The sequence below is a fragment of the Streptomyces sp. NBC_01717 genome (assembly GCF_036248255.1).
Lineage (GTDB): Bacteria > Actinomycetota > Actinomycetes > Streptomycetales > Streptomycetaceae > Streptomyces.
The window spans coordinates 5,097,722-5,153,290 of record NZ_CP109178.1; the positions used below are offsets into that span (position 1 = coordinate 5,097,722).

53 protein-coding genes and 1 tRNA gene (1 of these 54 running past the window's edge) are annotated in these 55,569 nt (G+C 69.4%); 30 read left to right on the forward strand and 24 right to left on the reverse strand.

The features are described 5' to 3' along the window. Window positions 1-315 precede the first annotated feature (315 nt). The 3 genes from OHB49_RS23085 to OHB49_RS23095 all read left to right on the forward strand — a co-directional run bounded on the left by OHB49_RS23085 (window position 316) and on the right by OHB49_RS23095 (window position 1,960). Complete coding sequence (locus OHB49_RS23085; protein WP_329162645.1) at window positions 316-1,161, forward strand: sulfurtransferase; 846 nt, start codon at window positions 316-318, stop codon at window positions 1,159-1,161. 50 nt (window positions 1,162-1,211) lie between these two features. Continuing rightward, window positions 1,212-1,499 carry a DUF1416 domain-containing protein gene (locus OHB49_RS23090; RefSeq protein ID WP_030925040.1) on the forward strand — a complete coding sequence of 96 codons (288 nt, stop codon included), beginning with the start codon at window positions 1,212-1,214 and terminating at the stop codon, window positions 1,497-1,499. A 203-nt stretch (window positions 1,500-1,702) separates the two neighbouring features. Next, a complete protein-coding gene (locus OHB49_RS23095; protein WP_329162647.1) occupies window positions 1,703-1,960 on the forward strand; it encodes a DUF3099 domain-containing protein in 258 nt (85 codons plus the stop codon). A 9-nt stretch (window positions 1,961-1,969) separates the two neighbouring features. On the opposite strand, the gene OHB49_RS23100 is transcribed toward OHB49_RS23095, so the two are convergent. After that, window positions 1,970-2,332 (reverse strand): DsrE family protein, encoded by a 363-nt coding sequence (locus OHB49_RS23100; protein ID WP_030972145.1) that lies wholly within the window; start codon window positions 2,330-2,332, stop codon window positions 1,970-1,972. A gap of 105 nt (window positions 2,333-2,437) precedes the next feature. Between OHB49_RS23100 and OHB49_RS23105 the strand changes: the two genes are divergently transcribed. The 6 genes from OHB49_RS23105 (at window position 2,438) to ygfZ (ending at window position 7,586) form a co-directional block, all read left to right on the forward strand. Then, on the forward strand, window positions 2,438-3,340 hold the full coding sequence (locus tag OHB49_RS23105; protein ID WP_329162649.1) for a hypothetical protein: 903 nt from the start codon (window positions 2,438-2,440) through the stop codon (window positions 3,338-3,340). After that, on the forward strand, window positions 3,337-4,155 hold the full coding sequence (locus OHB49_RS23110) for a hypothetical protein (protein WP_329162651.1): 819 nt from the start codon (window positions 3,337-3,339) through the stop codon (window positions 4,153-4,155). Before OHB49_RS23105 ends, OHB49_RS23110 begins: the two co-directional genes overlap by 4 nt. Next, complete coding sequence (locus OHB49_RS23115) at window positions 4,152-5,204, forward strand: hypothetical protein (RefSeq protein WP_329162653.1); 1,053 nt, start codon at window positions 4,152-4,154, stop codon at window positions 5,202-5,204. Before OHB49_RS23110 ends, OHB49_RS23115 begins: the two co-directional genes overlap by 4 nt. A gap of 279 nt (window positions 5,205-5,483) precedes the next feature. Beyond that, window positions 5,484-6,056: an FABP family protein gene (locus tag OHB49_RS23120; RefSeq protein WP_030972152.1), complete on the forward strand. Its 573-nt coding sequence runs from the start codon at window positions 5,484-5,486 to the stop codon at window positions 6,054-6,056. Between the two features lie 81 nt (window positions 6,057-6,137). Further along, on the forward strand, window positions 6,138-6,599 hold the full coding sequence (locus tag OHB49_RS23125; protein ID WP_030925060.1) for a Fur family transcriptional regulator: 462 nt from the start codon (window positions 6,138-6,140) through the stop codon (window positions 6,597-6,599). 21 nt (window positions 6,600-6,620) lie between these two features. After that, window positions 6,621-7,586, forward strand: a complete 966-nt coding sequence (gene ygfZ, locus OHB49_RS23130) for a CAF17-like 4Fe-4S cluster assembly/insertion protein YgfZ (RefSeq protein WP_030972154.1) — start codon at window positions 6,621-6,623, stop codon at window positions 7,584-7,586. Window positions 7,587-7,635: 49 nt separating this feature from the next. On the opposite strand, the gene dtd is transcribed toward ygfZ, so the two are convergent. Then, entirely contained in the window at window positions 7,636-8,085 is a 450-nt protein-coding gene (gene dtd, locus OHB49_RS23135; RefSeq protein ID WP_030972156.1) for a D-aminoacyl-tRNA deacylase, read from the reverse strand. A 116-nt stretch (window positions 8,086-8,201) separates the two neighbouring features. On the opposite strand from dtd, the gene OHB49_RS23140 reads away from it, so the two are divergent. The 3 genes from OHB49_RS23140 (at window position 8,202) to OHB49_RS23150 (ending at window position 11,177) form a co-directional block, all read left to right on the forward strand. Next, window positions 8,202-8,822 carry an RsiG family protein gene (locus tag OHB49_RS23140; protein WP_329162659.1) on the forward strand — a complete coding sequence of 207 codons (621 nt, stop codon included), beginning with the start codon at window positions 8,202-8,204 and terminating at the stop codon, window positions 8,820-8,822. Between the two features lie 54 nt (window positions 8,823-8,876). Further along, window positions 8,877-9,860 (forward strand): asparaginase, encoded by a 984-nt coding sequence (locus OHB49_RS23145; RefSeq protein WP_329162660.1) that lies wholly within the window; start codon window positions 8,877-8,879, stop codon window positions 9,858-9,860. 63 nt (window positions 9,861-9,923) lie between these two features. Beyond that, window positions 9,924-11,177, forward strand: a complete 1,254-nt coding sequence (locus OHB49_RS23150; protein WP_329162661.1) for a GNAT family N-acetyltransferase — start codon at window positions 9,924-9,926, stop codon at window positions 11,175-11,177. Here the strand turns inward: OHB49_RS23150 and OHB49_RS23155 are convergent, their stop codons facing one another. Next, window positions 11,178-11,345: a hypothetical protein gene (locus tag OHB49_RS23155; RefSeq protein WP_176902350.1), complete on the reverse strand. Its 168-nt coding sequence runs from the start codon at window positions 11,343-11,345 to the stop codon at window positions 11,178-11,180. A 257-nt stretch (window positions 11,346-11,602) separates the two neighbouring features. On the opposite strand from OHB49_RS23155, the gene OHB49_RS23160 reads away from it, so the two are divergent. From OHB49_RS23160 to OHB49_RS23170, 3 genes are all read left to right on the forward strand, one after another. Next, window positions 11,603-12,568 carry a GntR family transcriptional regulator gene (locus OHB49_RS23160; RefSeq protein WP_313938025.1) on the forward strand — a complete coding sequence of 322 codons (966 nt, stop codon included), beginning with the start codon at window positions 11,603-11,605 and terminating at the stop codon, window positions 12,566-12,568. Window positions 12,569-12,627: 59 nt separating this feature from the next. Then, window positions 12,628-13,377 (forward strand): HAD family hydrolase, encoded by a 750-nt coding sequence (locus OHB49_RS23165; RefSeq protein ID WP_329162662.1) that lies wholly within the window; start codon window positions 12,628-12,630, stop codon window positions 13,375-13,377. A gap of 107 nt (window positions 13,378-13,484) precedes the next feature. After that, window positions 13,485-14,636 (forward strand): phosphotransferase, encoded by a 1,152-nt coding sequence (locus OHB49_RS23170; RefSeq protein ID WP_329162663.1) that lies wholly within the window; start codon window positions 13,485-13,487, stop codon window positions 14,634-14,636. A gap of 108 nt (window positions 14,637-14,744) precedes the next feature. On the opposite strand, the gene OHB49_RS23175 is transcribed toward OHB49_RS23170, so the two are convergent. Continuing rightward, the gene (locus OHB49_RS23175; protein WP_329162665.1) at window positions 14,745-15,731 is read right to left on the reverse strand and encodes a zinc-binding dehydrogenase; all 987 of its coding nucleotides are present in this window, start codon (window positions 15,729-15,731) and stop codon (window positions 14,745-14,747) included. Between the two features lie 99 nt (window positions 15,732-15,830). Here OHB49_RS23175 and OHB49_RS23180 point away from each other — a divergent pair, with 99 nt between their 5' ends. Next, window positions 15,831-16,487: a TetR family transcriptional regulator gene (locus tag OHB49_RS23180; protein WP_329162667.1), complete on the forward strand. Its 657-nt coding sequence runs from the start codon at window positions 15,831-15,833 to the stop codon at window positions 16,485-16,487. Between the two features lie 598 nt (window positions 16,488-17,085). On the opposite strand, the gene OHB49_RS23185 is transcribed toward OHB49_RS23180, so the two are convergent. The 6 genes from OHB49_RS23185 to OHB49_RS23210 all read right to left on the reverse strand — a co-directional run bounded on the left by OHB49_RS23185 (window position 17,086) and on the right by OHB49_RS23210 (window position 24,863). Then, window positions 17,086-17,349, reverse strand: coding sequence for a DUF6233 domain-containing protein (locus OHB49_RS23185; protein WP_078852728.1), 264 nt, complete (start codon window positions 17,347-17,349; stop codon window positions 17,086-17,088). Next, window positions 17,346-18,722, reverse strand: coding sequence for a phosphomannomutase/phosphoglucomutase (locus OHB49_RS23190; RefSeq protein WP_329162669.1), 1,377 nt, complete (start codon window positions 18,720-18,722; stop codon window positions 17,346-17,348). The genes OHB49_RS23185 and OHB49_RS23190 overlap by 4 nt, the downstream gene beginning before the upstream one ends. A 250-nt stretch (window positions 18,723-18,972) precedes the next feature. Beyond that, complete coding sequence (locus tag OHB49_RS23195; protein WP_329162671.1) at window positions 18,973-20,994, reverse strand: acyltransferase family protein; 2,022 nt, start codon at window positions 20,992-20,994, stop codon at window positions 18,973-18,975. Between the two features lie 51 nt (window positions 20,995-21,045). Continuing rightward, complete coding sequence (locus OHB49_RS23200) at window positions 21,046-22,143, reverse strand: nucleotidyltransferase family protein (RefSeq protein WP_329162673.1); 1,098 nt, start codon at window positions 22,141-22,143, stop codon at window positions 21,046-21,048. Window positions 22,144-22,158: 15 nt separating this feature from the next. Further along, the gene (locus OHB49_RS23205; protein WP_329162675.1) at window positions 22,159-23,391 is read right to left on the reverse strand and encodes a glycoside hydrolase family 113; all 1,233 of its coding nucleotides are present in this window, start codon (window positions 23,389-23,391) and stop codon (window positions 22,159-22,161) included. Window positions 23,392-23,411: 20 nt separating this feature from the next. Next, a complete protein-coding gene (locus OHB49_RS23210; RefSeq protein WP_234432852.1) occupies window positions 23,412-24,863 on the reverse strand; it encodes a glycosyltransferase family 2 protein in 1,452 nt (483 codons plus the stop codon). 253 nt (window positions 24,864-25,116) lie between these two features. Between OHB49_RS23210 and OHB49_RS23215 the strand changes: the two genes are divergently transcribed. Further along, complete coding sequence (locus OHB49_RS23215) at window positions 25,117-25,740, forward strand: tyrosine-type recombinase/integrase (RefSeq protein WP_329162677.1); 624 nt, start codon at window positions 25,117-25,119, stop codon at window positions 25,738-25,740. 16 nt (window positions 25,741-25,756) lie between these two features. Here OHB49_RS23215 and OHB49_RS23220 read toward each other — a convergent pair. Beyond that, window positions 25,757-25,830 (reverse strand) — tRNA-Pro (locus OHB49_RS23220). A gap of 110 nt (window positions 25,831-25,940) precedes the next feature. Continuing rightward, the gene (locus OHB49_RS23225) at window positions 25,941-26,879 is read right to left on the reverse strand and encodes a metallophosphoesterase (RefSeq protein ID WP_030972184.1); all 939 of its coding nucleotides are present in this window, start codon (window positions 26,877-26,879) and stop codon (window positions 25,941-25,943) included. 79 nt (window positions 26,880-26,958) lie between these two features. On the opposite strand from OHB49_RS23225, the gene OHB49_RS23230 reads away from it, so the two are divergent. Next, the gene (locus tag OHB49_RS23230; protein WP_030972185.1) at window positions 26,959-27,423 is read left to right on the forward strand and encodes a GatB/YqeY domain-containing protein; all 465 of its coding nucleotides are present in this window, start codon (window positions 26,959-26,961) and stop codon (window positions 27,421-27,423) included. A gap of 86 nt (window positions 27,424-27,509) precedes the next feature. On the opposite strand, the gene OHB49_RS23235 is transcribed toward OHB49_RS23230, so the two are convergent. Next, complete coding sequence (locus tag OHB49_RS23235) at window positions 27,510-29,771, reverse strand: transglycosylase domain-containing protein (RefSeq protein WP_030972186.1); 2,262 nt, start codon at window positions 29,769-29,771, stop codon at window positions 27,510-27,512. 397 nt (window positions 29,772-30,168) lie between these two features. Between OHB49_RS23235 and OHB49_RS23240 the strand changes: the two genes are divergently transcribed. After that, window positions 30,169-30,519, forward strand: a complete 351-nt coding sequence (locus tag OHB49_RS23240) for a WhiB family transcriptional regulator (RefSeq protein ID WP_030925100.1) — start codon at window positions 30,169-30,171, stop codon at window positions 30,517-30,519. Window positions 30,520-30,549: 30 nt separating this feature from the next. On the opposite strand, the gene OHB49_RS23245 is transcribed toward OHB49_RS23240, so the two are convergent. Continuing rightward, window positions 30,550-31,935, reverse strand: coding sequence for an ArsA family ATPase (locus OHB49_RS23245; protein WP_329162680.1), 1,386 nt, complete (start codon window positions 31,933-31,935; stop codon window positions 30,550-30,552). After that, window positions 31,932-32,918, reverse strand: a complete 987-nt coding sequence (locus tag OHB49_RS23250; RefSeq protein WP_329162682.1) for an ArsA family ATPase — start codon at window positions 32,916-32,918, stop codon at window positions 31,932-31,934. The genes OHB49_RS23245 and OHB49_RS23250 overlap by 4 nt, the downstream gene beginning before the upstream one ends. 71 nt (window positions 32,919-32,989) lie before the next feature. On the opposite strand from OHB49_RS23250, the gene OHB49_RS23255 reads away from it, so the two are divergent. From OHB49_RS23255 to OHB49_RS23270, 4 genes are all read left to right on the forward strand, one after another. Continuing rightward, window positions 32,990-33,148, forward strand: coding sequence for a DUF4177 domain-containing protein (locus tag OHB49_RS23255; protein WP_003967454.1), 159 nt, complete (start codon window positions 32,990-32,992; stop codon window positions 33,146-33,148). After that, window positions 33,148-33,618 (forward strand): RidA family protein, encoded by a 471-nt coding sequence (locus OHB49_RS23260; protein WP_030972189.1) that lies wholly within the window; start codon window positions 33,148-33,150, stop codon window positions 33,616-33,618. Before OHB49_RS23255 ends, OHB49_RS23260 begins: the two co-directional genes overlap by 1 nt. 220 nt (window positions 33,619-33,838) lie before the next feature. Then, window positions 33,839-34,729, forward strand: a complete 891-nt coding sequence (locus OHB49_RS23265) for an NUDIX hydrolase (protein ID WP_329162684.1) — start codon at window positions 33,839-33,841, stop codon at window positions 34,727-34,729. Further along, on the forward strand, window positions 34,726-35,556 hold the full coding sequence (locus OHB49_RS23270; protein WP_030972191.1) for an MBL fold metallo-hydrolase: 831 nt from the start codon (window positions 34,726-34,728) through the stop codon (window positions 35,554-35,556). Before OHB49_RS23265 ends, OHB49_RS23270 begins: the two co-directional genes overlap by 4 nt. Before the next feature lie 109 nt (window positions 35,557-35,665). On the opposite strand, the gene OHB49_RS23275 is transcribed toward OHB49_RS23270, so the two are convergent. Beyond that, entirely contained in the window at window positions 35,666-36,340 is a 675-nt protein-coding gene (locus tag OHB49_RS23275; protein ID WP_030972192.1) for a Crp/Fnr family transcriptional regulator, read from the reverse strand. A 331-nt stretch (window positions 36,341-36,671) separates the two neighbouring features. Between OHB49_RS23275 and nth the strand changes: the two genes are divergently transcribed. The 3 genes from nth to OHB49_RS23290 all read left to right on the forward strand — a co-directional run bounded on the left by nth (window position 36,672) and on the right by OHB49_RS23290 (window position 39,695). After that, complete coding sequence (nth, locus tag OHB49_RS23280; protein WP_443079668.1) at window positions 36,672-37,541, forward strand: endonuclease III; 870 nt, start codon at window positions 36,672-36,674, stop codon at window positions 37,539-37,541. A gap of 84 nt (window positions 37,542-37,625) precedes the next feature. Beyond that, window positions 37,626-38,399, forward strand: coding sequence for an NUDIX hydrolase (locus OHB49_RS23285; RefSeq protein WP_234432853.1), 774 nt, complete (start codon window positions 37,626-37,628; stop codon window positions 38,397-38,399). A gap of 90 nt (window positions 38,400-38,489) precedes the next feature. Further along, window positions 38,490-39,695, forward strand: a complete 1,206-nt coding sequence (locus OHB49_RS23290) for a MarP family serine protease (protein WP_030972196.1) — start codon at window positions 38,490-38,492, stop codon at window positions 39,693-39,695. Window positions 39,696-39,784: 89 nt separating this feature from the next. Here OHB49_RS23290 and OHB49_RS23295 read toward each other — a convergent pair whose 3' ends face one another. The 7 genes from OHB49_RS23295 to OHB49_RS23325 form a co-directional block, all read right to left on the reverse strand. Next, complete coding sequence (locus tag OHB49_RS23295) at window positions 39,785-39,988, reverse strand: hypothetical protein (RefSeq protein WP_326629245.1); 204 nt, start codon at window positions 39,986-39,988, stop codon at window positions 39,785-39,787. A gap of 164 nt (window positions 39,989-40,152) precedes the next feature. Next, window positions 40,153-41,115 (reverse strand): alpha/beta fold hydrolase, encoded by a 963-nt coding sequence (locus OHB49_RS23300; RefSeq protein ID WP_329162691.1) that lies wholly within the window; start codon window positions 41,113-41,115, stop codon window positions 40,153-40,155. Continuing rightward, window positions 41,112-41,651 (reverse strand): phage holin family protein, encoded by a 540-nt coding sequence (locus OHB49_RS23305; protein ID WP_329162693.1) that lies wholly within the window; start codon window positions 41,649-41,651, stop codon window positions 41,112-41,114. The genes OHB49_RS23300 and OHB49_RS23305 overlap by 4 nt, the downstream gene beginning before the upstream one ends. Window positions 41,652-41,696: 45 nt before the next feature. Next, on the reverse strand, window positions 41,697-43,106 hold the full coding sequence (nhaA, locus tag OHB49_RS23310; RefSeq protein ID WP_030972202.1) for a Na+/H+ antiporter NhaA: 1,410 nt from the start codon (window positions 43,104-43,106) through the stop codon (window positions 41,697-41,699). A 234-nt stretch (window positions 43,107-43,340) separates the two neighbouring features. Further along, a complete protein-coding gene (acs, locus tag OHB49_RS23315) occupies window positions 43,341-45,338 on the reverse strand; it encodes an acetate--CoA ligase (protein ID WP_329162696.1) in 1,998 nt (665 codons plus the stop codon). 128 nt (window positions 45,339-45,466) lie between these two features. Further along, the gene (locus OHB49_RS23320) at window positions 45,467-48,190 is read right to left on the reverse strand and encodes a bifunctional SulP family inorganic anion transporter/carbonic anhydrase (RefSeq protein WP_329162697.1); all 2,724 of its coding nucleotides are present in this window, start codon (window positions 48,188-48,190) and stop codon (window positions 45,467-45,469) included. Window positions 48,191-48,892: 702 nt separating this feature from the next. Continuing rightward, a complete protein-coding gene (locus OHB49_RS23325; protein ID WP_030972209.1) occupies window positions 48,893-49,888 on the reverse strand; it encodes an ATP-binding protein in 996 nt (331 codons plus the stop codon). 102 nt (window positions 49,889-49,990) lie between these two features. Between OHB49_RS23325 and OHB49_RS23330 the strand changes: the two genes are divergently transcribed. Then, a complete protein-coding gene (locus tag OHB49_RS23330) occupies window positions 49,991-50,815 on the forward strand; it encodes an oxidoreductase (protein WP_329162698.1) in 825 nt (274 codons plus the stop codon). A gap of 555 nt (window positions 50,816-51,370) precedes the next feature. On the opposite strand, the gene OHB49_RS23335 is transcribed toward OHB49_RS23330, so the two are convergent. Then, the gene (locus tag OHB49_RS23335) at window positions 51,371-52,210 is read right to left on the reverse strand and encodes an HAD family hydrolase (protein ID WP_030972213.1); all 840 of its coding nucleotides are present in this window, start codon (window positions 52,208-52,210) and stop codon (window positions 51,371-51,373) included. Window positions 52,211-52,777: 567 nt separating this feature from the next. Here OHB49_RS23335 and ssd point away from each other — a divergent pair. The 3 genes in view from ssd to OHB49_RS23350 are tightly spaced (each overlapping or abutting the next) and all read left to right on the forward strand, a layout consistent with a single transcriptional unit that may run on beyond the window. After that, the gene (ssd, locus tag OHB49_RS23340) at window positions 52,778-53,827 is read left to right on the forward strand and encodes a septum site-determining protein Ssd (RefSeq protein ID WP_329166591.1); all 1,050 of its coding nucleotides are present in this window, start codon (window positions 52,778-52,780) and stop codon (window positions 53,825-53,827) included. Then, on the forward strand, window positions 53,824-54,972 hold the full coding sequence (locus OHB49_RS23345; RefSeq protein ID WP_329162699.1) for a TadA family conjugal transfer-associated ATPase: 1,149 nt from the start codon (window positions 53,824-53,826) through the stop codon (window positions 54,970-54,972). The genes ssd and OHB49_RS23345 overlap by 4 nt, the downstream gene beginning before the upstream one ends. Next, window positions 54,969-55,569, forward strand: partial view of a type II secretion system F family protein gene (locus tag OHB49_RS23350; RefSeq protein ID WP_392752982.1) — the 5' portion only. It continues 281 nt past the right edge of the window; 601 of the gene's 882 nt are visible here — the first part of the coding sequence; the start codon lies at window positions 54,969-54,971; its stop codon lies off the right edge, out of view. The genes OHB49_RS23345 and OHB49_RS23350 overlap by 4 nt, the downstream gene beginning before the upstream one ends.

Consider the following 55,569-nt stretch of genomic DNA (forward strand, 5'->3'; position numbering starts at 1 on the left):
GCTTGCTCTCGTCCCGTATTGTGGACGATCGTGTCTCAATATACGACACAACGGTGACATGCCCGCCCGTACGTCCCTACGATCGGACCCATGAAGCGACAGGCGGATCTCACGAAGCGGCGGGCAGTAGACCTGTGCCGCATCGCCGCCATGCTCTGTCGCACCGTCTGAGCTGGATCGTCGCATCCCGCGTTCCCGGCCCTTCGACCACTGTCAGGGCCCACCCCCGTGCATGTGTGTACGCGCAAATACCGCGCCCCCGTACATCTCGCATCACGCACCATCTCGCCGCAGACTGCCCCGGAGGAGAACAGAATGAGCCGCAGTGACGTCCTGGTAGACGCCGACTGGGTCGAGGCCCACATCGACGACCCGAAGGTCGCCCTCGTCGAGGTCGACGAGGACACCTCGGCATACGAGAAGAACCACATCAAGAACGCCATCCGGATCGACTGGACCAAGGACCTCCAGGACCCGGTCCGCCGTGACTTCATCGACCAGGCCGGCTTCGAGAAGCTGCTGTCCGAGAAGGGCATCGGGAACGACACCACGGTCGTCCTCTACGGCGGCAACAACAACTGGTTCGCGTCCTACGCGTTCTGGTACTTCAAGCTCTACGGTCACCAGGACGTCCGCCTGCTCGACGGCGGCCGCAAGAAGTGGGAGCTGGACTCCCGCGACCTGGTCGACGGCGACGAGATCCCGTCCCGCCCGGCCACCGAGTACAAGGCCCAGGCCCAGGACGAGTCGATCCGCGCCTACCGCGACGACGTCGTGGCCGCGATCGGCAACCAGAACCTGGTCGACGTGCGTTCGCCCGACGAGTTCAGCGGCAAGCTGCTCGCCCCGGCGCACCTCCCGCAGGAGCAGTCGCAGCGTCCCGGCCACGTGCCGAGCGCCCGCAACATCCCGTGGTCGAAGAACGCCAACGACGACGGCACGTTCAAGTCGGACGTAGAGCTCAAGGCGCTCTACGAGGCCGAGCAGGTCGACCTGGCGAAGGACACCATCGCTTACTGCCGCATCGGTGAGCGTTCCGCGCTCACGTGGTTCGTGCTGCACCAGCTGCTCGGAGTCGAGAACGTCAAGAACTACGACGGCTCGTGGACCGAGTACGGCTCCCTCGTGGGTGTGCCGATCGAGCTCGGCGCCAACAAGTAACTCCGGACGACCTGGACCAGCACGACCCCCGACCAGAAGGACAGAACGCCATGTGTGGAGCAAAGGCCGGCGGCCCCGACGCTTCGACCATCAAGCCCGGTGAGACCACCATCCAGGGCAGCGTGACCCGCGACGGCGAGCCCGTCACCGGCTACGTCCGCCTCCTGGACTCGACCGGCGAGTTCACCGCGGAGGTCCCGACGTCGGCGACCGGACAGTTCCGCTTCTACGCGGCCGAGGGCACCTGGACGGTACGCGCCCTCGTCCCGGGCGGCAGCGCCGACCGCACAGTCGTCGCACAGACCGGTGGCCTCTCCGAGGTGGCCATCGCCGTCTGATCCGCGGCACACAGATCGGCCGGAGGGCCGTACCCCAGGGGGTTGGACGCCTTCTGAACCGGGGTACGGCCCTTCGCGCCGTTCACGGTGGTGTCGACGGTGGCAGCCAGTGCGCGGTGGCGCTCGCAGGGGGTGTGCGCAGTGCGGTCCGCGGGGCCGTCCACGCCGTTCGCGTGCGCCCGGATCGGGCCTACGCTTGAGGCATGTACGCCCGGCGCCGTCGCGGCTATTTCCTGATGATGGGCGGATGCATCGTCCTGTTCGTGTCCGCCTGGGCCGTCGTACGGCTCTGGTCGATGCCCGTCGCCATAGGGATGTGCGTCGTCGCCATGGTCATCCCGCCGATCGCGGCGATGGTCGCCAACCGGCGGGGGCCGGAGGACCGCTGGTGGGACGACCCCTCCGGCGACCCGAAGTCGGACGAATGGTGGGACGAGCTCGACGGCAAGAAGCGCCGGTAGGAAGCTGCTTCAGTAGACGAGGGCCTGGACGCCGTCGGCCATGATCTCGCTGACGAAGACCTGGGCACCGGCGATCCGCACGCCTTCGAGGACGTCGCGCTCGGTGATGTCGCGGCGCGCGGCGCACTGCGTGCAGAGGGTGATCAGGCCGGCCGCCTGAATCGACTCGATCAGATCCGGCAGGGGTGCGGCGTGCGGCAGTTCGAACTCGGCGGCGCGGCCCGGCAGCGAGAACCACGAGGATTCGCCGGTCAGCCAGAGCGAGACCTCCACACCGCTGGCGACGGCGACCGCCGCCACCGTGAACGCCTGTGAGCAGCGCTCGGGGGAGTCGGCACCTGCGGTCACCTTGATCACGAGCTTCTTCTGCATATGCCGAACTGTAATCGTCGCCGGTACAACCCCACCCCCTTGCGAGGGGTCAGTTGTGTGCGCAGGTAATGGAATCTGCGCCTCAGGTCTCGTGGGGGGACCCTCTTGGAACCGAAAGACACCATTCCTGACGGGCCGGCCGAGCCGACCGTGCAGGTCGAGGCGCAGGTTCAGGCCGCGGAGCCGCCCGCGCCGATGGTCGCGCCCGTGACCGAGCCGGTCGCCGGGCCCGCGGCCGCTCCGGAGGCCGAGCCCGATGCGCCGGCGACGCCGGTCAAGCCGCGGCCGCGTGGCCGTACCGCACTGCTGATCGCCGCCGCCGCGGTGCTCGGGATCGCGGGTGGCACCGCCGTCGGTTACGGCGTGCAGGCCGACCGCGCCCCGACCCCGCTGCCCGCCCTGTCGCAGCCGAACCTCGCCTACCCGGCGAAGGCGCTGCCCGCGGACAAGGTTCCGGACCCGCTGCCCGTGCCGCAGGACCGGCAGCGGAAGACGGAGGGCGATCTGCGCGAGCTGCTCGTCAGCAAGCCCTCAGGGGCGCGCCGCCCTGTCTTCCCGCTGCAGGAGAACGGGTGGAGGTCTCTTGACGAGTACGCGACGGAGTTCAAGAGCGAGGACTACATGTTCGAAACGCTCGCGGAGGCCGACGTCCGCCGGATCGCGGCCGTCAACTGGTCGCAGGGGCAGTACCGCGATGTGAGCATCCGCCTCGTGCAGTTCCGCTCCGGCGCAGAGCTCGGGGCGTCCGACCATGCGAACGGCCAGCTGGGTTACATGCCCTACGCCAAGGACGGCGCAGGCAACGAGGGCGATCCGATCAAGGGCAGCGGCAACGGCCGCTACTTCCTGTACAAGGCCGTGAACAAGCCGGGCTACCTGCCTGTCCACCAGGCGCGGGCTATCGCCCAGCGCGGCGACGTCATGCTCGACATCCACATCTTCGACACCGTGCCGATCAGCAAGAAGGACATCCGGACCCTGGCCGAGCGACAGCTGGAGCGGCTGTGAACGACGACATGACACCCGACACCGCCCCGCCCGCCGAGCCGGCCCTGCCGGCCGAGTCGACCCCGCGCGCCCCGAAGGGCCGAGCCCGGCGCGTGGTGCTCGCCGTGCTCCCCGCCGTCCTGGTCCTCGGCGCCGTCGGCGGTGCGGCCGCCTACACCAAGGTGACCGTGGACAGCGCCGACCGCACCGTCACCACCAAGGTCTGGGGCGAGGGTGCGCACAAGCCCGCCAAGGACCCCGCCGGGGACGTGGGCCGGGGCAGGGCCGATACCGAGCTCAGCAAGCTGCTGCTGCCGGTCCCGGAGAACTACCGGCTCGGCCCGGACATGGGTGAGTACGGAAACGACGACGAGATCAGTGGCAAGAAGGCCACGGCCCAGATGAAGGAGAGCGGCCGGGGGATCGCGGGCAGGCAGCGCCGCGAACGGGACCAGCGCATCGACCGGCTCCATCTTCAGGGCATCGCGCAGCGCTCGTACACCTCGGACGACAACGATCTGACGGTCGAGATCCAGATTGTGAAGATGAAGGACAAGAGGGCCGTTTATGACCTGTACGGCTTCCAGACGGGCCTGATGGACACCTACGTCGGCCTCCGCAAGGGGCCGAAGATCGACGGCCACAAGAAGGCCAGGTGCGTCCGGGATCCCGAGCGGACCAAGGTGAAGCTCGACGGCCTGTCCTGCGTCGCGTACGACGGGGAGCTGTTCGTCACCGTCGAGGCGTACGGCACCAAGCCGTTCAGCGCGTCCGCTGTCGCCGATCTCGTGAAGGACCAGCTCGACCACATCGAGTCCCCGGGGGAGTACGTATGACCGAGCAGACGGCGGCCCCGATCGCCGCGACCGAGGAGCCCACCGCTCCGGAGCAGGAGCTGCCGCCGACGGGAGCGGAGCCCGCAGCGGCTGCCGAACCCGTCCCGGCCACGGAGCCTGTAACGGCCACGGAGCCCATAGCGGCCACGGAGCCCGCCCCGGCCACGGTTGTCCCGGCCACGGAGCCCGCCCCGGCCACGGTTGTCCCGGCCACGGAGCCCGCAGCGGTCACCGAGCCCCTGGTTGCCCCCGATCAGGCACCCGCGGTGGCGGAGCCCGTCCCGGCTTCGAAGTCGTCCCGCCGCGTCCTGCGGGCCGTCGCCCGCTGGACCGCCGCCGTGCTGGTGCTCGGCGGTCTCGGCACCGGTACGGCCCTCGGCATCACCTCGATGGAGCGCACCGACGTACCGGGCCTGGCCACCGAGGGCGACGGGCGCTGGGACTACCCGGAGCTCAGCCTGCCCGCGCTGCCGGCCGGTTCGCCGCGCCCGTTCAACGAGGCCAATGTCGCCGAGATCCACCACGCCGACCTGCGGAAGCTGCTGATCCCCGCCCCGGCCGGAGCAACCGCGGACAAGAAGCTGACGGGCGACTGGGTGAGCACCGCGCAGTTCGTCGGCGAGTTCCGCAAGGACAAGCGCGGCGAGCTCACGCAGCTGCTCGACGACTCGGCCCTGCGCCACATCGCGGCGCGCGGCTGGACCATGCCGGACGGCACGAGGTCCAGGGTCTATCTGCTGCAGTTCAACTCGACGGCGTACGCCCAAGGGCTCCGGGACGACACCTATGTGAGCAGCACCCCGGGCATACCGCTCGACTGGCCGACGGATCTGCAGTTGGACGAGAGCTGGAACGCCGGCGGCAAGGTGCCGGAGACCGTGGTCTACGCGTTCGGCGAGACGAAGACCGGGAAGGGGCGGATCCACGAGGCCTACATCCAGGCCGGTGACACGCTCGCCCTGGTCATCCACTCGCAGCAGGGCAAGAAGATCGCCGAGCAGATCCCGTTCCGCCAGACGCTGATCCTGCAGAACCAGCTGCTGGGCTGATCCGCACGCCGGGGAGCCCGCTTCCTCGGCAAGCCCCGAACCATCGCGCCGGGCCCCTACCCATTAGGCTGGGGCCCGGCCCTGTACTGCCGCCATACCGCTCGTTATCGCTCGTCCGAGGAGCTCCCGTGCTTGAGGCATTCTTCTCCACCCTGCTGGTCCTGGTCTGCGTCGGTGTTCTCGCCTTCGCCGGCCTGACCGTGAAGAAGCTGTACCAGGGCCAGCGCTGACCCGCGTCCGCACCGCTCACCACCCCCTCACAGATCGTCTGAGCCGCTCATGATCGAGATCCCGTCCGACCTCCACCCGGACCTCGTCCCGCTTGCCTTCCTGCTCGGCAACTGGACGGGCGCGGGCGTGTCCGACTTCCCCGGCGCCGAGAAGTGCAACTTCGGCCAGGAAGTCTCCTTCAGCCACGACGGCCGGGACTTCCTGGAATACGTCTCGCACTCCTGGGTGCTCGACGCCGAGGGCAACAAGGTCAAGCCGCTGGAGACCGAGTCCGGCTACTGGCGCATCGACAAGGACCGCAAGGTCGAGGTCGTCATGGTCCGCGACCAGGGCGTCATCGAGATCTGGTACGGCGAGCTCGCCCACCAGAAGCCGCAGATCGACCTGGTCACCGACGCGGTGGCCCGGACCGCGGCCTCCGGCCCGTACAACGGCGGCAAGCGCCTCTACGGCTATGTGAACAGCGACCTGATGTGGGTCGGCGAGAAGGCCACCCCCGAGGTGGAGCTGCGCCCGTACATGTCGGCACACCTGAAGAAGGTCGTCACCCCCGAAGAGGTCGAGGAGATGGCCAAGGGGCTCGGCGACCTGCCGGACGACGGCATCGCGTTCTTCAAGTAGGCCCACCACCCGCACGCAGCCGGACGGCCGAGTGGTCGTGCGGCCTGCGGGCGGGCGCTCGTCCGGTCCTACACTGGGCCTGTGGTGAGCACCGACTGGAAGAGCGACCTTCGGCAGCGCGGCTACCGGCTGACGCCGCAGCGGCAGCTTGTCCTCGAAGCGGTCGACAGACTGGAACACGCGACGCCGGACGACATCCTCTGCGAGGTGCGCAGGACGGCGTCCGGCGTGAACATCTCCACGGTCTACCGGACTCTGGAGCTCCTGGAGGAGCTGGGGCTGGTCAGCCACGCCCACCTGGGGCACGGGGCACCGACGTACCACCTGGCCGACCGCCATCACCACATCCATCTGGTCTGCCGGGACTGCACGAACGTCATCGAGGCCGATGTCGACGTCGTCGCCGAGTTCACCACGAAGCTGCGGGACACGTTCGGGTTCGAGACCGATATGAAGCACTTCGCGATCTTCGGCCGCTGTGCCGACTGCACGACGAAGGCGGCGGCGGCCGGACCGGCCCCCGCTCCTGGTTCCGAGCAGTAAATCGAGTCGTACGCTGGTCGCATGAAGAGCCCTCTGCTGTCCCTGCCCGGCGCCGTTCCCGCCGAAGGCCGCGACGAAGGTGTCGCCGCGCACTACGGCGACCTGTTCCGCGAGCAGCGCGCCCTCGCCGACGGCACCGGCCTCGTCGACCTCTCGCACCGCGGCGTCGTCACCGTCACCGGAAGCGACCGGCTGGCCTGGCTGCACCTGCTGCTCACCCAGCACGTCAGCGAACTCGCCCCCGGCCAGGCCACCGAGGCGCTGATTCTCACCGCGAACGGGCACATCGAGCACGCCCTCTACCTCGTCGACGACGGCGAGACGGTGTGGGCGCACGTCGAACCGGACACCCAGGGTGAACTGGTCGCCTATCTGGAGTCGATGAAGTTCTTCTACCAGGTCGAAGTCGCCGACCGTACCGAGGACTTCGCCGTCGTGCACCTGCCGGCCGGCTCCATCGAAGAGGTGCCGGAAGGTGTCGTCGTGCGGGAGGCGCCGCACGGCCGCGATCTGTTCCTGCCCCGCGCCGACCTGGAGCAGTACGCCGCCGAGCACGGCCCGGTGGCCGGCATCCTGGCGTACGAGGCGCTGCGCGTCGAGGCGCACCGCCCCCGGCTCGGCTTCGAGACCGACCACCGCACCATCCCGCACGAGCTGGGCTGGATCGGCACCGCCGTCCACCTCCAGAAGGGCTGCTACCGCGGTCAGGAGACCGTGGCCCGGGTGCAGAACCTGGGGAAGCCGCCGCGTCGGCTGGTCTTCCTGCACCTGGACGGCAGCGATGTGCTGCTGCCCGGGCACGGGACGCCGGTACGGCTCGCCGCGGACGGCGCGGACGGCCGCCAGCTCGGCTTCATCACCACGTCCGCCCGCCACCACGAGCTGGGCCCGATCGCACTGGCGTTGGTCAAGCGGAACGTGGCGGTGGACGCGGAACTGCTCGCCGGGGACACGGCTGCGGCCCAGGAGACGGTCGTCGAGCCGTAGATCCTCCGCGGTCCTCGGAGCGCGCGTCCGGCTCCCCGCCGGACTCCGCTCAGACCTCGACGAGGACGGTGAACGGGCCATGGTTCGTGAGCGAGACCCGCATGTCCGCTCCGAACCGGCCCGTCTCCACATGCGCCCCCAGCGCCCGCAGCTGCGCCACCACCTCGTCGACCAGCGGTTCGGCGATCTCGCCGGGTGCCGCGGCGTTCCAGGTGGGCCTGCGGCCCTTCCGGGCGTCCCCGTAGAGAGTGAACTGCGAAATCACCAGAAGCGGTGCATTCACGTCGGAGCAGGACTTCTCGCCCTCCAGAATGCGGACCGACCAGAGCTTGCGGGCGAGCTGCGCCGCCTTCTCCACGGTGTCCCCATGGGTGACTCCGACCAGCACACACAGTCCCTCGCCGACGATTTCGCCCACCACCGCGGGCCCGCTTCCGTCGCCCGCGCCGTCGGCCACCGTGACGCTCGCGCCGTACACCCTCTGTATCACTGCACGCATACAGACCAACCTATCTTGGGCTGAACGGGTACAGAGCACCTGCGTAGTCACCGTACGGAATGGCACGATGCACGGAGGCGGTGTGCCGACGCACCGGTCGAGGGGATGGACAAAGCATGAGTACATATGGAGCCGGGCACCCAGCCGGTGCCGTACCGGTCACGCGTGCCACAACCAGTACCGATACCACCGCCGGCGCCATGCGGCCACCCGTGCAGCGGACCGGTCCAGGCATCGGCGAGCGACTGCCGGGGCAGTCGCCGCCCGAGCTGGGCGCCCTGCGGCTGCCGGAGCTGCGCAACCTGCGCCGTGACTCGCAGCGCGACGAGGCCGACCTCAGTTACGTGCGCCGCCTGGTCCAGGGCCGCATCGACATCCTTCGGGCCGAGCTGGCCCGCCGTCGGGATCCCGAGACGCCGGTCGTGGACCGGCTCTCCGAGATCCTCGCCGACACCCCGTCCCGGCACCGTTCCTCCGCCCGGCACGTCACGCTCACCACGCCGCGCAGCGACGAGTTCCGCCGGCTGGCGGCCGAAACGCTCGCCGAGGTCGAACTCTCCGACCTCGACGCCCGCACCGACGAAGAGCTGTACACCGCGATGGGGCGGCTCGTCCGCTACGAGCAGCAGGTCTCCCGCCGCCGTCACCAGCTGCAACGTACCGCTGACGATTGCAGCGCCGAGATCGCCCGCAGGTACCGTGATGGGGAAGCACAAGTAGACGACCTGCTCGCCTGAAGCGATCCTTCCGGGCGGGGCGGGTCACTCGCCCCGCCCGGAAGGCCGCCCCCCATGACCTCCACACCTCACATATCCCCGGCGTCCCCCGCCGGCCCTGCCCTTCCCGTTCTGGCCGAGGTCGTACGGTCCGGCTTCGTGGAGGGCCACCACCGGGGCTCCCTGGTCATGCTGGCAGCGGACGGCAGTGTGGAGCGGACCCTCGGAGACCCGGACGCGCCGGTCTTCCCCCGCTCCTCCAACAAGCCGATGCAGGCCGCCGCCGTGCTGCGGGCCGGCCTCGACCTCTCCGGGGAACGGCTGGCGCTGGCCGCCGCGAGCCACTCGGGCGAGGTGTTCCACCTCGACCTCGTACGCAAGATGCTCGCCGACCACGGACTGACGCCGGAGGATCTGCAGACCCCGCCCGATCTGCCGCTGGACCCGACCGAGGCGGAGACGTATCTCGCCGCAGGCCAGGTCCGTGAGCGGATCACCATGAACTGCTCCGGCAAGCACGCCGCCATGCTCGCGGTGTGCGCCCTCAACGGCTGGGACCGGGCGACCTATCTGGACCCGGCGCACCCGCTCCAGCAGCTGGTCCACCAGGTGGTCGAGGAGGCGGCGGGCGAACGTGTCGCGGCGGTCGGTACGGACGGCTGCGGGGCGCCGCTGATGGCGATCAGCCTGGTGGGTCTGGCGCGGGCGTTCCGCTCGTTCGTGCGGGCGGAGGAGGGCACCGCCGAGCGCCGGGTGGCGGACGCGATGCGTGCCCACCCCGAGTACGTCGCGGGCACCCGGCGCCCCGACACCTGGCTGATGCGCGAGGTGCCGGGCACGCTCTCCAAGATGGGCGCCGAGGCGGTCCAGGCGGTGGCGCTGCCGGACGGCCGGGCGCTGGCATTCAAGATCACCGACGGCGGGGGCCGGGCGCTCGGCCCGGTGCTCGCCAGGGCGCTGGAGCTGCTCGGCGTCGACGCCCCGGTGGTGGGCCGGATCGGACGGGCGCCGCTGCTGGGCGGCAGCGCGGAGGTGGGCGAGATCCGGGCGGCATTCTGACCGGATCCGTGGCGGCGGAAAACCGGGCGACATTCCACGGACCACATGCCTAGCGTGGGGCACATGAGCCTTGAGGTCCGTCCCGTCACCGCATCGGAGTTCCCCGACTGGCTGCGCGCCTTGAACACCGGCTTTCTGCGCCCGCCGACGGTGACGGAGGGGGAGGTCGCGAGCCGCCTCCCGCACATGGACCTGTCCCGGACCCAAGGGGTGTTCGACGCCGGCCGGTGTGTGGCGACGTTCCGCTCGTTCGCGCAGGAGCTGACGGTGGTCGGAGGCGCCACGGTGCCGTCCGACGCGGTCACCAACGTCACGGTGTCGCCCACGCACCGCCGGCGCGGGCTGCTCACCCGGATGATGGCCACGGACCTGGCGGCCGCCAAGGACCGCGGTGACGTGGTCGCCACGCTGATCGCCGCCGAGTACCCGATCTACGGGCGGTACGGGTTCGGCCCGGCCGCCTGGACCACCGAGTGGGAGATCGACGTCCCCCGGGCGGGTCTGGACCCGCGCTGGTCGGGCCCGTCCGCTGCGGACGGCGGCGGTCGGATCGACCTGGTGGACGGCGCGGAGGTACGCAAGCTCGGCCCGGCCCTGCACGACCGGCTGCGCGCCCGGCAACACGGCGTGGTCAGCCGTGGCGACCGCTGGTGGCAGCTGAACACCGGCGAGGACGTGCCCGTGCCGGGATCGTGGACGGAACCGTTCCACGCGGTGTACCGCAACGCGGACGGTGCGGTCGACGGTCTGCTCGTCTACCGCGCCGACGACAAGTGGGGCGATGCGAAGCAGCCGCTGAACCGGGCGTCCGTCCTCGGTCTGATCGCCGAGACCCCGGCGGCGGAACGGGCGCTGTGGCATTACGTCTGCTCGATCGACTGGATCACCACGGTCCGCTCGGGCCACCGCGCCCCCGACGACCTGCTCCCCCTTCTCCTCCCGGACCCGCGCGCGGCCCGCGTCGTGACGCAGGCGGACTGGATGTGGGTGCGGGTGCTGGACGTCGTACGAGCCCTGGAGGCCCGCACCTACGCGGTCCCGGCCTCCCTGACCCTGGACATCCACGACCCGGAGGGTCTCGCCGGCGGCCGGTTCCGCCTGGACGCATCCCCGGACGGCGCCTCGTGCGCAGCGACGACGCGTAGCGCGGATCTGTCCCTGGACGTACGGGAGCTGGGGACGCTCTGTCTCGGCGACGAATCGACGCTGCGGCTGGCTGCGCTGGGCCGGGTCGAGGAGCTCACGCCGGGTGCAGCGGCGGTGGCGGACAGGGTGTTCCGGGCGGGACGGCGGGCCTGGTGCCCGGATGTGTTCTGATCAGGAATCGGTCGGGACGAGGAGCAGCGCGAGGATGAGGGCTCCTGCCCCCGCACAGTTGGAGCTGCCGGTCTTGAGGCCCAGGGTCAGCAGGGTGAAGCCCACCGTGCCCATGAGGCCGTACTTCCACTGAACGAACTGCTCGAGTCCCAGCGTGATGAATGGCATGGCGGTCACTCCTCCGTCGGTGAAGGGGCGTCTGCGCATGCACACCTTTGTGCCGCTCGGACGCGATACCTGTGACTCCCGGCAACCACTCAACTCCCCTATGAATTTGACTGGTTGGCCTGTTGGTATGGTTCCCTGCGGAGTGGAGTTCGCAAACTTGTCTGGTTGTGTAGGTAAGTTGATGGCACTGCGATGACGATTCAGTTGGTTGCGAGCTCCATCTCTTGTTGTGCACCTGGTAGTTGTATGGTTGAGAGGTGACGAGCCATGGACCTGTGCCAGGTGGCAACAGTGCGCATCAGTACAAGCGGATCGCCGATGAGCTGCTGAAAGGGATCAACAGCGAGGTGTGGCGGCCCGGCGACCGGCTGCCCACGCATGAGCAGCTTGCAGACCGTTTCGACGTCTCGCGTGCGACGGTCAAAGAAGCGCTGAAGCTGCTCAGCAGCAAGGGGCTGATCGTCACCCGGCAGGGCAGCGGGACGTTCGTCAGCCAAGGGCCGAAGTCCGATGTCGTCCCGCAACGCAACAGCCCCTCCGTCGAGAACCGGGACGACGGCGGGGACGACGACGGCGACGACGTGTGGGCGGTCGTCTCGGAGCGCGTCCCTCCGGTGCTGCTGAAGCCCTACCTGGAAGAGGCGTTCGAGGCCACGCAGGTGAAGCTCGATGTCTTCTCGATGACCACGGAGTCGCTGGCGGCCCGGGTGTCGGACCAGAAGAACCGCATCATGACCGGGGAGATCAGGCCGCCCCGAAGCATCACGGCCCGGCTGATGCTCCCCGACTGCGACTTCCCTCATCTCGCCATCCCCCGCCCGGTGGACGGGACGGACGATCCGCGGGTGCGGCGGCGGCTGAAGGGGATCCTGCAGAGCCACGCGACCATGCTCCGGGAGGCCCTGTTCGAACTCCGCTACCAGGGGTTCGTGCCCGAAGTCGATGTCGAGGTGCGGTTGGTGCCGTTCGCACCGCAGATGAAGCTGTACATTCTGAACCGCCGACTGGCGCTGCAGGGCTTCTACGTGACCGAAGAGGGCACCATCCCGCTCCCTCCGGACCGCGAGGAAGTCGCGATCTACGACGCCTACGGTACGGGGGCCACCCTCTTTCCGTATCGCGCCTCGGCCGACTCCACACCCGACCAAGTCGGCATCGTGCGCACGTTTCAGGCATTTTTTGACTCGAACTGGGACAAACTAGCCACAAGGGCGGATTTCTGATCGTGCCGCACGCCACGACCACCCCTACGTCTCCCCGGAACAAGACGGTCCCGCCGGCCGTGTCCGTCGAGAGAGCGACGGACCTGCTGTCCCGCGCCACCTGCGTCGTGCTCGACTTCGACGGACCCGTCGCCCGGCTCTTCGCCGGTGGCCATGAAGGCAAGGAGAGCGTGGCCGGCCGCATTGCCGAAGAGCTGCTGGACATCGCCGCATCGCACCGTCTGGAAGTGGACGAGGTGCACGGATGCACCGACCCCCACGCGATCTTCAGCTGCTACGCGGAGCGCGCCGCCCACCGCGGCGAGTCCGGGGCGTGGGGCTCTGCCGCCGCGGAGATGCAGGGCGTCCTCACCGCCTGGGAGATCAAGTCGGCCGAGCATGCAGAGCCGACACCGGGTGCCGCGGAGTTCATGAAGGCATGGGCCGGAGTGGGCGGGCGGCTGGCGGTGGCGTCCAACAATCACCCGGACGCCATCAAGCGCTACCTCGAGCGTGAGTCGCTGTCGAAGTACTTCGCACCATCCTCGGTGATCGGCAGGAACGAGCGGGACGCTGCGCTCATGAAGCCGAATCCATGGGCTCTGAACGAGGTCATGCGGGACTCGGCAGCCGAGGTCGCGGCGCACTTGATGATCGGCGACTCGGCCACCGACTGGCAGACCGCGAACGCGGTCGGGATGCCCTTCGTCGGCTTCCACCGCAAGCCCGAGAAGCGAATGGCGCTGTCGCGGGGCGGAGTGGTTCCCGTCCTCGACTCGATGCAGGTGCTCGCCGATGCGGCGAACGGGCTGCAGGCACAAGTGCGGTAGCACACCAGGAAGTTGTACCTTCCTTGTATGGATCGCGACGAGTTGGCCGCGCCGGGCTGCGGGGCCCACGGCAGGCGCACCGCAGCCGCGACGGGCCGGGCCCTCCCATGACGGCGCTCCCGGTTTCCGTCGCCGCGCAGCCGTCGGACCGGGCAGCCGCGGGGCAGGTGCCCCCGGCGCGGGCGTCCGAGGCCCGGATGCGTGCTGCCGCGCTCGTCTCGGACGAGAGCCTGCTGGTGGGCCCATTGAAGGGTTACCACCACGAGACGTATGCCTTTCCGCTTCCGGCGGGCGGCGGTTCGACCGCGCAGACCTGGTGGAAGTGCCGGGATCCGCGGGCGGGGCTGTTCTGGTTCGATCTGCGCTGGTTCCCTTCGGAGAAGGAACTCGTCCGGGCCCTTCAGGGGTGCATCACCCGTATCCCCGCGGTCGTCGAGCGCGAGACCGTCTCCCTCTACACATTCATCGAGGGGCGGACGCTCGGCGAGATCTGCCCTCCCGGGCGACCGCTGTCCGCGCGCCATGTGCGTCAACTAGGGCTGCTGTTCCGCGAACTGGTCTCGGTCGACCCCGACCGGATCAGCCGGGCGGACGGCCCGGGGCAGGGTCGGCGGCCCGAAGGCCCAGGCGACGACTCCACCGCCTTTCTGATGCGCCTGATCCAGTTCACCGAGCACCAGGTCTACCGTCGGCACGCACCGCGCTACGGCTCTCTCTTCCGGGAACTCGGCCTCCGCGACGACGGACTGGACCGGCTGCGGCGGGTGGGCGGTGGGCTGACGCCACGCCCGTTCGCCCTCATCCACGGTGATCTGCACCGGGAGAACTTCATCGTCGACCCGGATGGCGATCTGTGGACCATCGACTGGGAGCTGGCGATGGTCGGCGACCCGTTGTACGACCTGGCGACACACCTTCATCTGATGCGCTACCCGGCGGTGGAGCAGGGGCGGATCGCAGCGATCTGGCGGGACGCGGTCGAGTGCGCCCGGCCCGGCAGCTCGGACGGATGGGAGCGAGACCTACCGGTGCTTCTCGCTTACAAGCGGGCGCAGTCCGTCTACACGGATGTGATCCGCACCGCGCTGGCCCTGGGCCCGGGACCGGAGCCGCAGTGGCGGCTGCTGTCGCAGGCGGCCCGACGGATACGGAAGGTGCTGGCGGCGGCCGCGGAGCCACTGGGGCTGCCCCGCATGCCGACGGTCCAGGAAGTCGGTGGTGCGTATGTCCACTGGTTCGCCGCGAACCGGCCGGCGTAAACCTACTGCGTAGGGCGCCGGTCCGAGGGCAGGCGGGGAGAGGCAGTACGGAGTGGGCGGGGGAGTCCGGGCGCCGCTCTCCTGCGTTCCGGTTCCCGCCCCGGCCGGTCACTCCTCCCGCGCGCTCAGCAGCACCTTGCCCAGCAGGCTGCGTTCCTCGATCGCCGTATGCGCTTCGGCCGCCTGCTCCAGCGGGTAGACACGGCCGATCACCGGACGCAGCCGTCCGGCCGCTGCCTCACCCAGTGCGTGTCCGGCCAGGCGTACGTACTCCGCGTCGGTCAGTTGTACGTCCCCGATGCCGCGCAGCGTGACGCCGCGCCGCGCCGCCTCCTGCGGGTCGATCGGGGCGAAGCCGCCTGTCGATGCTCCGTGGGCGGAGAAGCGACCGCCGTCGGCGGTCAGGGTGAAGGCGGCGGCTCCGATTGCGCCGCCGACCCCGTCGAGGACCACATCGGCCGGGCCGCCCGCCGCTTCCAGGGCCGCATGCGCCTGTTCCACCCACCCCGCCTCCGCTCCGTCGATCACGTCGTCGGCGCCCAACTCCTTTACCAGCGCCGTCTTCCGGTCGCCGCGGGCCACCGCGACGACATGGGCGCCTGCAGCGTGCGTCAGCTGCACGAGGAGGGTTCCCATACCGCCGGAGGCGCCGAGGATCAGCACGCGTTCGCCGGGTCCGGGGGCGGTCGCCTGCATCAGCGCGGTGGCCGTCACCCCGTCGTGCACGAGGGCGGCTGCCTCGCGCAGCCCCAGTCCGTCCGGTACCGGCACCAGGTGGTCGGCGGTGGTCGCCGCCTGCTCGGCGTAGCCGCCGGTGAAACCGACGGAGGCGATGACCCGGCGGCCTGCCCATCCCGCGTCGACGCCCTCCCCGACCGCGCGCACCGTCCCGGCGATCCCGCCTCCCGGAACGTACGGGGGCCGGACCGGAAAGTAGTCACTGAACGCACCCGACCGGATCTGGGTCTCCACGTAGATCGTGTCAACGTGGCTCACGTCGATCACCACCTCGCCGGGCCCCGGCACCGGGTCGGGCATCTCGGCCGGAACCAGTGCCTCCGGGCCGCCCAGCTCCCTGACCAGCGCCACACGCATGCGGATCACACCTCTCCGTCACCGGGTGGCCGGCGTGTCCGGCGCCCGTGCGGCCACTCTCGGACGTCAAGTCCGGTTGAGGTCAAGGGCGTACCCTTCATGGTCATGAGCGGAGAGAAGACCGGAACCGGGCCGGCTGCGCAGGCGCCGATCAGTCTGCGTGAGCGGAAGAAGCAGCTGACGTACCAGGCGGTCTCCGATGCCGCGATCGCCATGTTCCTGGAACGGGGCTTCGACAAGGTGTCGGTGGCGGAGGTGGCGGCCGCTGCCGACATCTCCAAGCCGACGCTGTTCCGGTACTTCCCGGCGAAGGAGGACCTGGCGCTGCACCGGTTCGCCGACCACGAGGACGAGGCGGCCCGGGTGGTCGCGGCCCGTGGCCAGGACGAGTCACCGCTGGACGCCCTCCGCCGCCACTTCCTGGAGGGTCTGGAGCGCCGCGACCCGGTGACCGGGCTCTGCGATCACCCGCAGGTGCTGGCGTTCCACCGGATGCTGTACGGGACACCGTCGTTGGTGGCCCGCATGTACGGATACCAGGGCCGCTCGGAGGCGGCGCTCGCCCGCGCGTTGGGCGACGCCGTACCGGACCGGCTGGCGGCGGGCCAGATCATCGCCGTACAGCGGATCCTGGCGTTGGAGAACTGGCGGCGCATCGACGCGGGGGAGAGCGCGGACGAGGTGTACGACGACGCGGTGCGGGCGGCCGAACTGGGCTTCGTACAACTGAGGTCGGGGCTGGAGAGGGAACGGTAGGACAGCCGGCCGCGCGAGTCCGCCAGGCCGTTCGCCGGCCGCGCTGTCAGCCGATGCGCTGGAGGTCGTCCCGTACGGGGTGGCAGTTATGACCTGGGCATTATGCCCAGCCCTTGTGCGAGTCCCTGATCCGCTGCCCCGCGCTGAAGTGCCCCGTTTTCCCCCGAGCCGCCTCTGCGCCGCAGGACGACCAAGCACACCCCGACCGTGGCCGCGAACACAGCCGCTGTGGAAACAATGAAGATCATGAGTCCCCCGCTTGTCCGGCGGAACCGTTGTGCGGTCCCTTGTCGATCCATCACTGTCAGTATCGGCGCGATCGCGGAGTTTGTGAATACAGCTGCGATGACCGGGGCACGCGTCCTGGTGCAGAGCGGCACCTGTCGCTGTCGCCGCCTTCGGAGGGTGAGCGGAGTACGTGAGCTGGTGCACGGCGCTCCCGTACTCAATCTTCGATGAGATTGCTCAAGCTCCAGTGAGACGGGACAGCAACCGCGGACGCATCCGGCCGACCCAGGTGCACGGGTCCCGGTCCGGCGTGAGGATCGGTGTACCGGTGGTCGCTCAGATCCCTTCGACTGGACCGCAGCCGGACCACCTACCCGAGCACGCCAAGTTCAGCGTCGGGTCGGCAGTGGATGCAGGCCTGGATCCCGTCGGCGAGGGCGGCGAGTGCTTGCTCGCGGGTGATGGCGCGTTGGCGCTTTCCAGCGGCGTAGCACCCGCCGACGTGAACCTCGATGGGACGGGCGCCTATGCCGATGCTGAGCTCAACGATCCAGTCCGGTGTGGGCGGCCGCCGCTCCTCGGCCTGCTGCCGCTGGCCCGGTGCGGCGCCGTGCCACCGGGGACTGCGCGTCAGCTGCCGCGGACCAGGTCCAGGATCTCGTCGCGGATCGCGATCATGGTGAGTTCGTCGCGGGCCTCGACGTTGAGGCGGAGGAGGGGTTCGGTGTTGGAGGGGCGGAGATTGAACCACCAGTCGGGGGTGGCGATCGTCAGGCCGTCGAGTTCGTCGACGGTGGCGTCCTCGCGGTCGGCGAAGACCCGGCGGACCGCCGCCGTGCGGGCCGTCTGGTCGTCGACGGTGGAGTTGATCTCGCCGGACCCCCGGTAGCGGTCGTAGCCGGCGACGAGGGCCGACAGGGTGCCGTCCTGGGTGCCGAGGGCGGCGAGGACGTGGAGGGCGGCGAGCATGCCCGTGTCGGCGTTCCAGAAGTCGCGGAAGTAGTAGTGGGCGGAGTGCTCCCCGCCGAAGATCGCGCCCGTGCGGGCCATCTCCTCCTTGATGAAGGAGTGGCCGACGCGGGTACGGACCGGGGTGCCGCCGTGCTCGCGTACGACCTCCGGGACCGACCACGACGTGATCAGGTTGTGGATGACCGTGCCGCCGGGGTGCTTCTCCAGTTCCCGCGCGGCGACCAGTGCCGTGATCGCCGACGGCGAGATCCCCTCGCCGCGCTCGTCGACGACGAAGCAGCGGTCGGCGTCGCCGTCGAAGGCGAGGCCGATGTCCGCGCCCTCGGCGCGCACGCGGGCCCGGAGGTCGACGATGTTCTTCGGGTCCAGAGGGTTGGCCTCGTGGTTCGGGAAGGTGCCGTCGAGCTCGAAGTACATCGGTACGAGCTCGATCGGCAACGACGCGAAGACCGTCGGGACCGTGTGGCCGCCCATGCCGTTGCCCGCGTCCACGACGACCTTGAGCGGACGGATCGACGCGACGTCGACGAGGGAGCGCAGGTGGGCCGCGTAGTCCGTGAGCGTGTCGCGCTCGGTGACCCGGCCGGGGGCCGCGACCGGGGCCGGCGCCCCGTCCGCGAGCCATCCCTCGACGAGCCCGCGGATCTCCCCCAGTCCCGAGTCCTGGCCCACGGGCGCAGCCCCGGCCCGGCACATCTTGATGCCGTTGTACTGCGCGGGATTGTGCGAGGCCGTGAACATCGCGCCCGGCAGCCCCAGCTCCCCCGAGGCGAAGTACAGCTGGTCCGTGGAGCAGAGCCCGATCAGGGTCACGTCCGCGCCCTGGCCCGCGGCGCCGCGCGCGAAGGCGGCCGAGAGGCCGGGCGACGACGGGCGCATGTCGTGGCCGACGACGATCGAGTCCGCTGCTGTCACCTTCACGAAGGCGGCGCCGAGCAGCTCCGCCAGTGGCTCGTCCCACTGATCGGGCACCACCCCGCGGATGTCGTACGCCTTGATGATCTGCGACAGATCAGCAGCAACAGATGCAGCCACGGCCCAACCCTCCTGAAGTCTCTGCGGTCGCCTCAAACTACCCGCCGAGACCACGCAAGGTGCCATCGGGTACGGCCCTGCGCAGGCCCGCACAACCGCCGGCCTCGGCCGCGCGTTCGAGGAGTTCGCCTACTCGGCCGACGACCAGTTCGCGGAGAAACAGCGGCAGGCTCGGCGGGTCCGGGGTACGGCGAGCTGAAGACGAAAGGGGGCTCCGCGGTGATCACCGCGGAGCCCCCCTTTCCTCGGCTCAGTCAGCCAGGACCTGCTCCAGGGCCGGCTTGAGGAAGGGCTTCAGGGTCTTCGAGTACGACGATGTGATGTGGCTGTTGTCGAAGTAGACAACCTGGTCGCCGATGACCGCCGGGCACACGTCCGCGGCGCAGAACGCGGGCGTCGTGTCGATGATGTCCGCGCCGTACTTCTCGGCCACTTCCCGCTCCATGGCGCGGAACTCCGTGTACTCCAGCGCCTGCCACTGCTTGCGGTTGCAGGGGGTGATGTTGTCGATGTGCGTGGCGAGACAGTCGGGGATGTTCTGACCGGGCTCCGGGGTGTCCGTCATGTAGACGAGCTTGGCGCCGGTCTCCTTGAACACCTTGAACGAGGCCTCGGCGCCGGCCCGGTTCGCCTCACGGCGCGCTCGGTCGGCGATGACAAGGACGTCCGGGTGGATCTTCTTGAGCTCCGCGAAGGCCGACTGGCGCCAGCTGTCGCACTCGGTGTACTCGCGGTTCACCTGGGGGTTGACGATGCGATAGATCTGAGGCGAGCATCCGCCCTTCGACAGGGTCACCACCCGTACGCCGAGTTCCTTGCCGATCTCGTGGTAGACGTCGTTCCACTGCCAGGCGTGGGAGTCCCCCATGAGGACAAGGGTCTTCGAGCCCTTCGGGTCGCCGGCGACACAGCCGTCGCGCATCACGAACTTCGTGACGTCGAAGTTGTCGATGCAGCCGTGCTTGGCGGAGTTCTTGGGCGCGCTCTGCAGAGCGCCCTGCACGGCCGCGGAGAGCTGCGTGCGGTGCACGGCGTCCTCGACCGACGCCTCGCTGGTGAATCCGACCGCGACCGTGCTCGACGACGACGTCGCCAGGTGCAGCGGGACGATCGTGGCCAGGACCATCGCCCCTGCCGTGCCCGCGGTGGTGAATCCGCCGGTGAAGACGCCCTTCCACGGGCGGGCCACCAGCGACACGTTCTTCTTGAACTTGCGCTCGACGGCGTAGTGCAGGGCGACGGCGACCACGAACGAGAGGACGACGACGCGCATCCGCTCCTCGAACGTGAAATCCCGGTCGGTGATGGACGGCCAGAGCACCAGGAGCGGCCAGTGGGTCAGATACCAGCCGTAGCTGACGTTTCCGACGAAGTCGAGGACGGGATTGTCGAGCAGCCGCTCCGCGCCGAACCGGGGATTGGCGCAGCCACCAGCGATGACCATGACGGCGCCGATGACCGGGCCGGCCACCGCGTAGCCGGGCAGTGGCGTCTCGGCGGAGATGAGCATCGCGGTGACGAGCGCGGTGCCGAGCCCCAGCCACGAGACGACCGCGGCCAGGCCGGTGTTCATGCGGGAGACGAGCGGAGCGGCGAGGGCGAGCAGAACGCCGCAGGTGATCTCCCAGATCCGGGTGTGGGTGCTGAAGTACGCGAGCGGCTGGTTCACGGGGGTCTTCGACCAGCCCAGATAGAACGATCCGGCGATCGCGGCCATCAGGAACAGCGCGACCAGGGCACGGTTGCGGAAGATCTTTCGGCTGACCCAGACGATCACGACGAGGACGATCGGGGCGGCGACGTAGAACTGTTCCTCGATGCCCAGCGACCAGAAGTGCTGATACGGGGACTGCGACCCGTCGTTGGCGAAGTAGTCGGTGCCGTTCTCGACCAGGCGCCAGTTCAGGAAGCTGAGAGAGGCGCTGAGACCGTCCTCGATATAGGCACGGAACCTGAGCGGGCTGCCGTACATCCATGCCAGGACCGCGGTGCCGACGATGACGAGAGCCATGGGCGGCGCGAGCCGTCGGAAGCGGCGCGCCCAGAACTTGGTCAGGGACACCTTGCCGGTCTTGTCGATCTCGGCAAAGAGCTGGCCGCCGATGAGGAAGCCGCTCAGGACGAAGCTCACGTCCACGCCACCGTGGATGTCGAGTATGCCGCAGTGCATGCTGACCACCATCATGATGGCTACGGCACGCAGGCCCTGAATGTCGGGCCGGTACTTGCGAAGACGCTCTGTCTCCACGGCCGATGTGCGATGGCGGGGCATGTTTCTCCAGTGACTGACTGTCCGGTCGAGCCGTGCGGCAGGTAGGTGACTTCAGTGGGCCGTCAGGCATGCGGCAGCCGTACCGCTGACGCGTACCCCTTGGGCAGGAATGCGGATGCCGCACGACAGCCGTAGCTGGGCGGGTAGTTCGTTCTCCGCGCCGATCTGCGCATGGCAGCCCACCACGGCCTCACGGAGGAAGGATTCGCCGCCGATCGAGGAGTCGTGGTCCACCACGGACTCGTGGATCCGGGCGCCCTCGGCCACGGTGACGCTCCCGCCGAGGATGGAGCGATCGACGACCACGCGCGGGCCGATGACGGTGTGTGGACCGATCGTCGAGCCTCCCGTGATGCGGGCGGTCGGGTCGACGGTGGCTGTGGGATGGATCAGGGCCTCGGTCGACCGCTCCACGAGGGGCGAGGCCACCTTGCCGGTGACCAGGTCGGCGGACCCATGGACGAATGCCAGCGGTGTGCCGAGGTCACGCCAGTAGTCCTGCGTGGTGTGGCCGAACACGCGCCGCCCCTGGGCGACGAGCTCCGGGAAGGTCTCCTGCTCGACGGAGACTTCGCGGTCGGCCGGGATGGCGTCAAGGACGGACCGGCGGAAGACGTAGCAGCCGGCGTTGATCTGGTCGGTGACGCACTCCTCCGGGGTCTTCGGCTTCTCCAGGAAGGACAGCACCCTTCCGCCATCGTCGGTGGGTACGAGGCCGAAGGCACGAGGGTCGGCAACGCGGGTGAGATGCAGTGTCACGTCCGCTTCCCGCGCCGCGTGCTGCTCCAGGACGTCACGCAGGTCGAGGCCGGACAGGATGTCGCCGTTGAGGATCAGGACAGGTGCGTCCGCCGAACCGCGCAGCATGCGGCCGGCGTTGCGGATCGCACCTCCCGTGCCGAGCGGGATGCTCTCGACCGCGTAGGAGATCTCCAGGTCCTGGGAGAAGTCCTTGAACTCCTCCTCGAAGAGGCTGGCGAGATATGAGGTGGCGAACACCACGTGCTCGACCCCCGCGTCCATCAGCTTGGCAATCTGGTGCCGGATGAAGGACGATCCCGCGACATTGAGCAGCGGTTTCGGGGTGTGGTTGGTCAGCGGGCGCAAGCGAGTCCCCTTGCCGCCCACCAGGATGATGGCTTCTTGCATGATTGCCTCGCTCGGTCAGCTAGCGGTGTCGGTGCCAGGGCCTGCGTAGTCAGAGGTGAAGCAGGATTTGATGGCCTTCTCGGTGAGAGGGCGACCGGCGAAGTCCAGGCGGGACGCGGTCTTGTCGTCCGGTGGCGTGTTCGGATCGTCGTCGAACCACATGGACCACCAGTAGACGCCCTGCATCTGGCGTTCCCGGACGACCTGGCAGACGGCGGTGTACCAGTTGGCCTGCACCTGGGGGTTGAGGGCGCGCTTGGTGTAGAAGTCGCCCGGTGCGTGGTAGGCGCGGTCCATGGCGCCGATGCCGGCCTCGGCGACGGTGATGTTGGGCAGCTTTCCGGGTGACTTCTTGTCCAGCCACTCGTTCCAGCCCTGCACCAGCCGCTCGACGGGCGCGGTGTCCGGCACCTTGACAGGGAAGTAGGCGTCGATACCGAGGTGGTTGACCGGCATGTTGATGCGACCGGAGACGTAGTTGTCCCAGTTTGCGTCGTAGGCGACCTCGCCGGAGAAGGTCTTCTCGGCGGAGTCGACCAGGCTGTCCCAGCCTGCGTCGCCCTCCATGGAGTTGAGCTCGGTGCCGATCACGAAGGTGGCGGCCTTCTCTTTTTTGGCCACTTCGAGGTATGGCGTGAGGAACTGCTTGTACGACGCGAACCAGGCCGAGCGCGAGGCCGGTTCGATGTTGCCGCGCCAGCCGTCCGGTGGGTTCAGGGACGCCTCGTCCATGATCGGGCGCAGCGTGGTGCGGAAACCGGCGTCCTTGAACACCTTCAGCACCCGCTGGAGGCGTTCCGGGGACGGCGTCTTGGCACCGTCCGAGACCTCGTTGGAGGTGATGCCCTCGGTGAAGAAGGGGAAGGAGATGGACACCGAGTTCGCGCCCAGGCCGACGAGGTACTCGGCGTGCTTGCGGGCCTGGTCCTCGATGAACGTGCCGGAACGTTTCTTCTTCTCCTCCTCCCAGTAGAGCTGTACGCCCCACTGCGCCATGCCGGGCTTCCAGGGCTTGGCGACCTTGAGGGCGCCGGCGGAGGAGGGGGGAGCGGAGGATGGCGCGGACGTCGCTCCGGTGGCGTCGTCGGCAGGGGTGCGGGAGTCCTCGGAGTCGCCCCTGACGATTCTGGGCAGGGCCGAACCCGACTCCCAGCGCACCGGGTGGTTGCCGAGCGCGAAGGGGGTGCCCAGCACGATGGTGAGGACGGACACCGGGAAAATGGCAAGCAGGGGCAGTCTCGAGCGCATGTCAGTTGTCTTCCGGGCGGTCAGACGGGCTTGGCGATCACGACGAACTTGTTCTCCTCGCGCCGGACGAACCTCAGGAAGCCCTTGAAGCCGCCGAGTCCTTCGAGGACGGAGAAGACGGGGATGAGTGCGACCACCACGATCGGCTCCCACCACTTGCGCCGGCCGCCGACCGACGCGAGCGCGTTCAGCCGCAGCCCCTCCCAGTAGGTCCAGACGACGTAGGCGAAGTTGAGGGCCCACAGGATGACCACGGACTGGGTCACGGGCGAGGTGTTCATGTCGTTGATGAGCCAGCCCAGGAGCAGCACGGCGGCGATGTGCTGGAGCGGGCCGAGGATCCAGGTGGCCACGCAGATGGAGAGGAACCAGCGGTAGCGCAAGGGCACGGCCCGGTTGAAGCAGAGCGCCACCAGTCCCCAGGCCCACCGCTCGCGCTGCTTGACGAAGTCCTGCGAGCTGGCGGGGGAGGCGCCGTAGCAGCGGCCGTTGAACCAGTCGCTGCGGCCCGGGTAGCGGCGGCAGAAGGTCAGGGCGAGGCGGGCGTCCTCGACGATCTCCTTGGGACCGAAGTCCCAGCCGATGGTGGCCTCGATGGACGCGCGCAGCACCAAGAGCTCGCCGTGCACACCGGCGGCCGGGGTGCCCATGCCGGTCAGGGCCCGGAAGCGGGCGATGTCGTCGGCGGGGCGTACCGCGTCGGCGAGCCAGGTGAAGAGATTGGCCGCGTTCTCGCGGGGGTAGGTCAGGATGCCCTGGGCCATGTGCTTGGCCTCGTCGGGGTGGGCGCGGCGCTGCCGGTTGATGAACTGGGCGAGCGAGGAAGCGGTGTCGGGGCCGACGCCGGTGTCGTCGTCCATGTGCAGCACCCACACATAGTCGAGGGCCTCGCCCTCCTCGATGCGCAGCTCGTGAGCGTAGTGGTTGGCGCGGGCCTTGAAACGGGTGCCGTTGGCCGGGACGTAGTCCTTGGGGACGGTGATCACCCGGATCAGCGGGTGGGAGTCGGCGAGCCTGTCGATGTCCGCCGCCGCCTCGCAGCCCTCCTCGGTGAGGATGTCGACCCGCATGTACGGGAACCACTCCGGCAGGTGCTCGACGTAGGAGAGGACCGATCGCTCCAGGGCCGGGTAGGTGTCGTGCCGTCCGATCGTGGGGCAGAGGATGATCAGGAAGTCCTGCTCGGCCGGCACGGGAGGGGCCATCCGGTCGCTCTTGCGGACCCGGCGGCGGATCAGCAGGGCACCCTGGATACCGACCATCACGCCGACCACCGGCAGGGACCACACGACGGTCAGGGCCCAGCTCAGCGTCGACGAACTGGGCCGGTAGGTCCACAGGCCGAAGGCGACCAGGAGGAAGAAGGGCAGCAGGAACGGCAGGATGCCCGGCTTCCAGGTCGAGGTGCGCTTGGCCAGCTTCTGATTGTGCCGCGAATGCGGCATGCCCCCGTCTACCAGTGTCGATGCCATGACGACTGCGAAACTCCCGTGAATCGGGGATGCGTTGAGGCAGCGACAGAGATCGACCGCGGCACGACGGAGCGCGCCACGGCACTTTCACTCTGGGTTGGATGCCCCCAACGCCTTCCCTGGCGTTCTCGGCCACTCGCCCTTCAGAACCCCCCCGAGCTCTCGAACTACCGGCCGAACAGGAGCACAACACTCGCATGTTTGCCAGATACATGGAACTGGCGTGAAGAAGATGTGTTTAAGGTTCAAGTAGATGTGTCTAAAAGTTCACACCCGAAATCTTGCGCCGTTATGGAGCGGGAAGAGTAATACGTCTGTTTCACGTCGTTCGTGGGTCCCGCCACACGTCGCGGTATGGCGATCTGCTCGACGGCACGGGGAGAGCCGGCGGACGATTGCCCTGCCGAAGCAGGTGGTGGAAGTCCTCGAAGAGCACCTGCGCTGGCAGAAGCAGGAGCGGGCATCCCATGGGATCGAGCGGAGCCCCGCGGGTCGCGTCTTCACCACCAGAAGTGGCGAGCCCCTCGACGCCGCCAACGTGCGCCGTGACTTCCGGGCCATCGTGGTGAAGGCGGGCCTTGAGTCAGAGTGGACGCCCCGGGAGCTTCGGCATAGCAGCGTGTCGCTGTTCTCCGGCCATGGCATTCCGCTGGAACGGATCGCGCTGCTGGTGGGACACAGCAGCCGGGCGACCGCAGAGGCCGTCTGTCGCAAACAGCTCCGCCCCGTGATCACGCAGGGGCTGAGGCGATGGACGAGATCTTCGAGTTCGGGGGGACGCGCTCCAACAGCAAGGCTTGATCAAAAGCCTTTGGCCCCCGGTTTGGCCCCCAGGCATGACAAAGGGCACGTACGAAATTTCGTACGTGCCCTTTGACCTGGTGTTTCAGCTGTCGGGGTGGCGGGATTTGAACCCACGACCTCTTCGTCCCGAACGAAGCGCGCTGCCAAGCTGCGCTACACCCCGATCGCCGCCGGTGTCCTGGCGACATCGATTACTTTAGCCCACCCACGCCCGGAGACGAAATCCGGTTTCTGCCCCGGCACGCGCCACGTCCCGGGAGGCGGTGTGGGCCGTCAGTCGCGGGGTGTCAGCGTCAGCAGGGTCGCCTCGGGCGGGCAGGCGAAGCGGACCGGGGTGTAGCGGTTGGTGCCGCAGCCTGCCGAGACGTGGAGGTAGGCGCGCCGGTCGCCGACCATGTGGCCGGAGAGGCCCTTGACCCGGTCCGTGTCCAGGTCGCAGTTGGTGACCAGGGCCCCGTAGAAGGGGATGCAGAGCTGGCCGCCGTGCGTGTGGCCCGCCAGGATCAGGGGGTAGCCGTCGGCGGTGAAGGCGTCGAGGGAGCGCAGGTACGGGGCGTGCACCACGCCGATCGAGAGGTCGGCGCCCGTCTCCGGGCCGCCCGCGACCTCCGCGTACCTGTCCCGCTTGATGTGCGGGTCGTCGAGGCCGGTGAAGGCGATCTCCAGGCCGTCGACCTTGAGGCGGCCCCGGGTGTTGCTCAGCCCCAGCCAGCCGGCCTCGTCGAACGCGTCGCGCATCGGCTCCCACGGGTTGTGCACGACGCCGACCGCCGGGGCATTCCCGTTGAGACCGTGCTTTCCCTGGGTCTTCTCGAGGAGGTAGAGGGCCGGGTTGCGGAGCTTGGGGCCGTAGTAGTCGTTGGAGCCGAAGACGTACACGCCCGGGAACTCCATCAGCGGGCCGAGTGCGTCCAGCAGCTCCGGTACGGCCTTCGGGTCGGACAGGTTGTCGCCGGTGTTCACGACGAAGTCGGGGCGCAGGCCGGCCAGCGAGTGCAGCCAGCCGCGCTTCTTGCGCTGGCCGCTCACCATGTGGATGTCGGAGACCTGCAGTACGCGCAACGGACGTGCCCCGCGCGGGAGTACGGGGATCGTGACGCGGCGGAGCCGGAACGATCGGGCCTCGAAACCTGCCGCGTAGACGAGACCGGCGGCGCCGACCGCTGCGCCGACTGCCGTGACTTTCAGGGGTACTCCGTAGCGTGCGCGCATGCGCCCATCGTCGCAGACACCGTGCGGTCCGCGGAAAACCGGCGGGCGTTCCGCACCCCGCACCTGCCACAATCAGCACATGACCACGCTCAAGTCCAAGCTCAAGGAAGACCTCACGACGGCCATGAAGGCGCGTGACGAGCTGACCTCGTCGACGCTCCGGCTGACCCTCACCGCGATCACGAAGGAGGAGGTCAGCGGCAAGACGGCGCGCGAGCTCTCCGACGACGAGGTGCAGAAGGTGATCGCCAAGGAGGCGAAGAAGCGCCGCGAGGCGGCCGAGGCCTTCGCCCAGGGCGGCCGGACGGAGCAGGCCGAGCGCGAGCGGGCGGAGGGCGAGCTGCTCGATGCCTACCTGCCGAAGCAGCTGAGCGACGACGAGCTGGGTGCGATCGTGGCGGCGGCCGTCGACGAGGCGAAGGCCGCCGGCGCCGAGGGGCCGCGAGCCATGGGCGCCGTCATGAAGATTGTGAACCCGAAGGTCGCGGGGCTTGCCGACGGCGGCCGGGTGGCGGCCACGGTGAAGAAGCTCCTAGCGGGCTGAGGCACCTGCGCGAAGGCGGGGTGGACCGGATGTTCCGGTCCACCCCGCCTTCTGTCTTCTGCGTGGACGGGTGCTGCGTCCAGAGGTCAGGGGCCGGTCTGGCCGCCGTTCGTCTGGCCGCGAGGGGTCCCGTCGTTTCCGCCGATCGTGCCCGGCGTGATGGTGATGCCGGGGAACGGGGTGGTGTTGCCGGGCTTGTTCTTGCCGTCATCGAAGTCGTCGTGCCGGCCGCCCCGGCCCCTGCCTCTGCCTCTGCCTTCGTCGTCGCCCTCGTCCCTCGGGGCGTCCGGGATGTCGACCGTGTTGAAGGGCGGTGCGGGCTGGCCGTTGAGGGCGTTCGTCATGGCGTCGCGCCAGATCGGTCCGGGGACCTCACCGCCGTACACCTTGTCCCGGTACACGCCACCGATGGTGATCTGCTCCATCTCGACGCTCTGGGACGGGCTGCCCACCCAGACCGCACCGGACATGTTCGGCGTGTAGCCGACGAACCAGGCGTTCTTACGGGCGTCGGTCGTACCCGTCTTGCCCGCGTTGTCGCGGCTCTGGAGACCGGCCTCACGGCCCGTACCCGAGTCGACCACGCCGCGCAGCAGGGTGTTGATGGTGTCGGCCGTCGTCTGCGACATCGCCTGCGTGCAGGTGGACTTCGGCACGGCGAGGGAGTCGCCGTTCGCCGTCTTCACCGACTCGATGGCGATCGGCGTGCAGTACGTGCCGCGGTTGGCGAACGCGGCGTATGCGCTGGCCATCGTCAGGGGTGAGAGACCGTTGGAGCCGAGGGTCAGCGTGGACGGGTTCTGCGGCAGCTTGGTGCCGTCGCCCTGCACCACACCGAGCTTGTCGGTCATGTGCGAGACCGGGCACATGCCGATGTCCTGGAGCATCTGGACGAAGTAGGTGTTGACCGACATCTCCATCGCGTCCTTCAGCGCGTACGGCCCCTCTTCCGACTCGCTCTCGTTCTCCAGGTGATACTTCGGCACGCTGTTGTTGACCCACGGCTTGCCGCAGGTCTGGACCGTGTCCGGGTAGTCCATCTCGTACGGCGCCGAGTACATCTGCGTCGGCGGCGTGCCACCCTCTATGGCCGCGGCGGCGAGGAACGGCTTGAACGTCGATCCGGTCGGGAAGCCGAAGTTCGAGCCACCCATGCCCTTGTTGACCGAGTAGTTGTACTGGGTCTCGTTCTGTCCGAGGCCGTACGGCTTGGACTGGCCCATGCCCATGATCTTGCCGGTGCCCGGCTGGACCAGTGTCACGGCGGTGGCGACCTTGTCCGTCTTGTAGACGTGACTCTTGATCGAGTCCTGCACACCCTGCTGCGCCTGCGGGTCGAGCGTGGTGCGGACCGTGAGCCCGCCCCTGTTCCAGATCTTGGCGCGGTCCTCCTTGGTCTTGCCGAAGGCCGGGTCGGTGAGGAAGACCTGGCGTACGTAGTCACAGAAGAAACCGGCCCCGCTGACGGCGGTGATGCAACCGTTCTGCGGCTTGCTGACCTTCAGCTTGATCGGCGTCGACTGCGCCTTCTTCGCCGTGGCCCGCGAGATGTCCCCGACATCGGCCATGCGCTGGAGGACGGTGTTGCGGCGCTTGGTCGCCTCCTCCGTGTCATTGACCGGGTCGTAGCGGCTCGGCGACTGCACGAGGCCGGCCAGCAGCGCGGCCTCCTCCAACTTCAGGTCCTTCGCCGACTTGGAGAAGTACCGGTGGGAGGCGGCCTCGATGCCGTACGCCTGCTGTCCGAAGAAGGTGATGTTGAGGTAGTTCTCCAGGATCTTCTTCTTGCCGAGCTCTTCCTCGACCTGGATCGCGTACTTCAGCTCCTGGACCTTGCGGCCGATCGTCTGCTGGGTGGCCTGCGCGACCTTGTCCGGGTCGTCGCCCGCCTCCTCGACGAAGACGTTCTTCACGTACTGCTGGGTGAGGGTCGACGCGCCCTGCGCGGTCCCGCCCGACTGCACGTTGCGGTTCATCGCGCGCAGGATGCCCTTGAGGTCGACCGCCCCGTGCTGGTAGAAGCGCGCGTCCTCGATCGCGACGATCGCCTTCTGCATGTACGGGGAGACGTCCTTCAGCGGGACGACGGTGCGGTCGCGCGAGTAGACCGTGGCGATCGCGCCGCCCTTGCTGTCCAGGATGGTGGTGCGCTGGCTCAGCGGCGGCGTCTTGAGATTGGCCGGGATCTCGTCGAATCCCTCGACCGTTCCCTTGGCGGCGAGCCCCAGAGCCCCGGCGGCCGGCAGCGCGATGCCCGCGAGCACGACTCCGGAGAGTGCGGCGACACCGAGAAACTTGGCGGCCTGCTGGGTCGCGGTGAGACCCCCGCCCGAGCGGTTCTTTGGCATGGGGGCAGCCTACGTTCTCATTCGCCGGACAGGCGTATATGCATTGGCCTAAGCTGCTCACAACTGTCACAGCAGTCCCGTTCCGTATCAACCCCCGTGCACGACCCGGCGTTGGTCCGTTCGCGACCCGAGGCGCTCCCGAATTCGCCTGGTGTGTCATCGAACGTCCGTTGTGACCCAGGCGAACTGTCCTGATTTTGGCGGGATAGTCACGGATGTCGCCACCTCACTCCCCTGGGTGATCTGCCGCGTACGCATAGTCCGTTCGGGCCATTCAAGATTGGGCCCGAAGGGGGTGTTGTGCTGTCACCACTTTCCGTAACGTCCTCAACTGGCAGCGGTGAATATGCCGCTACCGCCGTGGGGGAGCCTCGATTCGGGAGAGGACGGCGCCGTGATGGGCTGGGTAACCGACTGGAGTGCGCAGGCAGCCTGCCGCACTACCGATCCGGATGAACTGTTCGTACAAGGGGCAGCGCAGAACAGGGCCAAGGCGGTGTGCACCGGATGCCCGGTGCGGACCGAATGCCTGGCCGATGCGCTGGACAATCGCGTCGAGTTCGGCGTGTGGGGCGGAATGACCGAGCGGGAGCGCCGCGCGCTGTTGCGCAGACGGCCCACCGTCACGTCCTGGCGCCGGCTGCTGGAGACCGCTCGCAGTGAGTACGAGCGGTCCACGGGCATCCTGCCGGTGGCCATCGGTCTGGATGACGACGAACTGCACGAGACGTACGCCGCCGTGGGGTAGTCGGCGAGGGCGACTAGGCCTTTCAGGTGGTCACGCAGCTCCGGCCGGAGCAGAACCGGTCGCGAGCCGATCACCGATGGCCCGCAGCCCTGCGAGGTCATGGACATCACCGGGCAGCGCGGCGACTTCGGTCACGGCGACCTCGGGGTGCAGTGCGGTGAAGCGGTCGCGGGTGCGTTGCTCGCGTGCGACGACCTGCATGCGTTCAGCATGCAGTCGCAGCAGGCCTGCGGTCAGCTGCTCCACGGAGACGGCTTCAGCCTCGGGCTCGGGTTCGGACGCGGGTTCGTGCTCAGGGGCTTCGGTGTGCGCGGAACGGGCGGGGGAGGGCGGCGACTCGGGATCTTCGGGAGAGGTGACTGCCGAGCCGTCCGGGTCACGAAGTCCAGCCTTCCCGGCCGTCTGATCCACAATGCCGATGTCGTCAAGATTTTCTGCGGCCGCCAGGGCGCGCTCGGCCGAGAGCCGGGCGGCGTCGCTGCCATGGACCCGGTTGAGGACCAGACCGGCCAGCGGCATCTCCTCCGCGGCCAGCCGTTCCACGAAGTACGCGGCCTCGCGCAGCGCATCGCGCTCCGGTGTCGCGACGACGAGGAACGCCGTGCCGGGGGCCTGCAGCAGCTTGTACGTGGCATCGGCCCGGGTCCGGAAGCCGCCGAACATGGTGTCCATCGCCGCGACGAACGTCTGTACGTCACGCAGGAACTGACCGCCCAGCAGCTTGCCGAGGGTCCCGGTCATCATCGACATGCCGACGTTGAGGAACTTCATCCCGGCCCGGCCGCCCATCTTCGCCGGAGCCATCAGCAGCTTGATGAACTTCCCGTCCAGGAACGAGCCGAGACGTTTCGGCGCGTCCAGGAAGTCCAGCGCGGAACGCGACGGCGGAGTGTCGACGATGATCAGGTCCCACTCGTTGCGCGCCCGCAGCTGCCCGAGCTTCTCCATCGCCATGTACTCCTGCGTGCCCGCGAAACCGGCCGACAGGGACTGGTAGAAGGGGTTCTCCAGGATCGCGCGGGCCCGCTCGCCGTCCGCGTGCGCCTCGACGATCTCGTCGAAGGTCCGCTTCATGTCGAGCATCATGGCGTGCAGTTCCCCGGCGCCCTCGCCGTCGATGCCCGGCACCCGGCGGGGGATGTTGTCCAGTGAGTCGATGCCCATGGACTGGGCGAGCCTGCGGGCCGGGTCGATGGTGAGGACGACGACCTTGCGGCCGCGCTCGGCCGCCCGTACGCCCAGCGCCGCCGCGGTCGTCGTCTTGCCGACTCCGCCCGAACCGCAGCACACGATGATCCGGATGTCCTGGTCGTCGAGCAGCGCGTCGGCGTCCAGGGCGGGGGCGGCCGGAACGGGCGCGGCTGCTGTGCCCGTGTCCGTGTCCTTGGCGGCACCCGTCTTCGTACTCGCTGTCATGAACCCACCCCTTGCCCCGCCCCTTCGCCCACGCCCTGTTTGCGGAGTTCGACCGCCAGGTCGTACAGCCCGGCCAGGTCCACGCCCTCGCCGATCAGCGGGAGTTCGTTCGTCGGCAGATCGAGACCCGCGAGCACCGCACGTTGCTCGCGCTCCAGCTCCACCCGCTGGGCATGCTCGGCAGCCTGCTCGACCAACGGCCTCACGAGCGCCGCGGAACCGGTCACACCGGCCCGGGTGAGTGTCTTCGCGATCTCCCTGCGGCGGCCGCCCGACGCGGTACGCAGTGCGTCCTCGTCCAGGAGATGCGGCCGCACCATGTTCACGATGACCCTGCCCACCGGCAGTTCGGCCGCCTGCAGCTCCGCGATGCCGTCCGAGGTCTCCTGGACCGGCATCTCCTCCAGCAGCGTCACCAGATGGACCGCCGTCTCGGGAGACTTCAGGACCCGCATCACGGCCTGCGCCTGATTGTGTATCGGACCGATCCGGGCCAGCCCCGCCACCTCGTCGTTCACATTGAGGAAGCGCGTGATGCGGCCGGTCGGCGGCGCATCCATGATCACGTAGTCGTAGCTGTACCGGCCCTGCTTGTCCTTGCGGCGTACGGCTTCGCAGGCCTTGCCGGTCAGCAGCACGTCCCGCACACCGGGCGCGATGGTGGTGGCGAAGTCGATCGCGCCGAGCTTCTTGAGCGCCCGCCCCGCGCTGCCGAGTTTGTAGAACATCTGGAGGTAGTCGAGGAGGGCGCGCTCCGCGTCGATCGCGAGGGCGTACACCTCGCCGCCGCCCGGCGCGACGGCGATCTTGCGCTCCTCGTACGGAAGGGACTCCGCCTCGAAGAGCTGGGCGATGCCCTGCCTGCCCTCGACCTCGACGAGGAGGGTGCGCTTGCCCTCGGTCGCGAGGGCGAGCGCGAGTGCGGCGGCGACCGTGGTCTTACCGGTACCACCCTTGCCGCTGACGACCTGGAACCTGCTCACGTATTCGAGCCTAACCAGTCGAGCCGTGGGCTACGCACGAGGTCGTGCGTGCCAGGCATTACAGTCGGCCTATGACCAAGTGGGAATACGCGACCGTGCCCCTTCTCGTGCACGCGACCAAGCAGATTCTGGACACCTGGGGCGAGGACGGCTGGGAGCTGGTCCAGGTCGTTCCCGGCCCGAACAACCCCGAGCAGCTCGTGGCGTACCTGAAGCGGGAGAAGGCGTAGTGGCGAGTGCAGTCGAGGCGAAGCTCGCCGAACTCGGACTGACACTGCCGGACGTCGTACCGCCGCTCGCCTCGTACCAGCCGGCCGTCCAGTCCGGGGTGTACGTGTACACATCGGGCCAGCTGCCCATGGTGGACGGAAAGCTTTCGGTCACCGGCAAGGTCGGTGCGGAGGTCACGCCGGACGAGGCCAAGGAGCTGGCGAAGACCTGCGCGCTCAACGCACTGGCCGCCGTGAAGTCGGTCGCCGGCGACCTGGACCGGATCAAGCGGGTCGTGAAGGTCGTGGGCTTCGTCGCCTCGGCCACCGACTTCACCGGGCAGCCCGCTGTGATCAACGGCGCGAGTGAGCTGCTGGGCGCGGTGCTCGGCGACAAGGGCGTGCACGCGCGCAGCGCGGTGGGCGTCGCGGTGCTGCCGCTGGACGCACCGGTCGAGGTCGAGGTCCAGGTCGAGCTGACCGGGGCCTGAGCCGCCACGGCGTGGGACGAGCGTTTCCGTAATCCCGTCCGGTCGATGCGACCGGGCGGGATCGTGCGTATGGGCCGCATCGTGGGCGGTGTGCGTACGGGGCAGGGGTGCGTACGGGGCAGGGGTGCGCCGGGCCGGAAGGCGGGCCCGCCCGGGGGGATCGCGGGATGCGTGATCGGCACCTCTCGAACATCGGCGCGGTTCCGGATAGCCTCCGGCCATGTCCAATGGTCAGTGGTACCCACCGGAATGGCCCGATCGGATCCGGGCGCTCGCCGCGGGCGAGCTGACGGCCGCGACTCCCCGGCGGGCCGCCACCGTGATGCTGCTCCGGGACCCCGCTGACACCGGAGGCCTGGCCGACGTCCACATGCTGCGTCGCCGCGCCTCCATGGCCTTTGCCGGGGGCGCGTACGCCTATCCGGGGGGCGGGGTCGACCCGCGCGACGACGACCGCCTCGTCGAGTGGGCCGGACCCACGCTGGAGAGCTGGGCCGAGCGGCTCGGTGTCGGCACGGCGGCCGAGGCGCAGGCCATCGTCTGTGCGGCCGTTCGCGAGACGTACGAGGAGGCAGGCGTGCTCCTTGCCGGGCCGACCGCCGACACGGTCGTCAGCGACACCACGGGCGCCGACTGGGAGGCCGACCGCGAGGCCCTGGTCGCCCGCGAGCTGTCCTTCGCCGAGTTCCTGGACCGGCGGGGCCTGGTGCTGCGGTCCGATCTGCTCGGGGCGTGGGCGCGCTGGATCACGCCCGAGTTCGAGCCGCGCCGCTACGACACCTGGTTCTTCGTCGCCGCGCTCCCCGAGGGCCAACGCACCCGCAACGCGTCCACCGAGGCCGACCGCACGGTGTGGATCGCCGCCGGGGACGCCGCCGACGGGTACGACCGGGGCGAGCTGCTGATGATGCCGCCGACCGTGTCGACGCTGCGTCAGCTGCGGCCGTACGGGACCGCCGCCGAGGCCCTGAAGGCCGCGTCCTCCCAGGACCTCACCCCCGTACTCGCACAGGCCAGGCTCGACGGCGACGAGTTGGTGCTGAGCTGGCCGGGGCACGACGAGTTCACCAAACACATTCCGGCCGGCAGCGCGGGCGGTGAGGCCGTATGAGCGAGGCAGCAACCCTTCCGGGACAGCCGCGCGGCGGCGTCCAGTCCGGGCCCGCCACCACCCGTGCCGTCAACGTCCTCGCGCCCAACGCCTCGGCGATGACGCTCGACGGAACCAACACCTGGATCGTCGCCGAACCCGACTCCGACCTCGCGGTCGTCATCGATCCGGGCCCGCTGGACGACGGCCATCTGCGGGCCGTCATCGACTCCGCCGAGCGCGCGGGCCGGCGGATCGCGCTCACCCTGCTCACCCACGGACACCCCGACCATGCCGAGGGCGCGGCGCGCTTCGCCGAGCTGACACGCACGAAGGTGCGTGCCCTGGACCCGGCGCTGCGGCTCGGCGACGAGGGACTGTCCACCGGCGATGTGATCACGGTCGGCGGCCTGGAGATGCACGTCGTGCCGACCCCCGGGCACACCGCGGACTCGCTCTCCTTCCATCTGCCCGCCGACCGGGCGGTGCTGACGGGGGACACCATCCTCGGGCGAGGCACGACGGTCGTCGCGCATCCGGACGGGCGGCTCGGCGACTACCTCGACTCGCTACGGCGGCTGCGCTCGCTGACGGTCGACGACGGGGTGCACACGGTGCTGCCGGGGCACGGGCCGGTGCTGGACGACGCGCAGGGCGCGGTCGAGTTCTACCTGGCGCACCGCGCGCACCGGCTGGCGCAGGTGGAGACGGCGGTGGAGGCGGGGCACCGTACGGCGCCGGAGGTGGTGGCGCAGGTCTACGCGGACGTGGACCGGACGCTGTGGCCGGCGGCGGAGCTCTCGGTGCTGGCTCAGCTGGAGTACCTGGGCGAGCACGGGCTGATCTGACGCGCGGATGCGACACGGTCGTGCGCGGGCCTGATAGGCGGCCCTGACACGCGTGGAGGGCCCCGCCTGGCGGCGGGGCCCTCCACGTCGTGAGGAGAAAGGTGGCCGGCTAGCGCGAACGCTTCGCCAGGCGCTCCACGTCCAGCAGGATCACGGCGCGCGCCTCCAGGCGCAGCCAGCCGCGGCCCGCGAAGTCGGCGAGCGCCTTGTTGACCGTCTCGCGGGAGGCGCCGACCAACTGGGCCAGCTCTTCCTGGGTCAGGTCGTGGACGACGTGAATGCCTTCCTCCGACTGGACGCCGAACCGGCGCGACAGGTCGAGGAGGGCGCGGGCGACACGGCCCGGCACGTCGGAGAAGACCAGGTCGGACATCTGGTCGTTGGTCTTGCGCAGTCGGCGGGCGACCGCGCGCAGCAGGGCCGTGGCCACCTCGGGGCGGACGTTCAGCCAGGGCTGCAGGTCGCCGTGACCGAGGCCGAGGAGCTTGACCTCGGTGAGCGCGGTGGCGGTGGCGGTGCGAGGGCCGGGGTCGAAGAGCGACAGCTCACCGATCAGCTCGCCGGGGCCGAGGACCGCGAGCATGTTCTCGCGTCCGTCGGGGGACGTGCGGTGGAGCTTCACCTTGCCCTCGGTGACCACATACAGCCGGTCACCCTGGTCGCCCTCGTGGAAGAGAGCGTCGCCGCGTGCGAGGGTCACCTCACTCATCGAGGCGCGGAGCTCCGCGGCCTGCTCATCATCGAGCGCCGCGAAAAGCGGGGCGCGCCGCAGAACGTCGTCCACGAGTTCTCTCCTTGTCGGCCTGTTCAGGGAACCGTGGTCCCCATCATGCCGGACGGTAAAACAGTGCGATCAATCACAAACCAGTTTGACGCACGGGCGCAGCTCACCGTGCGGCAGGGGGCCGATTGGGGGTGGATCCGCAGTGACCGGGGCGGATGTCAGTGCCTGGCTCTAGGCTGGCCGGGTGTCCAAATCGCCGGTGAGAGCGCAGGCCAAGGGGGCTGATGGGGTGTCGGAAGGCCGAAATTCCGCTGTGGGCGAACAGGCTATCAGTCGCCCGACAAAAGCGACAAAACGTCCGTCGGGGGAGTCGGTGAAACAGGGGAAGCCGGTGAAGTCGGCCGGGTCGGGGAAGCCCGCGAAAGCAGCCGCGGCGGCGAAGTCCGCGAAGCCCGGGAAGGCAGCCGCGGCCGCGAAGCCCGGGAAGCCCGCGAAGGCGGAATCCCACCTCGCGATGGTCCGCCGCGCCCGCCGGATCAACCGCGAGCTCGCCGAGATCTACCCGTACGCCCACCCGGAGCTGGACTTCAGGAACCCCTTCGAGCTCCTCGTCGCCACGGTCCTGTCCGCCCAGACCACCGACCTGAGGGTCAACCAGACCACCCCAGCGCTGTTCGCCGCCTACCCCACCCCCGAGGACATGGCGGCGGCCGTCCCGGAGGCGCTGGAGGAGCTCATCCGGCCGACCGGTTTCTTCCGGGCCAAGGCCAAGTCGCTGATAGGCCTCTCCGCGTCGATCAGGGACAACTTCGGCGGTGAGGTACCGGGCAGGCTGGCGGATCTCGTCACGCTGCCCGGTGTGGGCCGCAAGACCGCCAACGTCGTCCTCGGCAATGCCTTCGGCGTCCCCGGCATCACGGTCGACACCCACTTCGGCCGACTGGTCCGCCGCTGGAAGTGGACGGAGCAGGAGGACCCGGAGAAGGTCGAGGCGGAGATCGCCGCGATCTTCCCCAAGAGCGAGTGGACGATGCTCTCGCACCGCGTCGTCTTCCACGGCCGCCGTATCTGCCACGCCCGCAGGCCCGCCTGCGGCGCCTGTCCGATCGCCCCGCTCTGCCCCTCGTACGGTGAGGGCGAGACGGACCCGGAAAAGGCCCGGAAGCTCCTGAAGTACGAGATGGGCGGCCAGCCGGGTCAGCGGCTCAGCCCGCCGCCGGACTACCCGGGCAGGCCCGCGCCCGCGCTGGGAGCCGGGTGACACAGGCGGTGGCCGGCTGACGGGGGCGCCCGCTCCGGAACGAAAGGTGTGGCGACAGGCGTTGTGGGACGACGAGGGGTGCCTATGAAGACGCACGAACAGAGCCACGCCCGGGCGGACGGGCAGACGCCCGACCGGAGCGACGTGGAGAAGCGCGAACACGACCACACCGCCGGCGCGGGTCGTGACGACGCGATCGCCGTCACGACCGAAGGGCTGCCCGGCTGGCTCGACCCTGTCGTCCGCGCCGCGCGGACCATCGAGCCCCGGCAGCTCAGCCGCTTCCTGCCGCCCGAGAACGGCGCCGGGCGCCAGTCCGCGGTGCTGATCCTGTTCGGCGAGGGCGAGCGCGGCCCCGAGCTGCTCCTGATGGAGCGCTCCGGATCCCTGCGTTCCCACGCAGGGCAGCCTTCCTTCCCCGGTGGCGCCCTGGACCCCGAGGACGGCGATCAGGCGACCACAGGGCCGCTGAGGGCCGCTCTGCGGGAGGCCGAGGAGGAGACAGGCCTCGATCCGCGCGGCGTCCAGCTCTTCGGCGTGCTGCCCCGGCTCTACATTCCGGTGAGCAGCTTCGTGGTGACGCCGGTCCTCGGCTGGTGGCGGGTGCCCAGCCCGGTCGGAGTCGTCGATCCGGCGGAGACGGCCCGGGTCTTCACGGTTCCCGTGGCGGATCTCACGGATCCGGCCAATAGAGTGACGACGGTGCACCCCAGCGGTCATCTGGGTCCGGCATTTCTGGTCGAATCGGCCCTCGTCTGGGGTTTCACGGCCGGGGTCATCGACCGCATTCTGCACTTCGCAGGGTGGGAGCTCCCCTGGGACAGGTCCAGACAGGTGCCGCTCGACTGGCGCGCATGACAGGCTGACTCCCGTGCCGGGCCCTTCCGGGCCCGCCCGGCCTCAGCCGAACGAACGGGTCCGGCGACGAATCTGCGAGGGCAATAGACGGTGAACGTGCTGGACATCCTGCTGCTGGCCGGCGCCGTGTGGTTCGCAGTGATCGGCTACCGCCAGGGCTTCGTCGTCGGCATCCTGTCGGTGATCGGGTTCCTCGGCGGCGGCCTTGTCGCCATCTATCTGCTGCCGGTCCTGTGGGACCAGTTGACGGACAACTCGGAAGTCTCCTCGACTGCCGCGGTCGTCGCGGTCATAATCGTGATCGTGTGCGCGTCCGTCGGCCAGGCCTTCACTACACATCTCGGCAACAAACTCCGCCGCTACATCACGTGGTCGCCTGCGCGCGCACTCGACGCGACCGGCGGCGCGCTGGTCAATGTGGTCGCGATGCTGCTGGTGGCCTGGCTGATCGGGTCAGCCCTCGCGGGTACGTCGCTGCCGACGCTGGGCAAGGAGGTCCGTAACTCCTCGGTGCTGCTCGGCGTCTCCCGGGTGATGCCCTCCCAGGCCTCCACCTGGTTCACGGACTTCTCCTCGGTCCTCGCGCAGAACGGCTTCCCGCAGGTCTTCAGCCCCTTCGCCAACGAACCGATCACCGAGGTCAGGGCCCCGGACCCGGCTCTGGCCGGCAGCCCGGTCGCGACGCGCGCCAAGCAGTCCATCGTCAAGGTCGTCGGTACGGCTCCGAGCTGCGGCAAGGTCCTCGAAGGCACCGGCTTCGTCTTCTCCGACCGCCGGGTGATGACCAACGCGCATGTCGTCGGCGGCGTCGACGAGCCGACCGTCCAGATCGGCGGCCAGGGGCGGTTGTACGACGCGAAGGTCGTCCTCTACGACTGGCAGCGCGACATCGCCGTACTCGACGTCCCGGGTCTCGACGCGAAGCCGCTGAAGTTCACCGACACCAACCACGACGCGGCCTCGGGGAACAGCGCCATCGTCGCGGGCTTCCCGGAGAACGGCGCCTACGACGTACGCGCCGCGCGTGTCCGCGGCCGCATCGACGCCAACGGCCCGGACATCTACCACCGGGGCACGGTCCGCCGCGACGTGTACTCGCTCTACGCGACGGTCCGTCAGGGCAACTCAGGCGGCCCGCTGCTGACCCCCGACGGCAAGGTGTACGGAGTCGTGTTCGCGAAGTCGCTGGACGACCCCCAGACGGGCTACGCCCTGACGGCCGACGAGATCCGCCAGGACATCACGACCGGCCGCACCGCCAACCAGCAGGTCGACAGCCAGGCGTGCGCGTTGTAAGTCGCGGAGACGGCGAGGGAGTGCGGGGCAACTGCCCCGCACTCACCTCCTGGAGTCTTTCTCCGCGTGATCAGGTGAGGGGCGGCGGGTCATCCGCGGGGATGCCGCAGCCGCGCCGAGACCCAGCGGGCCCGGCGGCGGAGGATGCGCGGAATGCCCAGCCGGGGATCATGCAGATCATGCGCACTGCGCACCCGGCCCTGGGGGCCGTCCCCCTCATGAGTGCTCGGATCCGCCGTAGCGGTCGAGCGTCGATTGCGTGCTGCGTCACCGAAGTCGTGCGTCCAGCCCATACCCCGACGTCTGCCCGTGCCTCATGGTCGGTAATCGCCCATGCGTCAGCCAATTGGCCTATGCGCCGGGCAATTGGCTGTTCGTCGGACAACTGTGCTCTTCCGGCCACCGGTTGGCCGCGCCGGAGCACCGGCCCGGGCCGCCCGCAGGGCCGGTCGCGGGCCTACCGGTCCGGCTCGGGATCCTTGAGCCAGTTGATGAGTTCGGTCGAGAAACCGACCGGATCCTCCTCGTGCGGGAAGTGCCCCAGACCATCGAAAAGTCGCCAACGGTACGGCGCTTCGACGTACTGGCCGGACCCCGCCGCACTCCGCGTACGGACCGCCGGATCGAGCGAACCGTGCAGATGCAGTGTGGGCACCCGCACCGGGCGCTTCATCCTGCGGTTGAACTGGATGCCGTCCGGGCGCGCCATGGACCGCACCATCCAGCGGTACGGCTCGATCGAGCAGTGCGCCGTCGACGGGATGCACATCGCGCGCCGGTAGACGTCCACCGCCGCGTCGTCGGGGAACTCCGCCGCCCGCGGCCCCGACCAGTCGCGGATCAGCCGGCCGACCAACGCCGCGTCGTCCGCGACGAGCTGACGCTCCGGCACCCAAGGCCGCTGGAAGCCCCAGATGTACGAGCCCGCCCGGGACTGTGCGAAGTCGGAGAGCATGGAGGACCGCCAACGGCGCGGGTGCGGCATCGAGGAGACCGCCAGCCGGCGCACCAGCTTCGGCCGCATCACCGCGGCCGTCCAGGCGAGGTAGCCGCCCATGTCGTGGCCGACCAGCGCGGCGTCCGGCTCGCCGAGCGAGCGGATCACGCCGGTGATGTCGAGGGCGAGGTTGGCGGGGTCGTAACCCCGAGGCGTACGGTCGCTGCCGCCCACTCCGCGCAGATCCATCGCGACGGCACGGAAGCCGGCGTCGGCGAGTGCGGTCAGCTGATGGCGCCAGGTCCACCAGAACTGCGGGAAGCCGTGCAACAGCAGTACGAGCGGCCCGTCCCCCAGCTCGGCGATGTGGAAGCGGGCCCCGTTGGCTGCCACGTCGCGGTGGGTCCAGGGGCCGTCGAGGCGTACGGGACTGCCTGAGCCGGGGCCGGTGGGGCCGAATGCGCTGGAATCGGGGACGGTCATGCGGACGAGCGTGCCACAGCGGACGCCTGGTCCTGGACCGCGGACTTCGTCAGGGCCTTGTCCGTCGGGGTGCTACCCGAGGCTGTGACGGCCGGACGGCTCGTACCCGCGGTGACGGCGGGCCGCGGATGCGGCTTGACGCCCTGCAGCACGGCCGCCGTCTGCTTGGCCGAGGCGATGGACTTCTCCGGCGGCTTGACCTTCTTGAACTTGGCGATGGCGATCAGCGCGAGCAGGATCGCCAGCACGATGAACGCGGCGCCGACGATCAGGAACGACCACGCGAGCCCGAGTCCCAGGTTGTGGATTCCGTACGCCGCCGCGAAGCTCAGCACGGGCAGCGCGAACAGAATCAGCACGCCTGCGACGATGAACGCCACACTGCCGGCCACACCCCGCTTGACGTCCTGCCGCACCTCTGCCTTGGCCAGGGCGATCTCGTCGTGCACCAGTGCGGACACCTCGGCCGTCGCCGAGGCGACCAGCTGCCCGAGACTGCGGTCGGCGCTGCCCGCGTAGTTGCCGGGGTCGCTCATCCCTGACTCCCTCTTCTGCTCCTGCTCGACACATCTGGTGTCAGATCATGCCGGACTGTCCGGCTTGCTGCTCGCTGCCCCCGCCAGTTCGGCAAGGCGGCGGTGCTCCGCGGCCTTCTTCTCGTAGATCGCGGCCATCCGAAGGTGGTACGCGGGATTGTCCTGCTCGTAGATGTCGGGAACGCCGTCCTGGTCCTCGTCGAGCTCCTCCGCCTCGTAGAGCGTCCGGTATCTGCGTACCCGGAGTTTGAGCAATGCACCGGAGAACACGGCCGCGATCAGGGAGCCCATCAGCACTGCGGCCTTGATCTCGTTGGTGAGGGTGGCGTTCCCTTCGAATGCGAGCTCGCCGATGAGCAGCGAGACGGTGAAGCCGATCCCGGCGAGCGAGGCGACCGCGAAGACGTCCGCCCATGCCAGGTCCTTGTTCAGCTCCGCCTTGGTGAATCGGGCGGCCAGCCAGGTACCGCCGAAGATGCCGACCGTCTTGCCGACGACGAGCCCCAGCACGACACCGAGCGTCTCGGGCCGGGTGAAGACCCCTGCCAGTGCGTTGCCGGAGAGCGAGACCCCGGCCGAGAAGAGCGCGAACAGCGGCACGGCGAGACCGGCCGACAGCGGGCGTATCAGGTGTTCGATGTGCTCGCCGGGAGAGTGCTGCTCGCCCTCGCGCCGGGTGCAGCGCAGCATCAGGCCCATGGCGACACCGGCGATGGTGGCGTGGATGCCGCTGTTGTACATCAGTCCCCAGATGACCAGGGCGAGCGGTACGTAGACGTACCAACCGCGCACGTTCTTGCGCAGCAGCAGACAGAAGACGGCGAGGCCGACGACGGCGCCGATGAGCGCCATGAAGTCGATGTCCTCGGTGAAGAAGATGGCGATGATCAGGATCGCGAAGAGGTCGTCGACGACGGCAAGGGTGAGCAGGAAGGCGCGGAGCGCGGACGGCAGCGAGGTGCCGATGACCGCGAGGACGGCGAGCGCGAAGGCGATGTCGGTGGCGGTCGGGACGGCCCAGCCGTCCGTGGAACCGCCGCCGACCACAGTCGCCAGTGTGTAGACGACGGCCGGCGCGGCCATGCCGCAGACGGCGGCGATGACCGGTAGGACGGCGGCCTTGGGGTCGCGCAGGTCACCCGCTACCAGTTCTCGCTTGAGCTCGACACCCGCGACGAAGAAGAAGATCGCGAGCAGCCCGTCGGCCGCCCAGTGCTGCACGGAGAGGTCCAGCCCCAGGAACTGCGGCCCGAGGTGGAAGTCGCTGACGGCCCGGTAACTGGACCCGAGAGTGTTCGCCCAGGTCAGCGCGGCGACGGCGGCGACCAGCAGGATGACTCCGCCGACGGTCTCGGTGCGCAGGGCGTCCGTGAGGTAGTTCCGCTCGGGGAGGGAGAGACGCCCGAGAAAGGTGCGGCGGGACGGAGAGGGGGGTGTGGGGGCGGGCGCGGCCACGAGTGGAGACCTCCGGGTCGGTACGGCAGCAATGGCATGGCTGATGCACTTGCCGACCAGACTTCCCGGCACACCCTGTGGAGATTTATTGATGAGTTATTGATGCAGCTGCCACTGTACCCGGGGTGTGCGGGGCCGTATCCGGTGATCTTCACCTTAAATGCCCGAGGGGCACCCGGCGCGTTGCCGGATGCCCCTCGGGGTCGTATCTGCTCGTGCCTGTTGCCGCCGGTCTCAGTCCTCGGAGGACGACGACGGCAGCTGCGTCTGGATGAGATCCATGACCGAGGAGTCGGTGAGCGTGGTGACATCACCCAGCTCGCGGTTCTCCGCGACATCGCGCAGCAGGCGGCGCATGATCTTGCCGGATCGGGTCTTCGGCAGCTCGGCGACCGGCAGGATCCGCTTGGGCTTGGCGATCGGGCCGAGCGTGGCGCCGACGTGGTTGCGCAGATCGGCGACGAGGCTGTCGGAGGCGGATGCCGAACCGCGCAGTATCACGAACGCGACAATGGCCTGGCCGGTCGTCTCGTCGGCCGCGCCGACCACGGCGGCCTCGGCGACCGACGGGTGCGACACGAGCGCCGACTCGACCTCGGTGGTCGAGATGTTGTGCCCGGACACGAGCATCACGTCGTCGACCCGGCCGAGCAGCCAGATGTCGCCGTCCTCGTCCTTCTTGGCGCCGTCGCCCGCGAAGTACTTGCCCTCGAAGCGCGCCCAGTAGGTGTCGATGAAGCGCTGGTCGTCGCCCCAGATGGTGCGGAGCATCGACGGCCACGGCTCGGTGAGGACGAGGTAGCCGCCCCCGCCGTTCGCCACCTCGTTGGCCTCGTCGTCGACGACGGTGGCGGAGATACCGGGCAGGGCGCGCTGGGCGGAACCGGGCTTGGTCTCCGTGACACCGGGAAGCGGCGAGATCATCATCGCGCCGGTCTCGGTCTGCCACCAGGTGTCCACGATCGGGCACTTGTCGGCGCCGATGTGCTTGCGGTACCAGATCCACGCCTCGGGGTTGATCGGCTCACCGACCGAACCGAGAATCCGCAGCGACGACAGGTCGAACTTGGCGGGGATGTCGTCGCCCCACTTCATGAACGTACGGATCGCGGTGGGCGCGGTGTAGAGGATCGTGACGCCGTACTTCTGGATGATCTCCCAGAAGCGGCCCTGGTGAGGCGTGTCGGGCGTGCCCTCGTACATCACCTGCGTCGCGCCGTTGGCCAGCGGTCCGTACACGATGTACGAGTGCCCGGTCACCCAGCCGATGTCGGCGGTGCACCAGTAGACGTCGGTCTCCGGCTTGAGGTCGAAGACGGCGTGGTGGGTGTACGCCGCCTGCGTGAGGTAGCCGCCGGAGGTGTGCAGGATGCCCTTCGGCTTACCCGTCGTACCCGAGGTGTAGAGGATGAAGAGCGGATGCTCGGCGTCGAATGCCTCGGGGGTGTGCTCGGTGGGCTGGCGGCCGGTGATCTCGTGCCACCAGACGTCGCGGCCCTCGGTCCACGGGGTGTCCTGGCCGGTGCGCCGCACCACGAGGACATGCTCGACGGTGTCGAAGCGGGAGACGGCGTCGTCCACGGCGGGCTTCAGCGCGGACGGTTTGCCGCGGCGGTAGCCACCGTCGGCGGTGATGACGACCTTGGCGTCCGCGTCCTGGATGCGGGCGGCGATGGCGTCGGCGGAGAAGCCGCCGAAGACCACCGAGTGCGCGGCGCCGATGCGGGCGCAGGCCAGCATCGCGACGGCGGCCTCGGGGATCATCGGCAGGTAGACGGCGACCCGGTCGCCCTTGCCGACACCGAGCTCGGCGAGGGCGTTGGCGGCGCGGGAGACCTCGTCCTTCAGTTCCGCGTACGTGATTGCGCGGCTGTCGCCGGGCTCGCCCTCGAAGTGGATGGCGACACGGTCGCCGTGACCCGCTTCGACGTGACGGTCCACGCAGTTGTACGCGACGTTCAGCTTGCCGTCCGCGAACCACTTGGCGAAGGGCGGGGTGCTCCAGTCGAGCGTCTCGGTCGGCTCCGTGGCCCAGGTCAGGCGCCGGGCCTGCTCGGCCCAGAAGCCCAGCCGATCCGCCTCGGCCTGCTCGTACGCCTCGGCTGTGACGTTGGCGTCGGCGGCCAGATCGGCGGGTGGTGCGAACCGACGATCTTCCCGAAGCAGATTGGCCAAGCTTTCGTTGCTCACGACATCTCCCATTCCCAGGGTGTCCGTTGTGTCCCGGGGCATAGCTCATCAGGCCCAGGGCCGGGTGACAAGTGTCTGCCGGGAATTGGTTTAGACCTGTGTTTCGTGTAAGGAGGAACGATCACAAGGTCTCACGGACCCGAGGCGCACGTGGTTCAGGTGCGCGTGGTTCAGGCGCTCGTACGTTCCAACTCGCCGGAACCAGGCGGATCGGCGGGGCCGGCCGTGGTGGTGGGGGCGGAAACAGAGGCGTGATCACCGGGATCACTGAGCTCGGTGTGACCGGTCGGATCACTGAGGTCGGTGATGTCGTACGGACGGGAGTGGTTCGGGTCGCAAGGGCCCACTCGGTCGAAGACCTCGTCGACCCCGCTACCGGCGCTCGCGCCCTCGGCCAGCAGATACGCCTGCGCCTCGCCGACATGGAAGTACATCCCGTGCAACTGGAGCGCACCCTCGGCGAGTCTCCGCGCCACCGATTCATGGGCCCGCAGATGGTCCAACTGCTGGACCACATTGGTGAGGCAGAGCTGCTCCACCTCATCGGCGGGCAACCGGCCGGAGATCCGCGCCCAGGCGTGATGCCGGGACTTCATCCGTTCCAGGCTCGGCAGGCCGTGCCGCAGCCAGCGCCACAGAGATGTCCGCGGGGTGTCCGGTTCGGTGCTCATCAGCGCCTGCATCGCGCCGCAGCCGGAGTGGCCGCAGACGGTGATGGACTCGACCTTGAGCACATCCACCGCGTACTCGATCGCGGCGCCCACCGAGTCGTCACCGGCCTCCGCGCCCGGCGGGGGCACGAGGTTGCCGACATTCCGAACGGTGAACAGGTCGCCCGGGCCGCTCGCCGTGATCATGCTGGTGACCAGGCGGGAGTCCGCGCAGGTGATGAAGAGCTGGGAGGGACGCTGACCTTCGCGGGCCAGCCGGGCCAGCTCGTCGCGCACCAGCGGAGCCGTATTGCGCTGGAACGAACTGAGCCCGCTGGCCAGCCGGTGCGCGCCGGTCCGGCGCGGAACAGCGGCACTGTCGCCGGGGGTGTCCAACCGGCCGGTGCGGCCGGCGGTGGCGTCGGCCGCCCTGGCCGCCCGGGCGTCGGCCTTGGCGCCGCCGCCTGAGCCTGTGGGTCCCTGGTCGGCGGTGAAGCTTTCGCCGGGGGCGAAGGCCGCCCTGGTGCGGTGGGCGTCGACCGGCCGGCCGGGCTGGTCGGGCCGGTCGTGGCAGTGATGGTTGCGCCACGGTGTCCAGGGGCGGCAGCAGGAGTGGGCCGCCGAGGCGGGCTCAGCGATCCGGCCACCGGACCTGCCGGTGAAGACGACCCGGCCGCCCTGCGCGGTCTGGGCATCGCTCCAGTCCTGGATCGTCTCGTACGCCGCGTGGTCCATGAAGAAGCCGTCCAACTCGACCACCGCGTCCCCGCCTCGGGGCAACTGGCCGAGTGCCCGGCTGAGTCGCGGCACCGCGAGGAACGTCAGTTGCCCTCGTACGACCACCAGATGCTGGCCGTCCTGATCGGTGACCGTGATCCTGGTGCGGGCCAGCCGGTGCAGAGCGACGGCCACAGCCACGGCGATACCGATGGCCACACCTTCCAGCACGCCGAAGAGCACCACGCCGGTGATCGTCGCCCCGTACACCAGGAATTCGCGATGCCTGTGGACATTGCGGATGTGGGCATAGTTCACCATCTGGAAGCCGACCACCATCACCAGAGCGGCGAGCGCGGCCAGCGGGATCCACTCCAGGGCCGTGACCAGCAGTCCGGCGGCGAGCAGCACCCAGACGCCGTGCAGCACGGTGGCGGCTCGGCTGGTGGCCCCGGCCCGTACGTTCGCCGAACTCCGCACCGCGCCACCGGACACCGGCAGCCCGCCGAGCAACCCGGACAGTACGTTGGCGATGCCCTGGCCGCGCAGTTCGCGGTCGAGATCGGAGCGCCGGACCGGCGGGGCGGCGGGGCTGACCGGGACCGGAGAGGCGGAATCAGCGGTTCGGCCGGCGGCACGGTCGGCGGTCAGCTTGTCCACCGCCACCGCGGCGAGCAGCGATTCGAGGCTGGCCACCAACAGCACCGTGAACACGGCGGTGGCCAGGGCCAGGACGGGGCCCTGCGGCATCTCGGGCAAGGCGTGCGAGCGCCAGGAGGGCAGGTCGACCCGGGCGATCCCGGGCGCCGCAACCGCGGCCACCGCCGTTGCGATCGCCACCGAGGCCAGGGCCGCGGGCAGCCGTCGCACCGCTCGCCCGATCCGCCCGGGGAGCCGCGGCCACACCACCAGTACGGCGATGGTCAGTGCGCCGATCAGCGGCGCGGCCGGGCTCATCCGGCCCAACTGCTCCGGAAGTGCGAGGGCGTTGGCGGCCGCCGAGCTCTGGGGCGAACTGCCGAGCACGATGTGCAACTGGGCGAGCGCGATGGCCACGCCGATACCGGCGAGGGTGCCGTGCACGATGGCCGGGCTGACAGCGAGGGCGCCGCGCGCCGCGCGCAGCGAACCCAGCAGGATCTGCAGAAGTCCGGCGCCGATGGTGATCGCGCAGGTGGTGCGCCAGCCGTAGATCTGGATCAACTCGGCTGTGACCACGGTCAGACCGGCGGACGGGCCGCTGACCTGGAGGGGAGTGCCGCCGAGCAGTCCGGCGACGATGCCGCCGATCGCGGCGGAGATGAGTCCGGCTTCCAGCGGGGCGTCCATGGCGACGGCCAGGCCGAGCGACATGGGGACGGCGATGAGAAAGACAGTGATGGACGCGGAGAGGTCGGCGCCCGCGACGCGGAATCGTCCGCCGCGGCGCGGCGGTGGCGGGCTGTGAGGTCGCTTGATTCCCGAGGCGCGGGAAGGTGGCGAACTGTGGGCTGTGTGGTCATGACGGATGCGGACGCAAGCAGACATGTTCCCGTCTCCTCCGGGGCAGCGCGGTCGCGGAACGTGGGGACGCGGCCGTGGGTCACGGCGTGCAGCGGCGGGATTTCTCAACTCTCAGTAAATGAATCGTAATGGAGAGTAAAGATTTGTGTCCATCATTTAGGGCAAATGGGTCATTGAATCACTCCTTCAAGTGAATAGGCAGCTTTTTATGCGGTCTGTCATGCCGCAACTTTCAGGGCTGCCTGTGATCTCAGCCGTGCCGCGGCCGCAGATTCGGTACAAATTATCTGAAAAGGAAGCGGGTGGGATGGCGGCCGCCACGAAGGGGCTGCCGGGCCCAAGCGGAACGCGCCCGAAGCCGCCCTCGGGAGCCGCGTCCGCCTCGTGGGCGACGGCTCCTCCTTCTTCACCGGAAGTCGGGCCGAAGCGCCCCCGGTCGAAGCGCCTGTCGTCTGGTCAGAAGCCGCCGCAGTGCGTGGTGTTCTCCCGGGACGGTACGGGTGAGGGTGTACGCGGCATCGGCGAGACACCGTGGGGTGGGGAGGGGCTGCCTGCCTCGCCCCCGGGCCCCGGACGAGCCCGACGGGAAGCGGATGCGGCGCGAGGGGGTGTCCGGCCCCGTCACCGCGCCGGTCGCCGAGTCGTGGGCGACCGGTTGGATCGCAGATCAGGGGCCGGGCGGATCAAGGGCCCGGGCGATCGAGGGGGCGGGGCGTCGCAACCTGCTCACACGGGCTGAGCGGCGCCGGCCCGCGTGTTCCGCTCGTCGAGCACGAAGGAGGGGTCGACCTGAGCAGCCAGGTCGGCGCCCGTCTTTTCGTTGCCCCAGCTCTCTGCGTTCTTCAGATGGAAGTGCACCATCTGCCGCGTGTAGCGCTCCCAGTCGCGTTGCCCGTACGAATCCTCCGCCGCGTCCTGCAGGGCCTGAAGAGCCATCCGGTTGTCCGCCTCCAGCAGCTCGAAGCGGGCCGGTCGGCCCTTTTCCATCGCCCGCACCCAGTCGGAGTGACCGACGCCGACCAGCAGGTCGTCGCCGACCTCGGCCCGCAGGAAGTCCAGGTCGTCCTGACCCTGCACCTTGTTGCCGACGACCTTCAGAGCGACCCCGAAGTCCCGTGCGTACTCCTTGTACTGGCGGTAGACCGAAACGCCCTTGCGGGTCGGCTCGGCAACCAGGAACGTCATGTCGAAGCGGGTGAACATTCCCGACGCGAAGGAGTCCGAGCCCGCGGTCATGTCGACGACCACGTAGTCGTCGGGACCGTCGACGAGATGGTTGAGGCAGAGCTCGACCGCGCCGACCTTGGAGTGGTAGCACGCCACCCCCAGATCCGATTCGGTGAACGGTCCGGTGGCCATCAGCCGGATGTCCCCGTCGTCCAGCGTGATCGTGCGGGCGCACGCGTCGTAGACCGGGTTGTCCTCGCGGACGCGGAGCAGCCGCGAGCCCTCGCCGGGCGGAGTCGTCTTGATCATCGTCTCGACGGAGGCGATACGGGAGTTGCTGCCTCGTAGATACTCCTTGATCAGCGGCAGCTGCGCCCCCATGGCGGGCAGCGCCGCCGCCTCCTCGTCATCGAGGCCGAGTGCGGCCCCCAGGTGCTGGTTGATGTCGGCGTCCACCGCGACCACATGGGCTTCATTGGCGGCAAGGTGACGAATGAAGAGCGAGGACAGCGTGGTCTTGCCGCTGCCGCCCTTCCCTACGAAAGCGATCTTCATGTTCACCTAGAGTAGCTGCATAACTGCGCTCCGCTGTCGAACTTCGTGAAGAAGGCCACTCCGGGGCGGTATGGGTGTAGGGGGCGCGTAGCCTCGCTACCTATGAGTACGACTGCCCCAGACCCGCTCGCCGCCCTGGGCGCCCTGCCGGGGGTCGCCGACGCGGTGGACTCCGTACGCAAGGCCGTCGACCGTGTCTACGGCCACCGAGTCATGCGGCGCCGCAGCAACGAGGTCACCGGGGAGGCGGCGCTGCGCGGCGCCCGTGGCTCCGCCGCGCTCTCCGGCGCCGACTGGAACCTGGAGGAGGTGCGTCGGCGCACCGACTTCAGCGGTGACGACGAGGCGCAGGTGATCGGAGCCGCCCTCCGGCTCACCGCGGAAGCAGGTCAACTGCTCTCCATCTGGCGGCAGTCGCCGCTGCGGGTCCTTGCCCGGCTGCACCTGGTGGCGGCCGGCGGGGCCGCGCCCGACGACGCGGTCGGCCGGCCTCGGCTGGCGGGCGAGCCGGTGGACGAGCCGCTGATCGAAGCGCCGCTGCCGAGCGCGGACGAGGTCGCCGGGCGGCTGGAAGGTCTCTCCGGACTGATCCTTGCGGGCAGTGCGGCGCCCGCGCTGGTGACGGCCGCGGTCGTGCACGGCGAACTACTGGCGCTGCGCCCCTTCGGTTCGTACAACGGGCTGGTCGCGCGGACCGCCGAACGGATCGTGCTGATCGGGAGCGGGCTGGACCCGAAGTCCATCTGCCCCGCCGAGGTCGGCCATGCGGAACAGGGCCGGGCGGCGTACGTCGCGGCGTTCGAGGGTTATCTGTCGGGGACGCCGGAGGGTATGGCCGCCTGGATCGCGCACTGCGGGCGCGCGGTGGAACTCGGCGTCAGGGAGTCGACGGCCGTCTGTGAGGCGCTGCAGCGCGGGGCCGCTTAGCGTCCGCCCGGGGTCCGTCGGTCAGCTCGGCCACCCAACTCCCCGGCCCGACTGCTGACTTCACTGCCCGATCAAAGGGTTGCGGCGGTACCGTCCTCGGTACCGCCGCTGGCACGTCCACCCAGTTACCATGCGTCCTCGATAAATGCCCATCAGGTCGGGAACTCAGCCCGTCACCTGGTGCGGCTGGCCCGTAATCGACGGGTCGACGTCGCGTGGGTGCTCGGTTTTCATGCTCGGTCCGTGGGGCCTTCTCTGCGTTACAGGTAATCCTCTCGGATGTCCTTGGTCTCGCGGGCCGTTGACTCCTTTGTACTCCACACCTGGGGTAAGCGGTAGTGCTGGCCATGCTTCTTTACTTTTGGGTTCAAATATGGATGATCCGAACATGCTGGTCGGGGCCGGAATCCGGCATGCGAAGGAGCCGTCGGGCGCGGAACGGGCCGCTGTCCGGAGGCAGGCTCCGGACAGCGGCCGGGGTGGTGACCCGGGAGACCTCGGCCTTCGCGCGGCGCAGGCTGAGGACTCCCGCTGTGCGGACGCAGGTGCGGAGTGTCAGGCGGTTGTCGCGGCCGCGCGCCGGCGCGAGGTGTACCAGACGAGTCCTGCGGTGACGGCTGCTGCGCCCACCGCTGCGGCGGCGACGAGCGCCGGGCGGGGTGGCATCGAGAACGTGGGCAGCCGCTGCTTGAGCCGAACCGGGCGGTCGAAGACGAGAATCGGCCATTCCCGGAGCGCGGCTTCACGCCGCAGCGCGCGGTCCGGGTTGACCGCGTGCGGGTGGCCGACGGACTCCAGCATCGGTACATCGGTCGCGGAATCGCTGTAGGCGTAACAGCGCGAGAGGTCGTACCCCTCCGATACGGCGAGTGCCTGGACCGCCTCAGCCTTCGTCGGCCCGTATGCGTAGTACTCCACCTCGCCGGTGAAACAGCCGTCGTCGCCGACGACCATTCGGGTGGCGACGACCCGGTCGGCGCCCAGCAGCTCGCCGATCGGCTCGACGACTTCTGCACCCGAGGTGGAAACGATGACGACATCGCGTCCAGCGGTGTGGTGCTCCTCGATGAGGGTCGCCGCCTCGTCGTAGATGATGGGGTCGATCAGATCGTGCAAGGTCTCGGCGACGATTTCCTTCACCTGCTGGACGTTCCAGCCCTTGCAGAGCGCGGAGAGATATTCGCGCATCCGCTCCATCTGGTCGTGATCGGCGCCCCCGGCGAGGAACACGAACTGTGCGTACGCGGTACGCAGTACGGCACGGCGGTTGATCAGTCCGCCTTGGTAGAAGGACTTGCTGAAGGTCAGAGTCGAGGACTTCGCAATGACCGTCTTGTCCAGGTCGAAGAAGGCTGCTGTGCGCGGCAAGGAGTGGTTTTCCACAAGGCAGAGCATAGGGGCCCACCATTCGGCGTAAACTCTGGCGCGTGGGTTTGCCTGAGAAGGCTCTCGGGTACACCATGGAAGTCACGGATCGTTCGCGACCGTGCTAACCCGGTCCGACTCCTCCCCCCCCGAGTCGGCCGTGGGGACGACCCCCGCTCTCCCCCCCGGCGGGGGTCGTCGCATGTCCGGACCCATTTCCGGCGCTCGGAATCAAGCATTCTGTCTCCTTCCCGGCCGCGACGGCCCGTTTTTCTGCGCTCTCGCACCACCATGACTCGTCACAGTGTGTAGCGGAAGTGCTGCTCTCCGGAAGTCGCCGGTATGGGTGACGGAGATATTCACAGCGGTGGAGTTGTCCACAGTTTTTGAGCAAGATCCACACGATTTCCCGAAGCGTTGCACGGTGATTCCACCCGCGAAGTCCGCGGGTTCTGGATATCGCCGATCTCGGAAGGCTCCGAGATCGCCGCGAAACCGCGGTGAAGGTGCAGGGAGAAGGGGGCGGAGATCGTGGCCGAATCCATCGCACGGGGTCGTCTGCCGGTCGCCGAAGAGCGGAGCGGCGGACCGCTGATCGTGACCGAGGATGTGGAGCTGCTCGACGATCTGCTGCGGCTGTGCGCGGCCGCCGGAGCGGAGCCGGAGGTTCACCACACGCTGCCCGAAGGCAGAGGCGGCTGGGAGCGCGCTCCGATGGTTCTGGTGGGCGACGACGCGGCTCCGCGATGCCGTGGAGCCGCGCGCAGACAGGGCGTGATGCTCGTGGGGCGCGACCAGGACGCTCCGGAGGTCTGGCGGCAGGGCGTGGAGATCGGGGCGGAATATGTGCTGCGGTTGCCCGACGCGGAGAGCTGGCTCGTCGATCAGATCGCCAATGCGGCGGAGGGTGTGGGCAGGCCCGCGCTCACCGTCGGAGTGATCGGCGGACGGGGCGGAGCCGGCGCGTCGACACTGGCCTGCGCGCTGGCCGTGGCCGCGGCCAGGAGCGGGCGGCGGACCATGCTGATCGACGGAGATCCGCTGGGTGGCGGCATCGATGTGCTGCTCGGCGGCGAGCGCGCCGAGGGGATGAGATGGCCGGATTTCGCCCATTCCAAAGGGCGGGTGGGCGGTGGCGCCCTGGAGGAGTCGCTGCCCGCATTGCACGGGTTGCGCGTGCTCAGCTGGGGCCGCGACGACTGGGTGGTCGTTCCGCCGCAGGCCATGGCGGCGGTGCTGGCGGCCGCGCGCAGGCTCGGTGGGGTGGTGGTCGTCGATCTGCCGCGCCGGGTCGACGAGTCGGTGGCCGAGGCGCTTGCCCAGCTGGACCTCGGGCTGCTGGTCGTCCCCGGCGAGTTGCGAGCGGTCGCGGCGGCCAAGCGGGTGGCGTCGATGGCCGGGATGGTCCTGGGTGATCTGAGGGTGATGGCGCGCGGCCCGTACGCGGCGGGTCTGGACGAGCGCTGGGTGGCGCATGCGCTGGGGCTGCCACTCGCCGGTGAACTCCCGCTGGAGCCCGGGCTGCTCGCCGCTCAGGACGGTGGGACGCCGCCCGGCGGCAGCGCCCGCTCCCCGCTGGCCAGGTTCTGTACGGCCTTCTGGGAGCGGGCGCTTGCCGGAGGCGTCGCCGGGGGAGCGGTGTCATGACCGACGCACTGCTCGACGCCGTGCGGCAGCGGCTGGCGCAGAGCGGCGCCGCACCCACCCCGGCCGGGGTTGCGGCCGCGCTGCGCGCCCAGGGGAGGCTGCTCGGAGATGCCGAAGTGCTCGGAGCCGCGGAGAAGTTGCGCGGCGAACTGGTCGGCACCGGGGTGCTGGAACCGCTGCTCGCCGATCCCGCGGTCACGGACGTGCTGGTGTCCGCGCCGGACCGGGTGTGGGTGGACCGGGGCGGCGGGCTCGAACTCACCGGGGTGACCTTCCGGGACGCTCCGGCAGTGCGCAGGCTGGCGCAGCGGCTCGCCGCGGTTGCCGGGAGGCGGCTGGACGATGCCCGGCCCTGGGTGGACGCCCGGCTGCCGGACGGGACGCGGATGCACGCGGTGCTGCCGCCGGTGTCCGTCGGCTCCACGTGTCTGTCGCTGCGAGTGGTGCGCCCCAGGGCCTTCTCGCTGGCGGAGCTGGTTGCGGCGGGGACCGTACCGCCGGGCGGGGACCGGGTGTTGCGGGCGCTGGTGGAGGCCCGGGTCTCGTATCTGATCAGTGGCGGCACGGGCGCGGGGAAGACCACGCTGCTGTCGAGCCTGCTGGGCGCCGTCGGGGAGCGGGAGCGGATCGTGCTCGCCGAGGACTCGGCCGAGCTGCGGCCGGACCACCCGCACGTGGTGCGCCTGGAGTCGCGTCCTGCCAATCAGGAGGGGGCGGGCCGGGTAACCCTGCAGGACCTGGTGCGTCAGGCGCTGCGGATGCGGCCGGACCGGCTGGTGGTGGGGGAGGTGCGTGGTTCCGAGGTGACGGAGTTGCTGGCCGCGCTGAACACGGGCCATGAGGGCGGTTGCGGCACGGTCCATGCGAACGCCGCCGAGCATGTCCCCGCCCGTCTGGAGGCCCTCGGCACGGCGGCCGGACTCGACCGGGTCGCGCTGCACAGTCAGTTGGCGGCGGCGCTTTCGGTGGTGGTCCATCTCGTACGGGACCGGGCCGGGCTGCGAAAGATCGCCGAGGTGCATGTGCTGGAGCGGGATGCGGCCGGTCTGGTGGTGACGGTGCCCGCGCTGCGCTGGGGCGCCGACGGTTTCGTCCGGGAGCGCGGCTGGGAGCGGCTGCGGTCGCTGATCGGGGGTGTGATGTGACCGGTGGGTCGTCGGCGGGGGCGGCGGAGTACGCGACGTTCACGATGGCCGTGTGCGCAGGGGCGGCTGCCTGGCTGGCGGCGGGGCAGGACCAAGGGCCGCGGCGGGCCGGGGTGTTGTTCGTCGACGGGGTGGGTGAGCCGGGGCCGCGGAGCTGCTGGGAGCGGGGCCTGGAGCGGTGTGGCGGGATGTTCCGGGGGCGCAGGGAGTGGCTCTGTCTGCCGGTGGCGCTGGTGCTTGCCGTGCTGGGGGAGTCCCTGCTGCCGGTGGTCGCCGGAGTGGTGGCGGTGCCGCTGGTGCGGCGGTGGCTGAGCAAACGTGCCGGGCGGCGGGAGCGGGAGCGCCGGGCCGACGCGGTGGTGGCGCTGTGCGCGGCGGTGGTGGGTGAGCTGCGGGCCGGGCACGAGCCTGGGCAGGCGCTGTTGGCCGCCGTGCGCGGCACCGGCGCGATGGGTGCCGCGGAGGCCGCCGTGTCGGCTGCTGCACGGTTCGGCGGCGATGTGCCGGCGGCGCTCGGGCAGGCGGCGCGTGAGCCGGGCCTGCAAGGGCTCGCCGGGGTGGCGGCGTGCTGGCGGGTTGCGGTGGACGGAGGGGCCG

What these genes read in the sequence shown, in the direction of transcription:
- OHB49_RS23240 (WP_030925100.1), top strand. Translation starts at nt 30,169, where the DNA reads ATGGGCTGGGTAACCGACTGGAGTGCGCAGGCAGCCTGCCGCACTACC.
- OHB49_RS23215 (WP_329162677.1), top strand. Translation starts at nt 25,117, where the DNA reads ATGTGTCTAAAAGTTCACACCCGAAATCTTGCGCCGTTATGGAGCGGG.
- dtd (WP_030972156.1), bottom strand. Translation starts at nt 8,085, where the DNA reads ATGCGTGCAGTGATACAGAGGGTGTACGGCGCGAGCGTCACGGTGGCC.
- OHB49_RS23300 (WP_329162691.1), bottom strand. Translation starts at nt 41,115, where the DNA reads ATGACCGTCCCCGATTCCAGCGCATTCGGCCCCACCGGCCCCGGCTCA.
- OHB49_RS23270 (WP_030972191.1), top strand. Translation starts at nt 34,726, where the DNA reads ATGAGCGAGGCAGCAACCCTTCCGGGACAGCCGCGCGGCGGCGTCCAG.
- OHB49_RS23085 (WP_329162645.1), top strand. Translation starts at nt 316, where the DNA reads ATGAGCCGCAGTGACGTCCTGGTAGACGCCGACTGGGTCGAGGCCCAC.
- OHB49_RS23335 (WP_030972213.1), bottom strand. Translation starts at nt 52,210, where the DNA reads ATGCTCTGCCTTGTGGAAAACCACTCCTTGCCGCGCACAGCAGCCTTC.
- OHB49_RS23285 (WP_234432853.1), top strand. Translation starts at nt 37,626, where the DNA reads ATGAAGACGCACGAACAGAGCCACGCCCGGGCGGACGGGCAGACGCCC.
- OHB49_RS23180 (WP_329162667.1), top strand. Translation starts at nt 15,831, where the DNA reads ATGGTCATGAGCGGAGAGAAGACCGGAACCGGGCCGGCTGCGCAGGCG.
- OHB49_RS23210 (WP_234432852.1), bottom strand. Translation starts at nt 24,863, where the DNA reads ATGGCATCGACACTGGTAGACGGGGGCATGCCGCATTCGCGGCACAAT.
- OHB49_RS23170 (WP_329162663.1), top strand. Translation starts at nt 13,485, where the DNA reads ATGACGGCGCTCCCGGTTTCCGTCGCCGCGCAGCCGTCGGACCGGGCA.
- ygfZ (WP_030972154.1), top strand. Translation starts at nt 6,621, where the DNA reads ATGAAGAGCCCTCTGCTGTCCCTGCCCGGCGCCGTTCCCGCCGAAGGC.
- OHB49_RS23090 (WP_030925040.1), top strand. Translation starts at nt 1,212, where the DNA reads ATGTGTGGAGCAAAGGCCGGCGGCCCCGACGCTTCGACCATCAAGCCC.
- OHB49_RS23345 (WP_329162699.1), top strand. Translation starts at nt 53,824, where the DNA reads ATGACCGACGCACTGCTCGACGCCGTGCGGCAGCGGCTGGCGCAGAGC.
- OHB49_RS23245 (WP_329162680.1), bottom strand. Translation starts at nt 31,935, where the DNA reads ATGACAGCGAGTACGAAGACGGGTGCCGCCAAGGACACGGACACGGGC.
- OHB49_RS23150 (WP_329162661.1), top strand. Translation starts at nt 9,924, where the DNA reads ATGAGCCTTGAGGTCCGTCCCGTCACCGCATCGGAGTTCCCCGACTGG.
- OHB49_RS23225 (WP_030972184.1), bottom strand. Translation starts at nt 26,879, where the DNA reads ATGCGCGCACGCTACGGAGTACCCCTGAAAGTCACGGCAGTCGGCGCA.
- OHB49_RS23230 (WP_030972185.1), top strand. Translation starts at nt 26,959, where the DNA reads ATGACCACGCTCAAGTCCAAGCTCAAGGAAGACCTCACGACGGCCATG.
- OHB49_RS23140 (WP_329162659.1), top strand. Translation starts at nt 8,202, where the DNA reads ATGAGTACATATGGAGCCGGGCACCCAGCCGGTGCCGTACCGGTCACG.
- OHB49_RS23235 (WP_030972186.1), bottom strand. Translation starts at nt 29,771, where the DNA reads ATGCCAAAGAACCGCTCGGGCGGGGGTCTCACCGCGACCCAGCAGGCC.
- OHB49_RS23195 (WP_329162671.1), bottom strand. Translation starts at nt 20,994, where the DNA reads ATGCCCCGCCATCGCACATCGGCCGTGGAGACAGAGCGTCTTCGCAAG.
- OHB49_RS23325 (WP_030972209.1), bottom strand. Translation starts at nt 49,888, where the DNA reads ATGAAGATCGCTTTCGTAGGGAAGGGCGGCAGCGGCAAGACCACGCTG.
- OHB49_RS23305 (WP_329162693.1), bottom strand. Translation starts at nt 41,651, where the DNA reads ATGAGCGACCCCGGCAACTACGCGGGCAGCGCCGACCGCAGTCTCGGG.
- OHB49_RS23330 (WP_329162698.1), top strand. Translation starts at nt 49,991, where the DNA reads ATGAGTACGACTGCCCCAGACCCGCTCGCCGCCCTGGGCGCCCTGCCG.
- OHB49_RS23095 (WP_329162647.1), top strand. Translation starts at nt 1,703, where the DNA reads ATGTACGCCCGGCGCCGTCGCGGCTATTTCCTGATGATGGGCGGATGC.
- OHB49_RS23320 (WP_329162697.1), bottom strand. Translation starts at nt 48,190, where the DNA reads ATGTCTGCTTGCGTCCGCATCCGTCATGACCACACAGCCCACAGTTCG.
- OHB49_RS23120 (WP_030972152.1), top strand. Translation starts at nt 5,484, where the DNA reads ATGATCGAGATCCCGTCCGACCTCCACCCGGACCTCGTCCCGCTTGCC.
- acs (WP_329162696.1), bottom strand. Translation starts at nt 45,338, where the DNA reads ATGCCCCGGGACACAACGGACACCCTGGGAATGGGAGATGTCGTGAGC.
- OHB49_RS23115 (WP_329162653.1), top strand. Translation starts at nt 4,152, where the DNA reads ATGACCGAGCAGACGGCGGCCCCGATCGCCGCGACCGAGGAGCCCACC.
- OHB49_RS23205 (WP_329162675.1), bottom strand. Translation starts at nt 23,391, where the DNA reads ATGCGCTCGAGACTGCCCCTGCTTGCCATTTTCCCGGTGTCCGTCCTC.
- OHB49_RS23100 (WP_030972145.1), bottom strand. Translation starts at nt 2,332, where the DNA reads ATGCAGAAGAAGCTCGTGATCAAGGTGACCGCAGGTGCCGACTCCCCC.
- OHB49_RS23145 (WP_329162660.1), top strand. Translation starts at nt 8,877, where the DNA reads ATGACCTCCACACCTCACATATCCCCGGCGTCCCCCGCCGGCCCTGCC.
- OHB49_RS23175 (WP_329162665.1), bottom strand. Translation starts at nt 15,731, where the DNA reads ATGCGTGTGGCGCTGGTCAGGGAGCTGGGCGGCCCGGAGGCACTGGTT.
- OHB49_RS23265 (WP_329162684.1), top strand. Translation starts at nt 33,839, where the DNA reads ATGTCCAATGGTCAGTGGTACCCACCGGAATGGCCCGATCGGATCCGG.
- OHB49_RS23295 (WP_326629245.1), bottom strand. Translation starts at nt 39,988, where the DNA reads ATGGGCTGGACGCACGACTTCGGTGACGCAGCACGCAATCGACGCTCG.
- OHB49_RS23255 (WP_003967454.1), top strand. Translation starts at nt 32,990, where the DNA reads ATGACCAAGTGGGAATACGCGACCGTGCCCCTTCTCGTGCACGCGACC.
- OHB49_RS23155 (WP_176902350.1), bottom strand. Translation starts at nt 11,345, where the DNA reads ATGCCATTCATCACGCTGGGACTCGAGCAGTTCGTTCAGTGGAAGTAC.
- OHB49_RS23200 (WP_329162673.1), bottom strand. Translation starts at nt 22,143, where the DNA reads ATGCAAGAAGCCATCATCCTGGTGGGCGGCAAGGGGACTCGCTTGCGC.